Genomic DNA, 55,096 nt, shown 5'->3' on the forward strand with positions numbered 1-55,096 from the left:
TCTTCTCAAGGGATCTCAAGGTCGGATCTGCATGTCGGCTGTCGGAGGCAGGCGTGCCGTCGACGGTGCGGTCGGCGCGGGCCGAAAAGGCAGCCTTTCGCGGCGCACGAGGTCGAGGGCGGTGTGGGCGCCGGCCGGCAGATCGAGCTTCGCCTCGGCGCCGCAGCGCGAAGCGCCGACGCCGAGCCCGGTGTCACCAGGTGTGGCCGTGGCCGAGTTGGACGAGGGCCAGGTCGAGCATGTCGGCGAAGAAGTCCGCGGCGGTGGTGTCGATGCACAGCGGCGGCTTGATCTTGAGGATGTTGAGGTGGTCTCCGGTGGGCTGGACGATGACGCCGAGGTCGAGCATGCGGTCGCAGAGCTCGGCGGTCTCTTCGGTGGCCGGCTCCAGGGTGGTGCGGTCCCTGACGAGTTCGAGGCCGAGGTAGAGGCCCGAGCCGTGGACGGCGCCGATGATGCCGTAGCGGTCGGCCAGTGCCTCCATCCGGCGCTTCAGATGACCGCCGACGCGGACCGCGTTGCCCTGGAGGTCCTCGTCGCGCAGGGTGTCCAGGACGGTGAGGCCGACGACGCTGGAGACCGGGCTGCCGCCGGTGGAGGAGAAGAAGTAGCCCTGCTCGCGGTAGCGATCGGCGACCGTCTTGGAGGTGATGACGGCACCGAGGGGGTGACCGTTGCCCATCGCCTTGGCCACACACACGATGTCGGGGATGACCTCCTGCTGCTCGAAGCCCCAGAACCAGTTTCCCAGGCGGCCGTAACCGACCTGGACCTCGTCGGCGACGGCGAGGCCGCCGTGACGGCGCACCGCCGCGTACACCTGGGCGAGGTAGCCGTCGGGAAGGGCAACTCCTCCGGCATTGCCGTAGAAAGTCTCGCCGATGAACGCTCCTGCCGGGCGGCCCGCGGCGGCCAGCTCGTCGATGACCGCGGCGGCTTCGGGCCCGTAGCGCATGGCGTCGGCGCCGCGGTGCCGACCGCGGTAGGAGTTGGGCGAGTCCACGGTGTGGACCCAGCCGGGGCGGGTGGCCAGGGCGTTCGGGTTGTCCTGGAGCGAGGTGGAGACCGCGTCGGAGGCGTACGTCCAGCCGTGGTACGCCTCGCGCAGTGCGACGACATCGTGCTGTCCGGAGGCGCCGATGGCCAGCCGGAGGCCCAGATCCACCGCCTCGGAACCGGAGTTGACCAGGAACACCGTGTCCAGAGGTTCGGGCAGGAGGCCGGCGAGGCGTTCGGTGAACTCGACCACCGAGGCGTAGTGGAACCGAGAGTTGGTGTTGAGCCGTCGCAGCTGCCGGGAGACCACCCGCTCGACGCGGGGATGGGCGTGGCCCAACGGGGTGACGTTGTTGACGATGTCGAGGTACGCGCGGCCGTCGGTGGACAAGAGATGATGGCGCCAACCACGCTCGATACGGGGAGGGTTGGCGTAGTAGTGCTCCTGCACGGTCGCGAACACGGCGTCGCGCCGGTCGAGCAGGTCCGTCCCCTCGGCGAGGCCGCTGGCCGCGAGGCCGAGGAGCGGTGCGGGGTCGGTGGTGAGCGGAAGCCAGCCTGCGGCGTACTCGGGACGTACCAGCTGAGGGACCGCGGGGCCGGCAGCGGCACGCAGCGCGATGTGGATCGAGGCTCCGGCGGGGAGGTGCGCGATGTCCTCACACGCCTGGACCGATGCGCCGACAGAGAGGAGAGGCCGCACCGTGGGCGGGAAGGACAGGGTCAGCACCCGTGAGCCGTGGGCGATCTCGACCTGGCCCCGGTCAGCCACGAGGACCTCCCCCGCAGCGGGAGCCTGTGCCACGGTGGCCCGACCGAGCCACAGGTCGATACCGGTGGGCACCGTGGCTGCGGAAACGGCTGACAGCGCAGGGGCCCGGGTGAGTCGCGCCTGGGCATACCGTGTGGCGACCGCAGCCGCGCCGTTTGCGAGCGGGGCGGAAACCAGCCGGGTTTCGGTGCCGGAGCCGATCCAGGCTCCGTCGTCCATGGCATCGGCGTCGGTGGACAGGTCGACGAGGACGATGTCGGCGGCGGCGAGGTCCCGGAGAAGCGGCTGCGGCGGTGCATCGGCCCGAGCGGGTGCGCCGGCCAGGCCGGTCGCGTCCTTGACGAGGTGGATCATCACCGGAAGGGGCAGGCAGGTGGCCTGCTCGAATATGCGCCACTCGCGGTCGAGCGCCGCCTTGGCATAGGCGTTGTCCCCGTCGACGGCAGCTTGGTGGCGCCCGCTGACGACCAGGCCGGCGGCGCGCAGGACCACGAGCGGCCACAACGCCTCCGCCTCCTCCGGAGAGAGCGGCCGGACGGTGTGGAAGGCGCGGATGGCCGGCAGTACGTGGTGGGGTTCGACCCCGTCGTGGTGGAGCATCGAGGAGAGCGACACGGCGAGTTCGCCGACCGCCCAGCTGGTGGTCACGTCACCGAAGTCGATGACGCCGTCCGGCATGGGGGGCCGACTGCCGGGCGTACGGATCAGATTGTCGTCGGTGAGGTCCAGGTGCACGGCCTGGGACGGCAGTACGTCGGCGACCTGCTGGACGCGTGCCCACGCTTCGGCGGTCGCGGCGCGGACAGCGGCGCGCCGCTCGGGCTCGCCGATGTGCCCGGCGAGCTTGGCGACGACGCGGTCGGCGTACCGCAGGTCCCATTGGAGTACACGATCGAGGCCCGGGTGCCGGAAGTCCCGCAGCGCGGTGCTGACTTTTCCGGCGATCGTGCCCATGGCCGCCATGGTGCTGGGGGAGAGGTGCCGGGGTCCCGAGAGCGTCCCGCCGGGCAGATGCCGCAGCAGTCTTGCGACGGCCGGCCCGCTCTCGGTGTCCACCGCCGCACGACGCGGGGAACCGTCGGGACGCCGCAGGACGGTGGCGACGCGCAGTTCCGGGTGCGCCGAGGAGACCAGGTCGGCGGCAGCGTCCTGGGCTTCGATCTCCACAGCGCCGAAGGCGGGGTTGGCGATCTTCAGAACGGCCAGGTCCGCCCCGTTCCCGTCGCGCAGCAGGAAGTTGGCGTCCTGCTGGCTTCCCAGCGCTTGTGCGTGTGCGTCGAACCCAAGGTGCTGAGCGGCGATGCGCTCGGCGTCGGCCGTCGTCACCCGCGGTGCGGGAAGGGCGTCCTCGGTGAAGAAGTCGATGGTGCGGTGCTCGTCGTGCGACATGCGGAGTTCCTTGGCTGGTACGGGCGGGCTGGGCTGGGACGCTCCGGTGCCCTCAGTCGACGTGCCACAGGAAACGGTGGGTGTGGATCGCGAAGTAGGGGAAGTTCTCCACGGACGCGACACCCTCGACGGGTCGCACGACATCGTTGATGAAGTCCAGAAGATCACGGGGCTGAGCGCACACGACCTCCGCGAACAGATCGAAGCCACCGGACGTCAGGACCGTGTACACGACCTCGTCATGCCGGGACAGCTCATCGGCCACCGCCCGGGGATCGCCGTCGACACGCAGACCCAGGAGCGCCATCGCCTGCTGGCCCATCGTCATCGGATCGGTCACCCCGACGACCTGGACGGCCTTGGCGTCGATCATCCGCTGCAGCCGGAGCCTCGCAGCCGAGGGCGACAATCCCACCTTCGGTCCCAGATCTGCATAGGGAATCCGGCCGTCGACCTGCAGCTCCCGCAGGATGGCCCGATCGATGTCGTCCATGAAGCACCTCTCACCCCTGGCCAAACAGCTGGCCCTGCGCTTGTTTCAAGCACAATGCCCGACTGCAACGCTCGTATCAAGTGCCACGGCGATCGAATCACGAATATCGAGGGTGTTGGGTACGCGAAAGTTACTCAGGCCCGGTGAAGTCCCCGGTCGTGGCGGCATCCCGAGCTGGCAGCGGCGGGGCGTCGCGGGGGTGACCCATTTCCTGGTCGCCCGTGGAGATCGCCAAGGCACCTTGGGGGGCTTGTCGTCCAAGCCGGGATGCGCTGGTGAAGAAGGTATCGAAATGGGCCTGGCCGGCCTGTGGCTGCTGTTTCGGGGTCCTGCCCAGCAGGCTCAGGGGTAGAGGCCGGCCCGGAAGGTGAACGAGACGAGTTGTGCGCGATCACGTGCGCCGACCTTCGTCATGGCCCGCACCGCATGCGTCTTCACGGTGAACGGCGACACGGACAGCTGGGCCGCGATCTCGTCGTTGCCCAGACCGCTCGCGACGAGAACCACCACGTCCCGCTCCCTGGGTGTCAGAGCGTCGAATCGTCGCAGCAGTTCCTGATCGATCACCGGGGGCGGACTGTCGGTCATGTGACCGATGAGCGCGGCCGTGGCGGCGGCGGACAGTGCACCACCACCGCCGACGACCTCGGTGATTCCGGCGACGAGTTCAGCAGGGCTCACGGTCTTGCTCAGGAAACCGTTGGCACCCGCGCGAAGAGCGGCGAGAACGATGTCGTCCTGATCGAAAGTGGTCAGCACGATCACGCGCACCTTTTCGGGTGGGTGTTCTTTACGGATCCGTCGGGTGGCTTCGACACCGTCGATGCCGGGCATGCGGATGTCCATCAGGACCAGGTCGACGGGGTGGTCTCGGAGGAAGGGGACGACCTGGAGTCCATCGGAGAGATCACCCGCAACGACGAGACTCGGGTCGAGCACAAGCATCGCTCGGATGCCGGCCCTGATGTCGTCCTGGTCGTCGACGATCAGAATCTGTGTCATCAGACGACGGCTCCCAGGGGGCTGAACTCCGCACGGACCCGGAATCGCCCGCCGTTCCTGTCGATCGTCAGTCGCCCACTGGAAGACTCGACGCGTTCGCGCATCCCCACGAGTCCGAGTCCACTGCCCGAGTCGGAGCCGCGGAGTGAATGACCGACGCGGTTCTCCACAGTGACGCAAATCCTGCCGTCGCGCTCGCGCACATCCACCGTTGCCGTCCCTTCTCCATGCCGGTAGGCATTCGTGAGTGCTTCTTGCACGACCCGGTAGACCGTCACCCCGACGCTGGGCTCCACGAAACCGGTGGGGATGTCGATGGAGGGCTGGATGTCGAGGCCGATGCTCTCGAAAGAAGCGATGAGCCCTTCCAGGCCGCTGAGCGCCGGGGTCGGCCGGAGCGCCTCGTCGTCGGAGATGTCGTCTCCGAGGCGGAGGAGCGCGAGGATCCGTTGCGTCTCGACGACGACGGTGCGGGCGCTGGACCTGGCTGATACGAGGGCCTGCCGGGACGATTCGGCGTCTTCAGGCAGACCGATCTCCGCAGCACCGAGATGCAGGCTCAGCATCGCGACTTGGTGGCCGATGACGTCGTGGAGGTCTCGGGCGATGCGGAGTCGTTCTTCGGTCACTCGTCGGGTGGCTTCGATCTCTCGGGTGGCGATGGCGTTTTCGGCCCGTTCCTCCAGGATCCACCAGTGGTCTCTATGGATGCGGAGCGCGCCCCCTGTCGCACCTCCTGCTATGGCCGAGAAGAGGGCGGCGGCGCCTACGACCGCGCCGCCACGGAATCCTCCTAGCGTCATGAAGGCGCCCAGGAAGAACGCCGCCACGATGGCGGTTCCGGCCAGCGGCTGTTTTCCCCTGAAGGTGACCGAGAACAGCACGAGCACCGCCATCATCCACACCGACAGGGGGTCGTGGCCGACCGCTGTGACGGCGAAGGATGCTGCGCTCGTCACGACCAGTCCTGCCCACGGCTTCCACCATGAGAGGGCGACACCGCCACCGGCGAGCAGTACGGAGAGAGCTGTCAGCCAGTCCGATCCCCTCACTACCACTGCCACGATCTGACCGGTGAACACCAGCGCGGCCACTGAATAGGCGACGAGGTGCAGCACCTCGGGGCGGTGGATCCACAGGGGTGCCGCAGGCCCGTCTTCAGTGTTCTGCGCCTTGACCATGACCTGATTGTCGTCCACGCGTGCTGTGACCGTGTACTTCGAACGAAGTAGACGGCGCACCTCCTCATCGGTGGAGACGGCAGAACTCGTTCGATCGATGTGAAGGGCAGAACTACTTCGTTCGAAGTACACGGCCCTGCTCGAGGCCCCCGAGACTCATCAGCGGGGCAACCGCCTCACACCCTCGCGATCACAAAGGGACACCCGTGACTCAGACCATCGAACCTTCCACCACGGCAACGACGACGGCCTCCGGCCTCCGGTCGCTCTACCTGATCCGGGTCATCTTCTCCCTGATCTGGGTGGCATTCGTCTTCACGACCTCCGCCTCGCTCGTGTCGACGGACAAGCCCACAGTGATCGCGGCCGTGCTCCTCATCATCTACCCCCTGTGGGACGTCATCGCCACGCTCCTCGAGCGTCGCATGGCCGGTGTCGGCACCGGCACCGGCTCCACGAACCACGTCAGTACCATCAATGTGGCTCTCGGCCTCGTCACCACCATCGGGATGATCATCGCCGTCTTCTCCACCATCGGCACGGCCCTCCTCGTGTTCGGCATCTGGGCCCTGCTCTCCGGAGCGATCCAGCTCGTCGTAGCGATCCGGCGCCGGCGCACAGTCGGCGCCCAGTGGCCCATGATCATCAGCGGCGGACTGTCCGTCCTCGCCGGCCTCAACTTTGCTGCCATGTCCGCCTCGGCGACGAGCGGACTGTCCACCGTCGCCGGGTACTCAGCCTTCGGAGCCTTCTGGTTCCTTGTCTCCGTCATCGTCCTGAGCATCCGCAGCCGACGCGCAAACCGCTGACCGCCGACTCGCAGGTCCCGGGTGGGCGGAGCCCAGCGCCGAGCGCCGCCGTAGGCACCCTTGACCGCGCGTTCGATCCATACACTTCCTCATCGGGTGGCCCACCACCCACATCCTGCAGCACGGTTGGGGCATCGGATCTTTGTATTTGCCAGACGCCTCCCCTGTCAGTGCGTGCGGTGTAGTACACGGCGGCTGGCGAGGACGGCAGCAGAGCCGGCGGCCAAGAGCGCGCCGGCGATGCCGCCGAAGGCGATGGCGTGCTTCAAACTCCAGGCGGAACCTGTGTCCGCGAGGGCCGGGCGGGCAGCATCAGCATCGGTGGCGGTGGTCATAGCGCCGGTGGTGGCCTGGAGGATGAGGTCGGCGACGGCGTCGGGCTGCGCGATCAGGGACACGTGGCAGGTGTCGATCTCCACGGTGTGGGAGTGGGCGCGTCTGGCCTCGAAGCGTTCCTGGTCCGGGTTGATGGTCATGTCCTGCCGGCCGACCAGAGCCCAGGACGGTATGTCCTTCCACGCCGCGACCTTGGCTGTCTCGGAGAACGCGGTGGTGGCCGCGGGCCGTTGGGTGTCTGCCAGGAGGTTGGCCTGGCCGGCTGACAGGCAGGCGGCGAATACCGGGTGGACCTTGTCGTGTTTGAGGTACAGGTCGGTTCCGCTGGTGCTGCCGGCCTGGTAGGGCACGGATGTGGTGGCGGTGCCGAGCGCGCTGGGGAACCGGGCGGAGAGCGACATGCCGCTCTCGCCCACGTCCGGCATCAGCGCCGAGATGTACACGAGGGACTTCACCTGGGGATTGCCGGCCGCGGCCGTACTGATCACGGCTCCACCGTAGGAGTGCCCGGCCAGCACGACGGGGCCCTTGACACTCTTGAGAACGGAGGCGATGTAGGCCGCGTCGCTGTACAGCCCGCGCAGCGGGTTGGCCGGGGCCATGACCGTGTAGCCGCGACGCTCCAGCCGCTCGATCACTCCGTTCCAGCTGGAACCATCGGCGAAGGCGCCGTGCACCAGCACGATGGTGGGCTTCGCACCGCCTGTGCCGCCGTCCGCGGCAGCCGGAGGCGCTGCCGTGGCTGTGCACAAGGCAGCGACGGCGCACCCCGCCGCCGCGCTGCGAAGACGCCGTGTGCGGCGTCGTATGCCAGAGACCGCAGATGCCGTCATGCTGTTCTCGCTTTCCGTGGAGGCCCACTGCACATCAGCGTTCACGGGCCGGTGCCACCGAGCCCGCTCATCGGGTCCAATCGGGTGAACCGACGTGGCGCCGAGGTCACGGTGAAGGGCATCTGCACGGCCAGAGCCGCAGGCGACGAGGCCGTGCAGACGGGGGAGAGGGTGTAAGTGCCGGACAAGTATCTGGAGTTCGGCCGGCTCGGCGCCCGCGGGATCGAGGGCTTCGAGGCCGCGGCCCGCCGGCTCGACCAGCTCGTCGCCTTCGTTGCCACGCCCGTCACTCAGCACCGCGGCATGATGGCCCGCCTGCACTACCTCACGCGCTCCGAGCAATACACGGCCTCGAATCGCCGATCCATTCCGGGCAGACAACGAGCCCGGCACTCGCCGCACTCACCCTGAACTGTGGCCAGGGGCCGGCGCAGCCTTCGCTCAACCCGCCACTGCCTGGCACGACGAACGCGACACCGGGAGGCGCTGTTGTCCAAGGAAGCCCGGCGGCCGCGTCGCGCCCCGCGCGGCCTGTCGGCCGCAGCTCCGCCTGGCGAGTCTGGCCGACGAGTATGAGCGGAAGAACTGCGGCCACGTGGCGGCCGGCGCTCCGCCTAGGGGGACGAACGGCACACGTGGAGCGATGGACGACGTGCCCGATGTGCCGCCTGAAACACACCCGCCCGACACGATCCGACTGCCGTGCCCATGGACGGTCTGGGAGTAGTCCGCGCTCGACAGGGCCACGGAGGCGTCATCACCGTGCCGCCCATCCGGGAAGCCGTCGAAGCACGCAAGTCACGGCTGCGTATGAGCACCTGCCAGGGGTGATGGCGGCTGGCTCGCCCCGCTCTCGATGCGTCATCCTCCGGTCTTTGATGTGGTGATGTACGTGTCGGTGTGCGCGTGTCCCGCGGGCCGGCTCCCGCCTCACGTGCGACCCGGGCCGCCGCTGCCGAATGAGCCGCTCGACCCCGGGGTCCATCGCGGGACTTTCTGATTCGTGCTGCGCTTACCGCCGAAATGGTGGAGCTCGTACGGCATGAGGCGCTCACTCTCGTCCTTGGCCAGAGGGAGCTCATCCGGCTCCCGCACTTCCCGGATCTCGTGTACCGCCCCGCCCTCGGGCAGATGAGGCTGTTCATCCGGCCTGGGCGGTCTGAGCTCTTCCCTGCGTACCCTCATGCCCAAGCGCACCGCCCACACCAGCATTCCCGCGACGAAGAGGCCGCCGATGAAGGCGGCGACGGCGGCGACCACCGTGTTCGCCGCGGCTATTTCGAAGTAAGCCGTGTTCATGATCGTCGAGCACCCCCTGCTCTTGATCCAGACCTGTTCTCCGTGGCGCGCCACGGCATCGGATCGCCTCGGGTTACACCAGGTGATGACGTTGGGTAATCGTCGCGAGGGGCGCTTGCTGCGCGTACCTGTTCCTCGGGCAAGAGCAGCAGTTTCGGAACACCGGTTCGGACTGCCTTGCGGAAGAAGACGTTCAGGCGGTCCATTTCGACGGTGCCGGGCTTGATAGCCATGAAAGGCTCCTCACTCTCGGGCCAGTGGCTCCTCACGATCGGCGTCGCCTACGAGAACGCTCTTACTCTCCATCCACTGCAGCGCCACCTGCTGCCTACCCCTTCGCCGCGTCTCGAGAGGCCGAAGGCGCGGCTCGCGATGTCCAGCGGATCGTGGGTGAAGCGGCGGCACGGAGCCCGTGCCCTCATCCGGCAAGCCACACCCGCCGAAGGGGCTGGAGCCCGCCGACGGGACCACCGGCGAAACTGTGTCCGAGGGCTCTGGGGTCCACGAGCCTGCCTGTGCGCGAAGGTCAGGCGCCGCCGTCTACGGTCACGACTGGGCTGAAGGCGACGCAGTCCCGCCCGACACAATCCACCGCGCCGGCGTGGACAGTGGGACAGCTCCTACCGACGTCGGCCACGACCTCTCATCGATACCCGCGTTAAATTACAGGCTACGCCCCTTCCAGGGACACACGTAGGGCGTCTCGCTCTCGCTCAGGAGCTCTTGCACCACTGCCTTCGGAGGAAAGCGCACCTTTCCCTTGATCACGACGGTTTCGTCGACGGATGCCTCGGCAAGTACCTGGCCCCGGTCAGTCGCTCTCATCGACACTCACTCTCCTCTTCCGGCCACCGCCTCGACGCGGGCGGCAGGGTGGGTGTGCACCTCGTGGGAAGACCACCCCGCCCGTTGTCCGAACGGCTCCGATGTCGGGGCGGCGGCCGACCCGGACCCGCCCTCCGCGGAGGTTTCGCAGGGAGGAACGGCCGTGGCTCGGCTGCGGGCTATTTTGCTCAAATGATGCTCGCCGCGACGTCGTGGACGTACAGCTGGACGACCTCGTCGCCGCTGCGGTCGCCTGTGTTGGCGAGGGTGACCGTGACCTCGACGGTCACGCCCTATTCCGGGAGTGCGGTCGTGCTGATGGTCTCCTGTCTCAGGCCGGGCTCGGAGAGGGTGAAGGGGGTGTAGCTCAGGCCGTACCCGAAGGGGAGGCGCGGGCCCTGAGGCAGGTCCAGGGAGCGCGAGCGGAAGTGTTCGTCCGGTGTCTGCGGGTCGTAGGGGCGGCCGGTGTTCTCGTGGTTGTAGTAGACCGGGACCTGATCCACCAAGCGCGGGAGGGTCACCGGGAGCTTGCCGCCGGGGTTCACCCGTCCGAAGAGCACGTCGGCCACCGCGTGGCTGGCCTCGATGCCGGGGTGCCATGCCTCGAGGACAGCCGGCGCCGTGTCCGGCCAGGCGCCGAGGGCGACGGGCCGTCCGTTGAACAGGACCACGGCGTACGGCTTTCCGGTCGCGGCGACGGCCTCGATGAGTTCCTCCTGGCCCGCCGGGAGACCGATGTCGCTGCGCGAGCAGGCCTCGCCGCTCAGCCGGGACTCCTCACCTACCACGATCACCGTAAGATCCGCGGCCGAGGCCGCGGCCACCGCCTCGTCGACGTCCCCGCCTACGTGCGTGACCTTGCGGTCGGGCGCCGCCGCCCGTATGTCGTCCAGCACGCTCACCGACGGAAACCGGTGCGCGCCCGGGCCGCCCCACGTGCCGTGCAGATCGGCCGAGTCGGCGAGTGGGCCGACCACCGCGACCGCGCCCGTGCCCGCAGGGCGGAGCGGGAGCAGCTCCCCGTCGCCGGCCGTGGCGGCGCGGCTGGTGCAGCCTGCGAAGAGCCCCGCCAACCGCACGTGATTTCGGTACAGGGCTTACCGTGGTTACTCGGCATGATCGCATCGGAGGCTGTCACGGTGGATCACCAGTCGGCGTTCATCCCGGAGCGGGCGGTCGGCTTTGCTGCCCTTGATACCCGCGGGGTCGTCACGACGTGGGATGCTGCAGCACCGGACATTCTCGGCTACGGCGCGGACGAGATGGTCGGCCGCGCCGTGGTCGAACTGCTCGCCTTCGAGGAGGACATTCCCAGGGCTCACGCCGAGGTCCGCGACTCTTCGGGCACGGGAAGCCTGCGGCGCATGGTCACGCTTCGGCACCGCGACGGCCACCCGGTGGAGGTCCTGGTGCGGGCCTGGACGATCGCCGCCGAAGGCGAGCGGAACTGGTTCGCGTTCTTCATCGACGTGGCCGCCCTGCGCCGCTGGGAAACCGACCGCGCGGTAGCCGACGGCCTGTTCTCCCAGGCACCGATCGGCCTCGCGGTCTACGACACAAACCTGCGGTGCATCCGCATCAACGACGCCCTGCAGTCCATCCACGGCATCCCGCGAGAGCAGGCGATCGGGCGCCACATCACCTCGGTCTTCCCTGGTCCGGAAGCCCAGCAGATGGAGGAACGGTTGCGCCAGGTGCTGGAGGCCGGTCAACCGGTCACCAGGGAGCACCGCGCTCCCGTACCTTCCCTGCAGGGGTGGAACCGGGCTTGGAGCATCACCTCCTTCCGCCTCTCCGACCCGGCGGGCAAGGTCCTCGGCGTGGCCTCCGCCATCGTCGAGGTCACCGAGCGCAACCGGGCCCGGGACCGGCTGGAGCTGCTCAACGACGCCAGCGAGCGGATCGGCACCACTCTCGACGTCAGCCGCACCGCTGACGAACTCGCCGAGGTGGCCGTGCCCCGGCTGGCCGACTTCGTCGCCGTGGACTTGCTGCAGGGCATCGCGCTCGGCGAGGAGTCCGTCCCCGGACCCGTCGGCGGCGGCGCAGTACTGCGCCGCGCCGCCATCCGCTCGGTCCACGAGAACGCCCCGGAGGCCAGCTACCCGCCCGGCGCGCTGATCACCTTCGATGCGGCCACTCCCCAGGCGCAGGCCATGGCCACCAGCGAAGGTGTACTACTCCCGAACCTTGAGGCATCCGAGAACTGGCTGGCCCGCGACCCGCACCGAGCGGGGAAGATGACCGAAGCCGGGGTGCACTCCGTGATGGTCGTCCCGCTGTGCGCCCGGGACGTCACCCTCGGTGTCGCGCACTTCTACCGGTGGCGCCGGCCCGACCCGTTCGAGGCCGACGACCTCACCGCCGCCGAGGAGGTGGTGGCCCGCGCCGCCGTCTGCGTCGACAACGCCCGCCGCTACACCCACGAGCGGCACGCCGCGCTCACCCTCCAGCAGAGCCTGCTCCAGGTCACCACGCCGGAACTGAGCGCAGTGACCACCGCCCACCGCTACCTGCCGGCCGACGGCCCCGCCGGGGTCGGCGGCGACTGGTTCGACATCATCCCGCTCTCTGGAGCCAGGGTGGGCCTCATCGTCGGCGACGTCCCCGGCCGTGGCGTCCACGCCGTGGCCGACGCCGGACGGTTGCGCACCGCGGTCCGAGCCCTGGCCCAGCAGGACCCTTCCCCCGCCGAACTGCTCACCCGGCTCGACGGCATCGTCAGCCAGAGCGCCGATCCCGAGCCGACATCCGGGTCTCCCACCGCAGGCATCGGCGGCAGCTGCCTGTATGCCGTCTACGATCCCGTCTCCCGCCACTGCACCCTGGCCGCCGCAGCCCACTTGCCCCCAGTGGTCGTCCGCCCCGGCGGCACCGGCCACCTCCTCGACCTGCCTCCCGGTGCACCGCTCGGCCTCGGCGGCATGCTCCCCTTCGAGACCACCGAGTTCGAACTGCCCGAGGGCAGCATCCTCGCCCTCTACACCAACGGCCTGCTGCGTGGGGACAGCGGCCACGGCGACATCGACGCCGCGCTGCACCGGATGCGCCGGACCCTCGCCAACCCCGAAGAAGGCCTCGACCGTACCTGTGACGCCGTTCTCGACGCCCTCGTGCCCGGCCGATCCCTCGACGACGACGCCGTTCTGCTGCTCGCCCGCACCCGCGCCCTCGGCCCTGACCGGGTCAGCACCTGGGACCTCCCCCTCGACCCCGCCGTGGTGGCCCAGGCCCGCGCCCTGACCACCAGGCAACTGGCCGCCTGGAACCTGGAGGAGCTGGCCTTCACCACCGAACTGATCGTCAGCGAACTGGTCACCAACGCCATCCGCTATGCCCGGGCCCCCATCCAGCTGCGCCTCATCCGCGCCACCTCGCTCATCTGCGAAGTCTCCGACGCCAGCAGCACCTCACCCCATGTTCGCCAGGCCTCGGAGACGGACGAGAGCGGTCGCGGACTGTTCATGATCGCGCAGGTGGCCGACCGCTGGGGCACTCGCTACTCCCTCACCGGCAAGACCATCTGGGCGAGTGTGTCATCTCAATAAAATTGCAGCATCACCATCGTTGATCACCAACCGAGTCATCGATGTCGTCCCACTCAGACGCCTCCGATGAGCTTCGGCTGACCGTCACCGATCACCGGGTCCGCCGACCTGACGGTCGGCGGGCCCACGACGTCAGGTCGCCGATCGAAGCTGGTCCAGTCCGCTGCCGATCACATCCCGCGACACGTCATGCTGAGGGCCGAGCCTGAACTGCTCGTTGCTCCACCGCTCACGCGGATAGAGCCGCCGGGTTTCTGGGATCGAAGGGCGGAGCGGTGGATGATGCATAACCGGCAGTGGGTGAGCCGAGGGACGTCAGGCTGCGTCAGTAGCCGTAACCGCCGTCGTCGTTCTGCTGCGCTGACGGGGTCACCGGGGCCGCCTTCTTGACCGCGGCACCCTGTGCATCCAGCACGAACCAGATGCCGTCGACGCCTTGCCCGTTGACGTCGTTGGCTGCCCGGTCGCCCGCGTAGTAGTACAGCGGGTGTCCGGCATACGTCGCCTGGGTCCGCTTGCCGGCGTGCGTGGTGCCTATCAGGCCGGCGTCGGCGCCCTTGCCCGCCTTCGGCTTGCCCTCCATGGGCGGCCAGAGGATGAGGCAGGCAGCGTCGCAGTCCATGGAGTTGCGGTTCTTCCCGTCCCCGGTGAACAGGTACAGCGTCCGTCCGCCGCCGTCCACGAGCACGGTGCCCAGCGGCGAGTTGTTCGCCCTGACGGTGGTGGCGTCCATGGCCGCTGCCGGTGCCTTGCTCCGGGTCCCGCTGCCGCTGGCACCGTTTCCTCCGCCGCAGCCGGCCAGCGCGAGGGCCGCCACGAGCGCGAACCCGGTCACGGTGATCCTTCCTCGGTTCATGACGTTTCCGTCCCTTCTCACAAGGTCGTACGGGCGAGTCTCGGGGGTTGTACGGGCGGGCGCGTCCGAGGGATTGCGCCGCGCTCCCGGAATTCTCCTGGCGACTTTTCCAATCCCTTGACCCGACTCGTACGTACACACCGGCGTGGTGCTGTACTCACGCGCGGACCGGGTCGACGAGGTCACGCTCGTCGCCGGCTTCGCGCTGGGCGACGAACAGGCGTCCGTCGCATTCGTCATGCGATTCCAGAACGCCGTCCACGGCCTCGCACTGTCGGCGACCCGGGAGCCGGCCCTCGCCGAGGACGTCAGCCAGGAGGTATGCGTACGGGCCTGGCGTGCGACTTCTCAGGAGATCCAGACGAAGGCCAGAGCGGACCGGACGCCAGCCGAGTGGCGCCGGCGATATGCGATCTGTGCCGGCTGCGAGGCCACCGTCTCCGAATCCGTTCATGCCCACGGCCCGCGGAACTGCCGCTACCGAGGCATGGCCAGAAGCCACGTCCAACACGTCCTGACAGCAGCTGGAACGAACATCATCCGGCTCAGCGAATACCTCTCACCCGGCATCACACCACCCCGCAGCCCTCGCCCCAGGAACCGCTTCCAAACTCTCTGCCGGAGCCTACCCACCTAAAGATCACCAACAGCATCCAAGTTGCGCCAGAACCCGAGTAGTGACGTCGTTTCGACGTGAGGAGGGGGTCGCACGCCCAGGCGAATAGCTGATGTACGTGACTTCGGGAGCCGCCCGGTGTTCTTGGCGGGTGCCTGGCGTTGCGTGCCTTGAATCGTCCGCCGCGGGCCGGGTCCGGGGAATGCCGAGTCCCCGGACCCCTGGCAGGCGGACCCCTGTGGCGTCCGCCTACTGGTAGCAGCCGCCTACGCACAGCACGGTGACCGTGCCGTTGTCGCCGACGGCTGCCGTGGAGGTGGTGTTGTGGGTGGTGGCCGTGGGGGTCTTGCTCGTTTCCCAGGGCATATGGGCGGCTATGGCCTGGGGGGCAAAGGCGGTGAAGGCTGCGGTGGCGACAAACACGGCGGCAACCGCTCGCTTGCGCAGACGCATCTGTACTCCTTGATCGACGATCGGCCAGTGAAGTCCGGCTGCCGGAGCGCTGCTCGCACAGGCGGCCACTGCTGGCTTCCAGCCTCTAGGCTCGTGCAACCCCGAGCCAGGTCCGCCGGAGGAGTTCGGCGTATCTCCGTACGATCACCGCGAACGGCGGTCTGCGTTCCGGCTAGCCGACAGCACCTGTGGTGACTCCCGCATTCATTGACATTGGTCGTGCGGCAGCCGCACAAAGTGACTCCCGAAGCCGCAGACAAACGACTCCCACTCTCGCGTGCGCAGCCAATGGACCACGCGGCCGACCGGGCCGCATCCAGCAAGCCGTCAGCGGTTGCTGCGCCCCGAGCCGGCGAAGGGTGAATGGATCGCGTGCGGACTCCGCCAGAGCGGCGCCAGCGCCTTCGCTGTCAACCGCGGCGACTTTGCCGGGCTGGGTCGGATGGAGTAGAACACGACTGCCAGCCGGATCGAGGACGAAGACCTGGTCCTCGGCATCTGGTCCGGACCCCGGCTCCTGGCCCGCCACGCACGGGACCGATCCGCCGCGGGAGGCACTGCCACGGTCGGCGTGACCCTCGCGCCTGTCACCTCCGGCGTCCCTGCCGAGTCACGCCCATCACGAGGCTTCGGCATCCCGCTCGGCAGTCACCAAGTGGCTGAGCCACCGCGGGCGACGGCCGTCGTCGACATCGACGACCTCTCCTGAAGACGGACCACGCCTGATCGCGGTCACCGCTGTCCTTGCCACCGTTCGGATCCAGCACTTCGGCTACCTGGAGACGCTCGAGATGACTACGGACGGCGGCATCCGGACCAAATACTGGGGTTCGCAGCGCCTACGGCCCCCACGCACAGCAGTGGGCTGCACGGGCGAACGTCGATACGACGGGAGTCGTAGTCGAGCGCTGTGGATCTGGTTCTTCAGAATCTGCCATGTGGGCGTTGGGGTGCGCTGTCGAAATGTCCCACTGATCGACGTACCGTGATCGCCGTGACCCATGCTGACCTCGAACGCAACAAGGCCACGGCGACGGCGTTCTACGATCTGATGTTCAACGAGTGTTGCCCGGCGGAGGCCCTGGAGAGGTACGCGGGCGCGACCTATATCCAGCACAACCCGCACGTGGCCGATTGCAAGCAGGCATTCGTCGACTACTTCGAGCGGATGGCTGCCGAGTTCCCGGGCAAGCGCGTGGCGTTCAAGCGTGTCCTGGCCGAGGGCGACCTGCACTGCCATCAGGTATGGCCGGACGAGGAGTACGCCGGTATCGACATCTTCCGCTTCGACGCGGACGGAAAGATCGTCGAGCCCTGGGACGTGCTTCAGGTCATTCCCCCCACGTCCGAGAACGACAACACGATGTTCTGACACCCACAGGCCGCCGGGTAACGGTGTCGTCAGGCAGCGTGGTCGTCCTGCCGCTGCCGCGTCAGCCAGGTCATGGTGGCTGCCGACAAGCCGGCCGAGGAGCCCAGGAACTACTCCATCGCGGGCACGTAGTCGCCTCTGGACAGCCCGTGCAGGTGGGCGGCTGGGCCGAGGCTCGGTAGTTGTCCCTGACGGCTCCGAATAGGCTGCCGAAGCATCCAGATCGAACAGCCTCATTGTCATCAGAGAGGCGCGGTACTTGTCACACGCAGCCGATTGGCAGCCCTCCTGTCACCGGGGCAAAGCGTGACTCGCGAGGACCTCGTCGACATGCTTTGCGAACAGACCCCGGCATGCGGACCTGCTCGGGACGCCTTGATCGTCGGCGGTGCCTTCGTCGTCTGGGACGGTCTGGTCCCTGCCGACCGGCACGCGGGTGTGTTCGGGATCCGCTTGCGCGCGGCCTAGGCGTGGCCTCACAGTCGAGGGCCTTGCCGCCACCGTCGGCATCCTCCGGCAGGCTGGGGGAGAGCTTGTCCGTACCGGCTGCATCGACGCGGTGGACATGTCGTCGGTGTTCACGATCTTCCTGTACTCCTCAGCGACAGCAGTGGTGGCCTGCGCCGGCGGACGCCGGCCTGCCCCTCTGCAGACGTCAGCCGATCTCCCCGAGTGACAACAAGCCTGCCCTTCTGGCATCTAAGGTGCTTCTGCTCAGCAGCAGAATGCGCAGGTGGCCCCACCGGCGATTCTTACCAGCGCATGCCGAGTTGGTTGAGGTTGGTGCGGAGGGCGTCGTTGTGAGTTTGTCGGCCCTGCGCTGGGTGTTCGCCACAACCATGCCCAACGCCACCAGCACCCGGTCCCCGTCCCGCTCGACACTGAGTGCGCCGCCGCGGCCAGCCGGCGCCCTCCTGTCACCGGCACCGGCTCTACCTGTTTGCGGGGTACGTTCAGGTGCCCTTGACGGGCGTGGAAGCCGCGTGCGGCGGCAAGATTCAGCGCCCACTTGTCGGCTTGTGTGCGCCGTACTGGAGCCCTTCGGGCTCCTGGCTTTGAGCCCGACCGAGGAGTTTGTTACTCCGCGCAGGGATCGGGAACTCGGACTGTGCATCCCGTGCCGTGGCGGAGGTGAGGGCAGTGACACGACAACCCGGCGAAGTGCCGGTAGCCGTTAGCCCCGCTTGCCGATTGAGGGTCTGGAGCAGCGCATCGGCTCTCTGGATGCTGGCGAGCACGTCGATCGCAGGGCGATCGTGCAGACCTGGGAGGCCTGGCTCGGTGTCCAATCGCCCGCTGCCTCACGGCACGATGGACACCCTGGCTGACAGGCTCTGGCCTACCGGGGAGGATAGCCGAGAGGAGCAATCACATGACAAGCCCTCGTGCCGTTCCTAGCCGGGCTCCGGGACTCGGACCAACCGGCGGGATACTCCCCGGTGAAACCCCGCCCGCTGAGGGGGATACCACCTCGGGCATCTCCTATCCGGAGCCTGAGCTGCGCAAGGGGTGGGGACCGTTGCCTCTCGCGCTGATCATGCTGGTGGTGGCGCTGATCGCAGTCGGGCTGATCGCGATGGCGGTGGCCTTGATGGTCTAGATCTAAAACTGACGGTCGTTATAGACAGGTGGGTCTCTCACGTCTAGGAGACCTGCGTAGTTGAACGCGAGCTTTCAAGGCGCCAGGCATCGGCTGGACGTGCTGCGGCACGTGTCTTGCCTCCGGCGGGGGATCGGCCGGCACCGGGGTGGAAGGGGCGCCGTTCCCGGCCACTTGGCAGGCGGCGATGAGCTGAACTGTCTAGGAACGCTTGATCGGTTATCACCAACGGGTGTGTACAGAGGCGGTCCGCGCCTCGCTGAACCGTCAGCAGGCTCCTACTTACGAACAGCCCAGTGGACGAAGACCACCGCGCCGACGCCCAAGACGGATAGCTGGACGAGTCCCGAGATGCGCCACCGTAGAGCGAGCAGGCCACCACATGTCACCACTCCTGCCCCAGCCAAGATCCACACCGCACGCCACGCAACCCTCGGGGCCACCGGCACATCGTTCGGGTTCCAGCCATCCCTCCACCCGATCCACGCATAGCTCCAGAGCAACCAAGCGATCACCGCCAGATCAACGATGAGAAGAACCACGGCGACCGCGATCTGTCGAAGAGTAGAGGGCTCACTCATGCACTCAGCGTCCTCCGCCCGCCCCCGTTCCACATGAGCGCGCCTACTCAGTGTGAACCCCGACCGGAAGCGTGCGCGGGCCGTCTCCGGGCCGTGGAAGGACGGTCAGCGATGACCAACGATGACAACTGCCCACAGCCCAAAGGCAGGTCACGCCGCTGATCAACTACGCAGCCGCTGGCAAGTTGAGGAACTCCAGAGGGGAGATCGGCGATCAAGTCAGCGTCACCGCCAGAGCCTTGGCACCTCCAGGGCTCCTGTGCCGGCATGCATGCTCCGGGGGTCGCAGTTGGTCGAGCTACCGCCAGGCTCCCGCTGCGGAGGGGGATTGGGGACCGGACCCAATCCGCCGCCACCCTTCTCACGTTGCGATCGACCTATACAGCAGCGAAGTACAGCAGCCCGGCGATAGTCTCGGCCCTTCGGCGGACCGCCATGCCCGTAGAGGCCGGGTACGACCGCCGAAGACCGATCCAGAGAGAACTACGGATCAGAAGCTCCCTGTGCCACAACCGCGCCAGATGGAGTGGGGACTCACGGCGAACCGCGGCTACTGGCGGAGGCTCCCACCACCGGACGCCGAAGTCGGCATCCCGCAGGTCAGGCCACAACTAGCCCCACCTCGCTCCTAAAGCGGGTGTTGACGGACCGTGAGGCTTACTCTTCGTGGCAAGGCGGCCGACCACTACGTCCCCCTGGCCACGTCGCCAACAATGTGTTGGTTTCCTCGTCGGCGAGGGCGATGCCGCACCGGGCTTGCCCCAGACGCCCACCCACGAAGCGAACTAGGGTCTGTTGCGAAAGTGGATCTTGAATTGCGATGATCATGGTGTGGCGCGAGGGGATCTGACAGACCAGCAGTGGGCCCAGTTGGAGCCGTTGCTGCCCATTGGGAAGAAGGCGGGCAGGCCGCGGACGTGGACTCGTCGGCAGTTGATCGACGGGATACGGTGGCGGACCCGAGCGGGTACCCCGTGGCGGGATGTCCCCGAGCGATACGGTCCGTGGGACCGGACATACGACCTGTTCCGCCGGTGGCAGCGCGACGGCACCTGGAAGCGGATTCTGGAGCAGCTGCAGGTCCAGGCAGACGCGCAGGGTCTGATCACCTGGGATGTGAGCGTGGATTCGACTGTCTGCCGTGCCCACCAGCACGCTGCTGGCGCGCGTAAAAAAGGGATCTGCAGCGCGAGCCGCCCGGCGGGATCGACGCCGAGCCGGACGACCATGGCCTGGGACGCTCCCGAGGCGGCCTGACCACGAAAATCCACCTTGCGACCGAACAGGGGCAGAAGCCACTGTCGCTGCTGATCACTTCCGGGCACCGGCACGACAGTCCGCAGCTCCAGCCTGTTCTCCAACGCATCCGCGTCCCCCGCGCCGGTCCGGGACGACCGCGCACCAAACCAGCCAGGGTTCGTGCCGACAAAGCCTACGGCTCTCGCGCGAACCGCTCCTACCTGCGCAAACGCAGGATCGGATGCACCATCCCGGAGAAGGCCGATCAGGTACGTAACCGCAAGAAGCTCGGCTCCCGAGGTGGCCGGCCGCCAGCCTTCGACACGGAGGACTACAAGCAGCGCCACGCGGTGGAGTGCGGCATCAACCGCCTGAAACGGCACCGCGCAGTGGCCACGAGATACGACAAGTTAGCCGTGCGCTATGAGGCGACAGTGCTGGTCGCAGCCATCAACGAGTGGCTGCGACCAGCACGTCGACCACGTCTTAAGCCCACACCGCCCTGACCACGGCGTGGCCTGCTGCAGCGGCCCGCCCATAGAACCCTTGCAGGCTCCTGTGATAGTCGAGGAACTCCTGCCTGACCTGCACCTCGCCCCAGCCGGCCCAGACGAGCTTGGCACCGGCGACGTTCCACAGCTCTTCGAACGAGACACGTGCGAGGAAGCCTGCGGCCTGTGACACCCCAGGCGGCTCCAGAATCCCCAGGGGCGGGTTGGAGGGGTCAGCATCGGCGCTGTGTGCCACTGGCCGCCCGCCGTAAATCGGCAGCTCCCAAGAGCCGTCGGCATCGGCATTGAGAACATCGGCAGCAGCATAGAGGTCATTGACGGAGCCCCAGACCTTGTCGATCGACTCGGCGATGCCCGCTGCGTACTCGTCGGGGTGGTTCTCCCATGCCTCCCACATGAACGCTGCGAGCCAGGTGTGGTCGTCCCGGATCTCGGATTCCGCGACGGCGCGCATGTGCATGTGGATGCTCACGGCAACGAGTCCTCCCAGTTCAGCGGCCCGCCTGGCGGGCCGAACGAAGAGAAACTACTCGACGCCACTGACGGCGCGATGCCCGTCTCCTTAACGCCGGGACGCCCGGCTCTGCCAGGTCGCTCTCCGACACCCGAGCTCCGCGTGTCGTCGAGCTCGACCACTGCGGACAGGTACACATCCGTACAGACTTTCGCAACAGACCCTAGATCCCCGCCGATGACACGGTGCGATGCGGTCTCGATGCCGCTGGCTCCCGGATTGTGGCAGCCGCTGACGGGAGGCAGGGTGGTCTTGAGGCCGTTTGGGCGAGGCGGAAGGCGCACGGCCTGTCGCGGATGTGGGTAGTGGCTTGCCCTCATCGCGAAGCGAGTTGTGTGAGCCGGAAACCGGCGAACTTGGTCACCGCCGAACGAGTGGTCGGTACACCAGTCCGAAATGCGGTGGCCCACGCAAGATCGTCCATACCGGGCAGGCCTACGGAGGTAGGGTACATGTCAGAGAAGAACTCAGAGCACGGGACCGCCCACGAGGTCTCCCTGCCGCCCGAAGTCAAGTTGCTGCAGGAAGTCACTCCGCCCTTCTTTCCCGAAGGTGGTTCGGGAATGACCATCCTCGTCGATTGGCCTCCCGGTCACCCCGGGCTCCCTCCACATCGCCACTCGGGCCCATCGTTCGGCTACGTGATGGAGGGTGCGCTCCGGTTCGAGCTCGAGGGTGAGCCGGAGCGTGTGGTCGAGGCGGGTGGGACGTTCTGGGAGCCAGGCGGTGATGTGATCCACTACCAGGACGGCAACGCGCTGTCGGACGCACCGACCAAGTTCCTGGTGACCATGCTGTGCGCGCCGGGTCAGCCGATGCTCACGTTGGTCGACGAGGAGGAACTGAAGGAACGGGCGTACCTGCGCGCCCCGCGCCCCTCCGAAGGCTGACCCGCGAGATCGACAAGGGCGCGCACGTCCGGAACACCGATCCCGGTGCCGGGCTTTGCAGCGACCTCCGGCCTTCATCGTCATCGATCTCACGAACCCGCACACCTAGAGCCTGTCCGGTGGGTGGGCAGGGCTCCGTGCCTGCCTTCTAGGCCGGCGTCATGGACAACGGGCTGGCTCAGGAGGGAAGCGCCTTCGTCAACTTTCGACATGAGCCGCGCGTTCACGCGCTACACCACGTCGGAGGTGGTCCGTCACGCCACCATCGGCCGCCGCCTCGCCCGTCACGCGGAGCAGGCAGGCTTTGTCGTCGAGACCGTGAGGGCCACGACACCGGTCTTCCTCGACTTCCAGGATGCGGACCGCACTCGGGGACTCGGCCGCAACATGCAGCAAGCCGTCCAGGATGGTCACATCGACGACGCACGCGGCCGCCAGTGGTTCACCTCGCTCTCCGAGGGACCCTTCTTCTCCTCTTTCGCACTCGTCACCGTGATCTGCTCCCGCTGACGAAGGATCAGGACTGACGCGGCGACAACTGCGTCAGTCCCGTCTCCCTGCGGCCCAATTCAAGCCGCCTCCAAGAGCCACCTCACAACGCCTGATCATGAGAGCGCCCGGCAGCGCTTGCGGCGGTCTGGGCAGGGCCCGGTGTCGGCTCGGCGGAGGTCGGATCCTGTGGCTGTCCGGCCAGCTCTGCTGGCGCGGGCCGAGACGGGTGCGGGGTTATAGCACGAGCGGGCCCCCAGGTGAACTGACCGATGCGGTGTGGGAGTTGGTCTTCGCCATGCTCGTCAGGACATCGAGTATCTCCACGAGGAGGAGCCTGACAGGTGCCCTGACCAGCAGTCCAGCTGTTTCAGGGGCTGCATACTACGGGTTGTTAGGTTGGCCGGCGGCCGCGATCGCGTAGCTGCGGACGGCCCCACACCAGCGCCCAGAACGGCACTTGGTTGTCGGGGTCCGTTGGAGAGCCCGCAGCGGGCCCAGAGATCCTCCCCGGCGAGCCGCGTACTGCGAACCGCGACCTGCGACACCATGCTGTCTGGAAGCACCGTCTGTGCCGGAGACGCGGTGACTTTGTGGCTCCCGTCGGTCAACCAAGGCGAATCGCTTTTCGGCGGCGGCGACACCATTCGGCTCGATCGCCGTCCCAAGCGCCCTCTGGCATTCGGCGCGGGCGTGCATTTCTGTCTTGGTGCGCCGCTTGCCCGGATGCTTCTTTCGGTCTGGTTCGACGAGCTTGGGCGAGGTGTCGGTGAGATCAAGGTGATCGGTAGTCCCCAGCGTGTTGCCTCCTACGACCTCCGGGGTTACTCGTCCCTGATGGTGGAACTCGCCCGCCGTCCCATCCGGTTGCCCGACGTGCTCCTACGGTGAGGGGTCCGCGGCGCGCTAAAGTGCCGGAATGCGCGGACGTTTCACGGGGTGGCCGGAGGGCGCGTTCGACGTCCTCATGCGGTTGCAGGGCGAGCCTTCGCAGGCTCTGCGCGAGGAGTGTCGAACGCATCGCGAGCGGCTGGTGCGGCAGCCGATGATCGCGCTGCTGAACGAAGTCGCGGATAGGAACCTGGAATACGACGACTTCTCCGTCTGGCACTACCGCACAAACTCCTGGTGGTGGCAGCACCAGGGTGCGGTGATCCGGCTCGCCCGCAACGTTGAGATAGGTCTGCGCTTCGATCTCGACGGCCTCCGAATCCAAGGTGCCTGGTGGTACCCCGTTCCCGAGCAGATCAAGATGTTCCGGCAGGCGGTAGCAGCGGAGGGCAGTGGTCCAAGACTTGTGGCCATTGTGGAGGAGTTGAGAGGCCGGAATTATGAGGTCACCGGTGACCTCATGAAGAGAGTTCCCCGGGATTACCCAGCTGATCATCCCCGCGTCGAACTCCTGCGGCACCGCTCATTGATTGCCGCTCGACCGCTGGGGTGTGATGCCTGGCTGCACACCGCGGAGGCGGTGGACGTAGTCTGCGAAGCGATCGGGGAGCTCAAAGACATGATGTCCTGGCTGGTCAGGTACGTGAAGGTCTGATCTCCTCTATGAGGAACGCGGCTCGGTTCGGGCGGCTGTCCGTCCTGGATGCCCGCGGCAAGGTCACCAACTGAACCTACGAGGACAGGGAAACAGCATCGCCCGCCCCCTACCCGGCAGGGCGCGGACCACCTCGGTCTATGACGCGCTGGGCGGGGCGGACACGGATACCGACGGCCGCGGCGCGTCCTCGACATACACGTACGACAACCTCGAACGGGCTCCGCAAGGTGACCACCGGCGGCCCCGTGTCCTGGCCGCGGAGGCCGCGGAGGCCGCGGACGGAGGCGCCGTGGACAGGGGGGCGTCAGGCGCTGGTGGGAGGGTGGCCGAGCCAGTCCCCGGACGGCGCGCCGTGGCGGACGATGCGGGTGGGGACCGTGACGCGGCGGGAGGCCGGCGGCGCTGCGTCGTGGTGTTCGAGGCGTTCGATCAGCCGACGCGCGGCCTGACGGCCGATCTCGTCGGCGTCGTAGGAGACGAGAATCAGTGGCAGACCGAGGACGTCGGACAGGTCGAAGTCGTCGACACGGCTGCCGCCCCATGATCAATGGGTGTGGCTCTTCTGTGGGTCCGAGCTGGGAACTTCCCTGCAGAAGAGCAAACGTAGCCGGCCAAGCACCGGCCCGGACATCAGAGCCTCAGCAGTCCGCCCACCCACCAGTCGTGCGCCTTACCATCGTTGGCGATGCCGCGATTGCGCAGTGTCCCTTCGACGGTGAAGCCGAGTTTCTCGGCGACGGCACGCGAGCCGGTGTTCCCGGCCATGGCCCACCACTCGATGCGGTGGACGTCGAGGGTGGCCCAGCCCCAGTCGCACAGGGCCTGAGCGGCCTCCACCGAGTACCCGCGTCCGCGCTGTCCCTTGACCGCCCAGTAACCGAGCTCCCAGACGCCGCGGCTGACGAGCGTCAGGCAGTATGAGCCGACCAGGGCGCCGGTGTCCTTGCAAAACGCGCCGAGGGTGTAGTCCTTGTCCTCGGCCCACTGAGCGGGCAGCTTCTCGCCGACGAGCTTCTCCGCGTCCGCACGCCGGTACGGCACCGGCACCGGGGTGTAGAACTGGATGTCCTCGTCCTGGCAGGCTTCGTACACCGCATCCGCGTCGGCAGGTGTGAAGGCCCGCAGCACCAGACGGTCGGTCTCAAGAGTCACTGGATCCATCGCGGCAGTATGACCACCATCAACAAGCGGCGACCAGCGAATATCCCGACCGAGCACCGCCCATCACCACACCCCGGGCTGGTCAACGGTCGTCGCAACATCCCTGATCAGCTGCCCCCGAGGCGGAGCTACCCCCAACCATCAATCGCGGACCGAGCCGTAAGCTCGTCGCAACACAGGAATGACCACCGTGTTGCGATGATTGCTGGAATCCGCTCGGTGGGTTCGGCCCCGCTTAGCTGGGAGGGTCGTGTCGATGGGGGCGTCGGTGATGGGGAGATGCGTGTGATCGTCTGGGTGAACGGCGCGTTCGGCAGCGGGAAGAGCACGCTGGTCGATGAATTGAGTTCGCGCTGGCCCGAGGCACTGGTCTATGACCCGGAGATGGTTGGTTATGTGCTGCGCGAGATCGTGGCGGTCCCGACCGGAGATTTCCAGGATCTGCGGTTGTGGCGGCGGCAGGTCGCGGATCTGGCGGTGGGGCTCGTCGAGGAGTATCAGCGGCCTGTCCTCGTGCCCATGACGTTGGTCGACCCGGGGTATGTGGAGGAGATCTTCGGTGCGTTGAAGGACGCGGGGATCGATGTCCACCACTTCTTCCTCAAGGTCTCCGGGGAAGTTTTGGTGAAGCGGATCGATGGACGGAGCGTCACGCCGGACGATCCCGAGCGGGATGAGCGGGTCCGGCAGTGGTGCAAGGCCAGGATCGAGCCGTGCACGGCCGCAATGGACACGCTGCCCGGTGGCACCGTGTTCCTGGACGGTGAGCTGGCCCCGAAGGAGTTGGCCGACAACGTGCTGGCTCGCGTCGGTCGAAGCCCGGTCCGGTAGTTCGGGGCCTGATGCGTGCGGTCAGCCATTGCGCCGCCGCGCGCGGTATTCGGGCGCGATGGGCTGAACGCGTCGATGGCTTCGGTCGCGCGGGAGGCGGAGGTAGGGATCGCCACCCTCTTCCGCCACTTCCCCGCCAAGGAGGAACTGGTCGTCGCTGTCTTCGCCGATCGTATGGAGGCGTACGCGCAGGCCACCGCCGAGGCCCTGGCCGATCCGGACCCGTGGAGCGGCTTCACCGGCTATATCCAGGAGGTCTGTGCGATGCAGGCGGCCGACCGCGGCTTCGCCGACATCCTGACCATGACCTTCCCCGGTGCCCAGGCCCTCGAGGAACTCCGTGCCCAGGCATACCAGGGCTTCCTCGAACTCATCGGCCGCGCCAAGGACAGCGGACAGCTGCGCGAGGACTTCACCAGCCGGGACCTCGTCCTGCTGCTGATGGCCAACTCCGGCGTCCTCACTGCCACCGGCGATGCCGCCCCCGATGCCTGGCGTCGCCTCGTGGCGTGGATGATCCAGTCCTTCCAGACCCCGGCCCGCGGCCCGCTCCCGGAACCGCCGGAGGACGCCGCGCTGTACGAGGCCATGCGTCGCGCCAGCCACGGCGTCACCTCCCCTGAGACCGGGAAGCGGCGCTGAGCGACGGCCGGTGGTCAGGCGGCGGTCAGTGAGAACATGGTTTGTCGCTATGTCGATTGGTCTGCGTGCCTACACAAGACCGGGACTGCCCACAGTTCGCGAGGACCGGACATCAGCCACAAGACCTGTGACTGAACACTTGAGTTGGCACCGCTCGCCAACTGGTCCCGCCTTGTTCGGTCGTTGGTCTGGATGTGGGAGAGCGTCACTCGCGGCCGTGGATCGTTTCGGATGAACTGTGGTCGTTGATCGAGCCGTTACTGGCATGGGAACGCGCACTCGTCCTGACCAGCGCCGGACCGCTCGTCCGGGTGACCGGCTACCCAGAGCCCGGCTGCCCTCCGGCACCTCGGGACGGCCCGGCTCAGCCGACGGCTGCGCGCACGCGGTGTCCGCGGTCGGGATGAGCTCGCGGGCAAGGCTGCTCGGCGAGCGGTGCACGCAAGGCCATCTCGCCGGAGTGTGACTGCGCGGTGAAGTCTCTGGGAAGCAACTCCTGCATTTTTCCGGCTATTTCATTGCCTTCACGCAGAAAGGGCCAGTACGCCTCACGCCGGGACTGTCGCTGGTTGAGATTCGAAGTAAGTCCGTCCAGGTCAGCTGATCGCGGTGGACTGAGTTGCTTGTCAAAGGACAGTGAGCAACTGACGTCCCTGCTCATGAACATAGCCATCCCGCCTGATCCGCGGGGTGGACGCCGAGCCGGACTGGTTCCTGTCTCCGTCGAACTGGTCCCCGTCTCAAGTCACCTGGTCCGATTCGTCTGTGGGCGGACCAGGTGACTTGAGGAGGGTCGGGTCAGTTCCACTGCTCGTCGGCGAGGGAGGTTACCGGTGCGGGCTTGCCGATGACGGCCAGGGCTATGAAGAAGTTGATCTGGCCGATGGCGATGGTCAAGGTGGCCAGGGCCTTCTCGTCGTAGTGCTTGGCCACTTCCGCGTACAGGTCGTCGGTGACCCGTTCCTGGCCATGCGGGGCCGGCTGGAGGGTGGCTTCTGCCAGGGACAGTGCCGCGCGCTCGGCGTCGGTGAAGTAGGGGGCGTCCTGCCACGAGGAGACGGCCGTGATGCGCTCCTCGGACGCCCCCGCCTTGCGCAGGAATCCGGTGTTCAGGATGGTCAGGTATGTGTTGCCGACGATCTGTCCGGCCCGCAGGTGTACCAGGCTCATCGTGGTGCGCGGCACCGATCGGTTGCCCGTGGCACGGAACAGGGCGGCGGTGATGTCGTTGAGCTCCGGAACGAACTCGACCGGGTTCGGCATCCGGGAGATCGGGGTGCTGGTCATGACTGGACTCCTTCTCATCGGCCTGTTTGGCGTTCTCACGGCACTGACGGAGCAACTCACCTCGATGTGACCGGAGTCCGGAAAATCTTCTTCCCGATGCGTTGCGTCCCTGATGAGAGCCCTCCCCGGTGTCCTCGCGCACCCAGAGCTTGATGGCGATACGAGAGCCGGGCCGTGATCCCCGTTCGGTGCGCCCTCGAAGTATCTTCGTGGGCCAGATCACCTGAGATTCGGCTCGGCTGCGATTCTCCCCTGACCAGGTCTCCACGGGGCCGGGGCATGGCACGGGACCAGATCCTTTGAGACGGGACACCAGCCACAACGTCCAGACTGTTGACCGCGGTCAACACCCCCTACTTCGAAGACTTCGGCAGAGGAAACCAGAGATTCCTGCACCAGGACTCGGACTGGTCGCTACGGGAGTCGCCGGACCGTGCTCGGCATCATGGACGTGACATGGTGTGGTGCCAGTGCAGACTGCCGTCGAACTTGCGCACGACGCCCCGAACCTCTCTGCGGGCCCTGAAGGGCGGAGACGCCACTGGGCCGTCGCCAGTGGACCGGGGCAAGACGGGCAGAAAGCACCACGTCATTGTCGACGTCCACGGCATGCTCCTGGCGCCACCGTGACCGGTGGCCACCGCAACGACGTCACCCAGCTCCTGCCCCTGATCCACACCGTCCGCCCATCCGCGGCAACCGGGGACGCCGCCGTGAGCGCCCCGACGTCCCCTACGCCGACCGCAGTTACGACCACAACGTCTACCGCCGCCAGGTCCGTGAGCTGGGTATCCGCCCGCTCATCGCCCGGCGCGGCACCGAGCACGGAAGGGGCCTGGGCGAGAACCGCTGGGTCGTCGAAGCGGCCTTCGCAGCTCTGCGCTGGTTCCGCAGACTGCGTATCCGCTGGGAAATCCGCGCCGACATCCACCGGGCCTTCCTCACACTCGGCTGCGCAATCATCTGCTGGCGGCGCCTCAAAAAACACTGCTGATGCTGATCTGAGCCCTCAGCTCGAACCGCCGACCAGTGCCTCGCCGAGCGGGGTGCGCCGGTAGAGCACCGACCGTCCGGACCGGGCGCGGACGAGCAGCCCCGCGCCTCGCAGGATGGCGAGGTGGTCTCCTACCGCGCCGGGTGCCATGGCGAGGCTTCGGGCGAGGTGGCTGGTACTGGCCGGGGCATCCAGCGCCACCAGCAGCCGGGCTCGGGCCCGACCGACCAGAGCGGTCAGCGCGTCCGGTTGAGGGACAGTTTCCTGTTCGCTCCACAGGGCGGCGGTGCCGCGGGCACGATAGACCAAGGTTCTGGGCCAGGGGTCTTCCAGGTGGGCGGCGATATGCCCGACGAAGACCGAAGGGATCAGCAGGAGCCCGTCGCCGGCGAGGCGGACTGTTCCGCCTCGGGAGAAGCCGATCTCGATACCGCCGGCGCGCCAGGCGATGCCCGGGTGGAGGCTCTCGATGGTTGTGGCCCATCCGTGTTCGCCGATCACACCCACCCGGTGCACGACATCGCGCTCACAGATCGCGCGCAGTTGCGGCCAGTCCGCGGCGAGCAGTTCGTGCCACGCCTGGTCCATCGCCTCGGCGATCCTGGAGACGGCGTCCGTCGAGTCTAGTACCGCGCGTACGCGGGGATCACGGGCGGACGGGCCGGTCGCGGTGGTGGCGAATTCGCGGCGGGCCGCTTCCAGCGGTGTGGCCCGGATCATGGCCAGGTCGTCTCCCCAGGTCTGGTTGAGGCCGCGCGGGGGCGGGGCGACGAAGTTCGGTCCGCCTTGCGGGGTCTGCAGGGCGAGGGCGGCGTCCAGTTCGGTCTCGCGGCGAAGCCGTTCAAAGGCCGGCAGGAGCCGGGTGGCCCAGGCTCGCGGCAGCGGCTGGCCTTGCCCGGCGAGCGAGCGCAGCAGTGAGCAGAGGTCCATCGCGGGTGACAGTGCGAAGCGGCTGCGCAGCAGGTCCTCGACGGAGACTTCGAAGCGGAGCACCGCGTCATGCTACCGCGGGACGTCTGTTCCGATTCGTCCAGCGACGAATCAATGGTGAGTGGCTTGGGCGCACGGCGAGGCTGCGCGTCATGACCCCAACCGCCCAACCCGCGCACGGCAACCACCGCGCCACCTACCGAGAGGTGCTGGCCGAGCCGCGATTCCGGCTGCTCTTCTCGACCCGCACCGTCGCGATCACAGCGGACTCGCTGCGGATCACCACGTTCTCGGTTCTGGTCTTCGCGGCCACCAGCTCCGCGCTGCTGAGCGCACTGGCCTTCGGTATCGGCTTCCTCCCGCAGTTGTTCGGCTCGCTGCTGCTGGGCTCACTGGCCGACCAACTGCCGCCCCGCGCGCTCATCGCCGGCGGCTACGCCTTGGAGTGCGCCGCCGCCCTGCTGCTCGCCCTGGTGCGGATGCCGATCGCGGTAAGCCTGGGTGTCGTGGCGCTGGTCGCCCTCGCCACACCGGTGTTCAGCGGCGCGTCGAGTCGTCTGGTCGCGCAGTGGCTGGAGGGCGACGCATATGTACTGGGCCGTTCACTGAACAACATCGCTGCCTCCGGCGCGCAGTTGTTCGGTCTGGCGCTGGGAGGTGCGGCCGTCGCGGTACTCGGCCCGCGCCGGGCGCTCGCGGTAAGCGCCGCCCTCTACCTCGGCTGCGCGCTCGCTGTCCGCATCCGGCTACCCCGGCTGCAGCTGGGAGAGTTGGGCGGTACACCCGGCAGCGCTCGGGGCGATGGCGGGGCCGTCCGGGCAAGCCTGCACGGTGCCGGCCTGCTGCTGCGCGGACACACGGTGCGCCGACTGATGCTGGCCCAGTGGCTACCCTCCGCGTTCGTAGCGGGCGCGGAAGGCCTGATCGTCGCCTACGCGGGAGGACGCCACTTCGCGCCCGGCTGGTACGCGGTGCTGATGGGCTGTCTGCCGGTCGGCATGCTGGTCGGTGACCTGCTGGTGGGTCGACTGCTACGGCCACCCACTCGGGAGCGACTGGTAGTCCCGTTGATTGCGCTGATGGGACTGCCGCTGGTCGGCTTCGCTGCCGAGCCCGGAGTGGGCGTCTCGTCCTGTTTGCTGGTGCTCTGCGGTTTCGGATTCGCCTACGGTCTCGGCCTGCAACGGCCGTTCCTGGACGCCCTGCCGCAGGATGGCCAGGGCCAGGCCTTCGGTCTGCTCGGCTCCGGCAGCATGACGCTGCAGGGCGTCGGGCCGGCCTGCTTCGGCTCGGTGGCCGCAGGTATCGGAACAGGCGGCGCAATCGCCCTGGCAGGCGGCGCGGTGGCGCTCACCGCCGGCTGGATTCTCACGTGGCACCCGCCAACATCCCCGGTCCCCGTCCCGAACTACGCAACGGGATCAGAGAACGGCGCCGAACAGCATGCGTGTAGCCCTCCTGCGCAGTAACCGTCGCATGTCGGGTCGGCCGCGAGCCGTCACGCACACCACCCCCACCCCCACCCCCACGTCCCTCTGGCAGACAGTCATTACCGGTACCTCAATGTGTGAGGAGTCCTAGACCTCGGCTCTGCCAGCCGTTGCGGACCACGTACGGGATCTTGAGACCACGAACAACCCATGGAAGGCTCAAACCGCATGATCGATGAATTCGCGAAGGACATCCTGCACGGCAGACTGCGGCGGGATCGCGAGGCGCTGCTGTGGAAACTCGACGGCTTGTCCGAATACGACGCCCGCCGACCTTTGACGGCGACCGGGACCAACCTCCTCGGCCTGGTCAAACACGTGGCCACTGTCGAGGCCAGGTACTTCGGCGAGGTCTTCGACCGCCCTTCCCCGGAACCGCTGTCCCAGTGGCAGGACTCCGACGGCAGCGATCAGTGGGCGACCGAGGACGAGACCCGCGATCAGATCATCGGGTTCTACCGGCGCACGTGGCAACACTCGGACGCGACGATCGACGAGCTTCCCCTCGACGCCCCCGGCCATGTGCCGTGGTGGCCGGAGCCTTATCCCAACACGAACCTGTTCGCCGTCATGGTCCATGTCCTCGGCGAGTCCGTCCGGCATACCGGGCACGCCGATATCCTGCGCGAGGGCCTCGACGGCCGGACCGGGCTGCGCGCCGAACACGAGAAGCAGATCGACGAGGAAGCCCGTGCCGCCTACCGCGCGAAGATCGAGCGGGCCGCCAGGTCGGCCGCATCAGTCAAGGCTTAGTCGGACATACCGGGCGGCCTGATATCAGCCGTGACGGCTGGGTTGGCGAAGCTGGTGGAGGAGGTGAACCAGTACGCCGCGCCGATGTAGGAGGCGACCAGCGGCGGTGCCAGGTGGGCGCGGCCGGCGTGGGCCAGGCCGAAGATGAGCCAGACCAGCCCGGCGGTGGCCACGACCTCGCCCAGCCACAGGTGTCCGGCCCACCGTTCGTGGGTGGAGAAGTGCACCAGCGGCTTGCCGAACATGGCTCTGCCAGCACCGCGCCGACGACCGCCCCGGTGACCTGGGCGGGCACGTACGCGGCGACGTCACGCAGGGCGGGGGCCTCGCCGTTGCGGCGGCCGGTGAACCAGGCGGCGAGGGTGACCGCCGGGTTGAAGTGCGCCCCCGACACCGATCCGAGCAGGGTGATCGGCACCCCGAGGCCGAAGACGGTGGCCAGGGAGTTGGCCAGCAGCTGCGTACCGACATCTGGGGTCAGTTCGGAGGCCTGGATACCGGAGCCGACCACTACCGCGACCAGCGCGGCCGTCCCCAGCCCCTCGACCGTCGCCCGCCGTATCAGCGGCGCGGGCGCGCTCGAGCAGGTCAACACCGCCACCACCCGCCTCAAGGACGTGGGCCTGGCAACCTTCGAGGAGAACGACACCTCCTGCTGCTACGCCCTGCAGGACAAGGTCTGGGTCATCGGCCCCGGCAAAGAGTCCTGGGAGGTCTACATCGTCAAGGCCGACGCCTACACCCTTGGCAAGAGCGTCACCGGCGCCCCGGATGCCTGTTGCGGCACCACCACCTGATGCACCCCCGACGAGCAGGCCGTCGACCCGGCCCGGACCCCGACCGAGGCCACGTCCGCCGCTGGATGCGCCTGTGGGGCTTGCCGGTTGGTCTGGCAGGCGCAACCGACGGACCGCTATTGCGATGAGGTCGGCACATGCTCGTGCCCGTCGGCCAGGCGCGTACACCCCGACGGGCCCGGCCACCGCCGCCTGGGATTCCATAGGTCTTGTGGGCGCAGCAGCTCCGATACCTGACGTGATCGGCACGGCATGGCGGGTCCGTGACAGCGAGCCGAGCGGCATCAAACAGCCACCGACGTCTCCCCAGCGCTGCGGGAGCTCGATCGCGACCACAGCCGCAGCCAGAGCCGCCACCCCTGCGACTGCCGGACAGTGCGCCCGACCCATCACGGTCACGTGCCGCCGGCCCTTCCGCCGGTGGCAGACGGTCAAGCCGAAAGCTCCCGCACCCGCCCACGCAGCCCGGCCTGCGCCCTCGGCCGACCGCTCATCTGTGGCGGGCCGGGAGGGCGGATGCCGCCCTCGATCCTCATTCTGTTGTGGGCTCGCGCGGCCAGGGCGAACGCTTGGGAAGTCGAAGTGGGGAGCCGTCGTTGATGATCCACCGTCCGTCGTGGGCGTGGCCTGGTGGCCCCTGCTGTGCGGCAGGCCGGTGTTGTCACGCGTGGTCGGGCTGGTTGCCCTGGCTGATGAGGGTGTCGAGCTGGGCGGCGAGGAGGGGGTGGGCGGCGGTCAGGTAGGGGCGGGTTGTGGTGAGTGGATCGATGAGGGCGGCGGGGTCGTCTTGGGCGAGGGCGTCGTCGAGGGGGGCGCGGGAGGCCGGGGGGAGGTCGGTGAGGGCGGTGATCTGGCCGGCGAGGCGGCGCAGGACTGCGGCGTTGTCGCGGGCCCAGGCGGTGTGGGCCCGGTTGGCGGCGCGGAGTTCGCGGGTGGCCCGGACGCGTTGTTCACCGGTGGTTCCGGCGGGGCCGGGGCGGTTGCGCAGGTAGCGGCGCTCGGCGGCCTGGCGGCTGGCTACGCCGAGGGGGTGCGCGAGGTCGGCCCAGCTTGCTCCCGCGTCGCGGGCGGTTTCGATCAGGCCGGTCTCCCATCCGGCGAGCTGCTCGCGGATCTGCCTGAGCAGCAGAAGGGACGCCAGGGCCTGGAGGGTCTCAGGTCCGTCTGCGCCGGGGTCTGCGGACCTGTTGTGGGCGTCGTGCACGGCGTTGTCGATGGCCTCCAGCGCCGCGGCGGCGGCCAGGAACGAGGTCGGGCTCCGGTCGTCGGGGCGGGACGGGGGAGGCTGGCCGGCTGCTGTCACGGGAACTCCTTCGGGCTGTCATCCTTTCGACGACAGGTTGTTTGTCATCCGATGGATGACATGTTACAACGGTGTCAGTGAAGCGCATTGGCGGGTACAGCCCGAACCTTCTGGAGGTGTTTCGCGATGTTGATGCGCACTGATCCTTTCCGTGAACTCGACCGCCTCGCCCAGCAGCTGACCGGCACGGGCACATGGACGCGGCCGTCCGCGATGGCGATGGACGCCTACCGTGAGGGCGACGAGTACGTGGTGGCCTTCGACCTCCCCGGCGTCAGCGCGGAGGCGATCGACATCGACGTCGAGCGGAACATGCTGACGGTCAAGGCCGAGCGCCGGCCTGCGGCGAAGGCCGACAACGTGCAGATGGAACTCTCGGAGCGGCCGCTGGGCGTGTTCTCCCGCCAGATCGTGCTGGCCGACACTCTGGACACCGAGCACATCAAGGCCGACTACGACGCAGGGGTGCTGACCCTGCGCATCCCGATCGCCGAGCGCGCCAAGCCCCGCAAGATCTCGATCGGCGGGGAGTCCTCCCGCAAGGAGATCTCCGGCTGAGCCCAGCGAACCGGGCCTGCCAGCGGCGCAGGACGGGCACCTGATCTCCCCCTCCGCCCGTCCTGCGCACCCCCCAAGCCAACAGAGGCGGTGGCGGACATGACCGTGCGATGGGAAGCGTTCCTCGACCAGGTCAAGGAGCGCGGCGAGTACGAGAGCGCGCAAGAAGCGGAACGCGCGGCCCGCGTCGTCCTCGCGCTTCTCGGCGCCCACCTGGTCGGCGCCGTGCGTGCCGAACTGGCCGCGCGCCTGCCGGAAACCTTCGCCCTGATCCTCCTCAACCCGCTGCAGAGCGCCGAACCGCTCTCACCCGAGCGGTTCGTGAGGGCCACGGCGGCCTGGATCGAGGGCGCCACCGAAGCGACCGCGGCCTGGGACGTCAGTGCCGTCCTCAGCACCGCCGCCGACGCGGCCGGCGACGAGCTCACACAGCAGATCCTGCTCCAGCTGCCCGCCGGGTACGACCTCCTCTTTGGCCGCCCCCAGCCCAGCTGACCACCCACTGACCCGGCCACTGCTACCCGGGTCCGCCAGGCACCCCCACCACCACCTCGCCCACGAGAAAGGCAACTCTCGCAGTGATGTCCGACCAGCGTGATCCGATCCAGCGCCTTGCGGCGATGACGTTCGAGGAGATGCTGGAGAAAGTCCGTTACGAAGGGGCCTATCCCACCCGCGAGCGGGCCGCCGAAGCCGTCCGCCTGGTCCTTTCCGGACTCGGGGAGCAGCTGACCGGCGACGAACGCGTGGAGCTGGCAGCCCGCCTGCCCTTCGAGGCCGCCCGCATCCTCACCCAACAGATCCCCGTAGCGCGGCCCCTCACGGGCTGGGCCTTCGTCAAGGACCTCGCCACCCGCACCAAAGCCACCCCGGCCACCGCTCGCTGGGACACCGGCTCAGTCCTGGCCGCCGTCGCCACCCTCGCCGGCCCCGACCTCCTCACCCGCATCCTCGACCAGCTCCCCACGGGCTACGCCCTCCTGTTCGGCCGCGCCGAACTCACCCGTGCCGCCTGAGACACGACACGGCCACCGCATACTGCCGCGCGACAGCTAACCCGTACGACGCACGAGATCAAGGAATCCGCGGCCGGCACTGAGATCGGCCTCGAAGAGGAACAGGCCCTGGCCGACTGGCCGGGGCCTGCCTCGTGTGCTCCTGGATCTCGACGACCGAGACGCTCCTGGGCCTCGAGTCGGCACAGGCAGTCGCACCAAAGTGCCGGCCGCCAGCTCGGTGGGGAGCCAATGTATGTACGGGTGAGCGAATGCGTCATCGCCTACGACGGTTCGCCTTCGTACTCGGTGAGCGTCATGGAATTCGCCGACCAGCAGATCGTGCACGAGACGCAGTACTTCGCCAGTCCTTTCGGCAGGCCCGCGTGGCGGGCCGCGCTCGCAGAGCCGATGCCGGGGCGGACTGTCGAGGGGGGCTGATTGGCCTCGTCCGGCACGGCCGGCCTGTCGGACTACGGCGATTGCCTGTGCTCGCCGATACCTGCAGGGCATCATGCACGCTTGCCGTCACCTGCGGCGTGCGTGGTACGGAAACGTGCCCGGTAGACCCCCGGCGTGATGCCGAGGTTGCGTGTGAAGGCCCGGCGCAGCGACTCCGGTGACCCGAAGCCGGTGCGCCGGGCCACCGTGGCCATGGGGTCGTCGCTGTCTTCCAGCATCGCCTGGGCGGCTTCCATGCGGACCTGCTCGACATAGCGGGCCGGGGTCGTGGTCATCTCGTCGTGGAACAGGCGCGTCATGTGGCGGGCACTCACACCCGCCCGGCGCGCCATGGTGGCAAGGGTGTGCGGGGCGGACGGGTCCTCGGTGACCGCGTCCAGGACCCGGCGCAGCATCTCCTGTCTCGCGCGCGGCGTGTGGGTGCGGACACTGAACTGCGACTGGCCTCCCGGACGCTGCATGAACACGACCATGTCCTTGGCCACGGCGCGGGCTACATCGGCGCCGAGGTGCTCCTCGACCAGGGCGAGCGAGAGATCGATGCCCGAGCTGACGCCCGCAGAGGTCATGATGTGGCCGTCACGCACGAAGAGGGCATCCGCCTCTACGGTCACTTGCGGGTAGCGCAGAGCGAGCTGGTCGGCGAAGCGCCAGTGAGTGGTCGCTTTGCGTCCGTCGAGCAGTCCGGCCGCGGCGAGGAGGAAGGCTCCGGTGCAGATGGACGCGGTGCGGCAGCTGCGTGCGTCGAGTGCCCTTATGGCATCCAGCAGGTCGTCGTCCTTGATGAGGGACGGCCACTCCGGGCCGCCGGGGATGACGACGACATCGCTGGCCTCCTGCACCTGCGCGGCAGCCAGGTCGACGCGCAGTCCGGTGCCGGCTGCGGTGACCGCGTCGGCGCCGTCCGGGGAGACCGTGCGTACGCGGTAACGGCCGCCGAATTCGTTGGCCGTCGAGAACACCTCGATCGGGCCGGTGACGTCGAGCAGTCGTACGCCAGGGAAGACCAGCACGGTCACCAGCAACGGCCTTCTGCCTGACGGCCTGTCCTTCATCGTGCGCCTCCCGGATGGACTGCGGCCCACAGACGGACTGGGGCCCACAGCGGTAGACACCATCATCCGCCTGGCGACGCCCCGCCCACGCCCGTGCTGATGAGTGCCGTCCACGTCCCTGCGACATGATGCTGCGTTCTGTTGTGTGTGGATCGAGGCGTCGGGATTCGGCGCCTCACCCGCTTTCAGCGGTCGCCTGCCGTCTCGTCATGTCCGCATATGCGGACACAACACGCTCGGGTGAGGACATCGGGGCATCCACCCGGCACGCGGCAAAGGGCCTGCACGGCGCTCGATGTCCTGGTGTGAGGGCGTCATGGCGCGTGCTGCCCTGTGGCGGGAGCTGTGCTTCGCCATAGCGTCGAGGGCGCCAACGGGCCGACGGTCTCGGCCGCGTTCCGTGAGCTGCTGGGTGCGGTCCGGCCGGTCACCGTCGCTGAACGTGGGCGGTGGCGAACCCGAAACGAGAAGAGAAGGCACTCCGCGCCGTGACACACCACCCCAGTACCAGCCCAGCGGTCCCGTCCCAGGCCGGCTCGGCGTCGAGACCGTCCGTGCATGTCCGTGAACAGCCGGACGAGGCGAACGGCAGGGAGCGGGGTCGGCTCGGTCCCGGCTGGTTCGCCGCCGTCATGGGCAGCGGAATCGTCGCCGTCGCGGCCGCCACCCTGCCGCGCAGTTTCCCCGGACTCGGCGAGGCCGCCACGGTGGTCTGGGCGGGGACCGCGCTGCTGCTGATCGTGCTCGCCGGCAGCTATACCGGGCAGCGCTCGTTGCGGGCGCATGCCGGTGATCCGGTGCTGGCCCAGTTCTTCGGGGCGCTGCCGATGGCGCTGCTCACTGTCGGGGCCGGGACGCTGCTGCTCGGCCGGCGGCTGATCGGGGAGCGTGCGGCGGTGGATGTGGACTGGGTGCTGTGGTCGGCCGGTACGGTGCTGGGTCTCGCCACCGCCTGCGCGGTTCCGTATCTGATGATCACACGGCACCGTTTCACGCCGGACGCGGCGTTCGGAGGATGGCTGCTGCCGGTGGTGCCGCCGATGGTCTCTGCCGCGACGGGCGCGCTGCTCGTCCCGCGGGCTCCGGCCGGGCAGGTGCGGCTGGCGCTGCTGCTGGGCTGCTACTCGATGCTCGGGCTCGGGCTGGTCGCGGTCCTGCTGGTGCTGGCCATGGTCTACAGCCGCCTGGTGCATCATGACGTGCCCGGCGGTGCGGTGGTGCCCACGATGTGGATCGGTGTGGGGGCGCTGGATCAGGCGGTGACGGCGCTGGGGACGCTGGCCGCGGCGGCGCCGAGCGCGCTACCCGCCCCGTACGCGCGCGGGAGTGCGGTCGTAGCGCTCCTGGGCGGGCTCGGGATCTGGGGCTTCTCCCTGCTGTGGCTGGTGCTGGCCACGGCGCTGACCGTACGGGAAATCCGCAGAGGGCTGCCCTTCGCACCCACCTGGTGGTCCTTCATTTTCCCTCTCGGTGCCTGCGTCACCGGCACCAGCGCGCTCGCCGCGCGTACCGGCTCGCAGCTGTTCGTCTGGATCGCTGTCGTCCTGTATGCCCTGCTCGTCGCCGCCTGGGCGGTGGTCGCCTGGTACTCCTTGCGCCATGCTGTCCGGCAGCGCGAGCGCGCCCGCGGATGACAGGGCCCGTGTACCGCTCCGCATGACACGGACGCGGCGCGAACCCGGCTGCTTGCCGACGGGCAGCTGGGTTCGCGCCGCACGGGCGCCCGTTCCTATGGCAGCGCCCCGGGCGCCGTCGAGGCGGTGCTCTGCGGGCGGCCCGTCTGCCCCGCACCGGCGGATCCGCGCGCGGTCGTGGGGCGGGCCCGGAGCTTGGCGGCCACCATGGCGGCGAAGACGCCAGCCCAGAACACTGCGGCGATCCAGACGTCCCAGCGTCCCACGCTCGTCATCCACCAGGTTGCGATCGCGCGTCAAAGCTCGTGCGTGGTGACGGCATACATGCCGACCGGGAAGACGAGGTTCCACCAGCCGAGCTCGTAGCGCAGCGGGATGCGGCGCAGCGCGTGCCGCCATACGCCCAGAGCCAGGAGGAGCGGGATCAGCCAGCTGGAGAACGCCCACAGGACGACGGACGACCCGATGACGAGCGGGCGCGGCAACATCGTGTTGCCGGGCGGGAGTTCGATCAGCCGCACTCCGGCGAGCGCGGCGATCGTCGCCGCCCCCATGAAGATCCAACGGACGTCATGAGGCCTTCCGGCCGCACCGGCCGGGCCAGCAGCCGGGCCAGGACCAGTGCGGCGGTCAGCAGGTACTGCATCAGCCCGACTGCCCAGCACACCACCGCCAGCACGGCTAGTGCGTGTCCGGGGGTCACCCGGGCCAACGAGGCCGCCGCGACCGCCACCGACTCCGATCCCACCGCCCACAGGAACCAGGTGCCGTTCACCTGGTCGAGAGGTGATACTTCACGTCTCCCGAACCCTGCACGGACCCGAGGACCACCGCGCCCTCAAACTCACTGAAGATCCGGGCGTAGGACTTGCCGATGATGTTGGCCAGGACGTTCAGCCGGCCGCGGTGCGCCATCCCGATAACGGTCTCTGCGACACCGTCCTGTACGGCACTGTGCAGCAGGGCGTCCAGCAGCACGACGGCCGACTCCCCGCCTTCGAGCGAGTACCGCTTGTGACCCACGTTCTTGGTCTGAAGGAACGTCTCGAAGGCCTCCGCTGCCCACAGCCGGTAGAGGATCCGCAGCTGCCGGGCACGGTCCGGCCGATGCTGCGGCCTCTCGACGCGCTGCTGGATCCAGCGGCGTTGGCGGGAGTCCTGGATGTGCATGTACTCGAACCCGGCACTGCCGCAGTAGAACTCCCGTAGAGCGCCCAGCACTTCATCGAGCGTTGTCACGGCGTGACCGGCGAACCCGTCCACGACGACGTTCCGTGCCTGGCCCATGTGATGCAGTCCGAACGCGGCCAGGTCCAGTTCCGGATGGGCGGCGGAGGGGTGCGCCGTGAGCGGGTCCGTACCGGCTGTCATATGGCCGCGTACGCGATACGCGTGAATGAGTGCCGCGACCCGGACGGCCGTGAGCGCCGCCTCGTCGCCGTCCTCATGGTCGGGAGTGAAGACGCGCCCCCGGCCGGGTCGGCGAATTGACCCGGGCGGCCGGAACGGGCGAGGAAACCGCGACGGTCAGGGCTCCCGGAGTTGCGAAGAAGCCCCTCCACGTCTCCGCGACCGAGCCCGGGTCGTGCAGGAAACGCTGCCGTTGCTCGTCCACGACCCATGCGTTGAGTCCGAAGTCCAGCCCGTGAACCACGGTTCGAGCGGTGTCTGATTGCGAGGCCATGGCGTAGAACGCTTTCTTCCCTGTGTGAAGCCCTACGATCCCGGCGCGGCCCTGACAGCCGTCTGCCCTATGTGTCCCGTATCCCCGCATCCGGCGCCCACTTCACAGATCAACCTCTGCGGCCACGTCGTGTTGACGTAGAGCCGCGAGAGACCGGTGACGGATGCTCCACCAGGCCACATCGGCCTCATATCGGGACATCGGCCAGACGGCCGCCCGCGGACGATGCGGTGTCCTGATATGAGGGCTTCATGTCGCATCGGCTCGCCATCAGCGTCGCGGGGAACCTGGTTACGACCGTGTGGCCGCGAGCCCGCGGCCGGTGGACCCACCCCGGGAATGAAACATGATCGACTGCGATCCGGCGGACACCACACCCCTCCACCGAACCTGTGGAGTCTCGGCCTCCTGCACGGAGAGTTGCGGACGGTGCGCGGTCTGTCGCTCTACGACTACCTCATTCTCGGTGCCCTCGCCGGGGCCGAGGGCCGACCCGTGCCCGTGACCCAGCTGACGGCATTCCTCCGGGAATCGGGGACCCGGATGTCCTCTCTCCTGAAGAACCTGCAGGCGGCCGGACTGATCGAACGCAATCGTTGCGGCAGAGACCGCAGGACGGTCGAGGTCACTCTGACCGAGTCGGGACGTGTCAGGTTCGCCGATGCCGAGAGGACCGCGCACAGGTGGCTGCGCCGGCACCTCGTCCTCTGACTGCTTCACGCTCAACGGTCGTCGGCCAGAAGCGCTCGTCGTCGGCGCGCGACGCTCTTCCCGCTCGGACGCCGTCCCCACGGACACGAGCCTTCGCCAGTGCTGCCATCGGCCCGCCACTGGTGACCTCGAGGGGCGGTGCGCCACGTCGGCCGGCAGCCCCGGCGGAGGCCTGCCATGCAGACATGCTGTGTGTGACCGCCGGTTGTACGGTCGGTATATGGCGTAGGTGCGAACCTCTCGGCCCGCGAACAAGCGGTGCCCCATACACGCCCGGGAGTGCCCATGGCGCAGCAAGCGAACATCGCCGCACAGACCGCATTCGGAGAGGCCGTGGTCACCGGGAACCTCGACGTCCTCGACGACATCGTCGCTCCCGATTCCGTCGATCATGACCCCGCTCCAGGACAGGCCCAGGGACCTGAGGGGTACAAGGCCATGTTCAACGAGCTACGAGTTGCTTTCCCCGACTTGCACATCGAGGTGGAACACCTACTGGCTACCGACGACGAGCTGGCCTTCGCCTACATGATCAGCGGTACGCATCTGGGACCGTTGATGGGACGGCCGGCGACCGGCAAGAAGGTGAGCTACCGCGGCATGCAGATCAGCCGCTTCGACAGCGACGGCAAGCTCGTCGAGCGCTGGGGGAGCAGCGACGAATTCGGCATGCTGCGTCAGCTCGGCCTGGCTGATGTATGACCTATCCGCTGCCCTACTGCCACCCCCTCGGGAGGATGGACGCGATCAGCGAAATCGTCGACGCGGTCGTCTACCTCGAGAACGCGCCCTTCGGCACGGCGAGTTCCTCCACGTCGACGGCGGCCAGAGTGCCGGCCAGTGATCCGTCGCCTCCGGGCACCGTGTCGGACGCCCGAGGCCGCGGTGTCTCGCCATAGACGACCGGTCGCACACCTGTGGCATGGGACGTACCAGTGATGCGAGGGAGGAGATCCTCACCCGCGTGTTCGCTCGTCGAACTACGCGGTTACTCCGCGCTCGGTGTGGCCGTGATCTGCAAGGCTGACGGCGCTCTACAACAACACCCACCTCGAAGCCCTGTGGGAGAACTGGCTGTCGCTGCTATCCGCACGCCGAACGGAAACGACGGTTGTCAGCTCCTGACCAGCCCTGCCCCCGGGTCATTCGGGTGTTCGCTCAGCGGCGTCGTCTCCATGGAGAGCCATGGTGCCAAGGGCAGCGAATCCAGGATCGACTGCATCTCGGCGGGGTCCCGGGCGCGCCACAGGCCGAGCGCACGGCCCTCGCCGGAGACCTGCCACAGCCGCACCAGGTGCCCATTCCCGGCCAGTTCCTTCGCACGGACCGTCTCCGCCGCGGTGGCGTCCGCCGGCGCCTGGGACGAGGCGCCCTCGTGCGCGGCCGGGGCGAAGGTGACCAGGAACTCCTTGGCCGCGCCCGATGCGCCGGTCGAGGCCGGTCCCGGATCGTTCGGGTGCTGCGTCAGGGGTGTGACCTCGTCACTGCGCCAGACGCGCAGGGGCATGGAAGCGAGGGCATCCTCCAGCGCCTCGGCGTCCGACGCGGCGAACAGCCCGAGGGTGCGCCACTCGCCGGGCCGCAGGGGCGGGCGCCACAACCGGAGCAGCTGCCCCTTCTCGGCGAGCCTGCGGGAGTTCGCGGCCTCGCGAGTGCGGATGTCGTCGACTTCCTCCTGTGCGGTTCCCTCAGGGACGTGGGTGGTCATCGTGACGAGGTATTCCATGGCGGAGGCTCCACTCAGCCGGTGCTGCGGTGCGAGTCGGACGGCGGCTGGTACGGATAGTGCTGGGAACGGCCACCGGCGTCCCAGGCAGCGCGCAGACAGGGGCCGTCCGGATCTCAGTCGGGGCGGATCTCACGGGTGACCTGGCGCAGATCACGGCGCACCTCTTCGATCGCGAGCCCTCCCCAGCACCAGTAGCCGTTCTAGTCCAGTCCCGGCTTGGGCACGAGGGGTGTGCGGGACCGCCGGGTCGTGATGGAGATCGGGGTGCTCCCGCATCCCCAGATCCTCGAGTTTTATGTCCACCATTGACCGCTCCCGCCGTCCCGGGCCTGTTTCGGCTCGTGTCCAGCGCCGCAGCATCACGGAATCGCCACCTGGATCCACCGTCCCGCACCTGGCGGTCGATCGCATCCCGTTGCAAGCTCCGGTTACCGTCCCTCGCGAGCGGAGCGCCGCCGTCCTCGGACGCTCGCACCGGATCAGGCGCACGGGGGCGGACGCGGTTCTTCTACGCTCCTGGAGCTCCGGGACTCATTCGCAGTGCATCGGGCTTCAGCCCGATGGGGAAGCGAATCTGGAGATCGCGACGCGGAGCGTCGAGTCCGGTCTTCTGGGGCGGTGCCCGGGAGGGCCCACCTAGGGTGACGTTCATGCGGCTCCGGTACGCCTTCAGGTTGTACCTGGGGCCCCATCAACGCCTCGCGCTGGGCCGGGCGTTCGGGTGCCCACTTGTCGTGTTCAACGACGCGGTGGGCGCCCGCCAGGACGCCTACGCGGAGGGTCTGCCGTATCCGAAGGCCGCCGAGCTGTCCCAGAACTTGATCAGCCAGGCCAAGCGGACCGTGGAGCGGTCTTGGCTGAGGGAGGTGTCCTCGGCGGTGCTCCCCGCTGGTCGATCACCCCAACCGGCCGGCTGAAGCTGCCGAAGATCGGCGAGGTACGGGTGAAGTGGTCCCGCACCCTGCCCGTGGTGCCGTCCTCGGTCACCGTGCTCAAAGACAGTGCGGCCGGTACTTCGCGAGCTTTGTCATCGACACCGACCCGGCCCGCCGACGCCGCGCGGATGCCCGCCACCGACAAGGCCATCGGAATCGACCGGGGCCTGACCTCTCACTGGTGGGCTCGAACCGACCGATCGTCGATCAATGTGAAACAGGCCGCACTTTAGCCCCAATGCCGCGTAGTTAAGGACCGGGCACGGTCGTCAACTTGATCAGCGCCGTCGTTGCGGGCGGGATGCGTATGGGAAACGGGACCTCTGCTACAGCGGTGAAGCCGTCCAAGGTCTTCACGCTGAGCAGGGGTCCCGTTGTCCGAGCAGTCTGTCATGACCAGTTTCGTCCGCACCATCACCGTTGCGAGGGGTGTCTTCGCACCGGGGCATCTCGGGGAGTTGACGCAGTACCTTCCCTTCGAACTGGTCGACGACGTGTCGGGGCCGGTCGCCCAGCCCTGCACCCCCGGCGTGTGCTACCGGAAATGGCGCACGGTCGCTTTCGACGGCTGCAGCTCCCTGCGGGCCCCCGACCAGCCGCGCGTCCGTGCCGGGCTGGGCAAAATCCTGAACGCCGGCTACGGCCCGGAGGGGTACCCGCACCTGCGGCTGATGGCCTTGTGCGAGACCGGCACCCGCGGTCTGCTCGGCGCCGCCTTCGGCCCCACCAGCAAGGGCGAGACCCACTACGCCCGGCGGCTCCTTCCTCTGCTGAACGCCACGATGCTGTTGCTGGCCGACCGTGCCTTCGCCGGGAACGACTTCCTCGTCGCGGCCGCTGACACCGGTGCCCAGCTGCTGATCCGGCTCAACTCCCGCCGTCGGCCGACCGTATGGACCGCTCTGCCCGACGGCTCGTTCCTGACCCGGATCCAGGACCGAACCTTCCGCATCATCAACGTCGACATCACCGCCACCTGTGACGACGGCACCCGGATCGGCGACCACTACATGCTGATCACCACCCTGCTCGACCACCGCACCGATCCCGCCGAACAGCTGGCCCGCCTCTACCACGAACGCTGGGAGGTCGAGTCGGCCTTCCTCGCCCTGCGCCACACCCTGCTCACCGGACGCGTCCTGCGCTCCACCGATCGCTGCGGCCTGGAACAGGAACTGTGGGCCTGGCTCACTGTCCACCAGATCCTGCGCCGGGCGATGTGCGACGCGGCCGAAACTCGCCCCGGCACCGACCCCGATCGCCTCAGCTTCACGATCGCTCTCCAGACCGCCGCCGACCAGGTCATCAACGCCTCCAACATCACCGGCAGCGACGGGGGCATCGCGAAGGCCGTCCTGGCCGATCCGCTGCCGGCCCGCCGCTCCCGGATCAGTGCACGCAAGGTGAAGTGCCCGATGTCCCGCTACGGCACCACGCCGCATGAGACACGGCCGCTGACCAGCCGTTCCCTCACCCACCTGGGCATCACCGTGCTCGCTGCCGCCAAGCAACCCACCGCCCTGCCGCCGTCTCGTGCCAACACCGACCGACGCTCCCACGTCTTCCGACTCCTGGCGGCAGCCGATCCCGGCCAGGACTGGACTGCCCGGCAGATCGCCGACGCCCTCGAAATCGGCCACCTCCGCAGCCTCTCCGCACAGATGGGGCAATGGATCATGCAAAAGTTCCTGGTCAGATCAGGCCGAGGCCGCTACCGACTCCACCCCCAGTGGGCCAAGACGCCAGGAGACTCACTCGACTCGACAACCACCATCCCCGCTTAACTACGCGGCATTGACTTTAGCCCCGGGTGGTTGACCGCAGAGCGCACCGAGGTCGAGTACGCGATCGACGATGTGGAGCTGACTGGGTGTACGTGGGCCGGGTGTACGGCTGGGAACGGCACGGGGATCGACCTGCCGTTCCGACCGCTGACCACCGTGGACCCCATGCCGCGTACGCCTGACGTTGCTTTGAGGCAAGAGTGGCACTGCTGTGGCGGAGCAGTATCGTGGAGGAGTCTCTTCGGCGCGCCGTCTCTGCCGACCCCCGGTGCGAAAACCGGTGCGCCGGTGGCGGCCGACGCGCAGTTGTCTCGGGCCCGGTTGAGCACGTGCATTCCCTTGTTCGCCCCGTGGCAGGGCTTCCACAACGGCACTGCTGCGGTGCTCAAACAACCCTCACCAGGTGTTTCACAGGCGGACCCTGCGCGCCATAGCGCGGAAGTCGTGGTGACCGGCGACGTGCACAACTGCCAGAACGGCAGGAGGGCTCCACCATGGACATGAAACTCGAAGTCGTAGTGATCCCGGTATCCGATCTCGACCGGTCAAAGAGCTTCTACAAGTCGCTGGGTTGGCGGCTGGATGCCGACTTCGTCGCCGGTGACGGCTTCCGCGTGGTGCAACTGACACCTCTGGGTTCCCCCCTGCTCGGTGATCTTCGGCAACGGGGTCAGCTCGGCCGAGCCGGGATCTGCCGAGGGCCGCGGCTTCCAGGCCGGTGATGCCGCAGCTATCCGACGGCCAGCGAGATCTGGCTCCGGCTTCTGGAGACCCTCCGCTCGAAGCGGCGTACAAGCGAAGGAAGTTGAGAACAAACCGCGGCACAGCATGGGCCGTGGATCGCCCTCTGCGTCAACCGCAACAGGCTCGGACGAGGAGGAGAATATCCGATGGCGAAGCTGCTTTTCGTGATGACCGGAACCGCGTACTGGACGCTCAAGGACGGCACCAGGCACGCGACGGGATACTGGGCCGAGGAGTTCGCGGCCCCGTACAAGGCGCTCACCGAGGCCGGCCACCAGGTGGTGGTTGCCACACCCAACGGCGTTGTACCGACCGTGGACATGATGAGCCTGCGTCCCGACATGGCCGGCAGCGCTCAGGCCGCTCTCGATCTGGAGGCGATCATCCGGTCCGCAGAGGTGATGCGGCGGCCGATCCACTTGGCGGACGCCCGCCTGGAGGACTACGACGCCGTCTACTGCCCGGGCGGCCACGGCCCCATGGAAGACCTGTGCATCGATGCGGACGCCGGCCGGTTGCTGACCGCGGCCCTCGCCTCCGGCAAACCTCTTGCCATCGTCTGCCACGCACCGGCTGCGATGCTCGCGACCAGGATCCATGGCGTATCGCCCTTCGCCGGGTACCGGGTCACCGCTTTCACCAACGAAGAAGAGGACGCGGTCGGGCTGGGTCCGAAGGCCCGCTGGCTACTGGAGGACGAACTCATCGACCTGGGTGTCGACTTCACCAAGGGTGAGATGTGGCAGCCCTACACAGTGGTCGACCGGACTCTCTTCACTGGACAAAACCCTGCTTCGGCAGCCGTCTTGGCCGAAAGGCTGCTCAAAGTCCTCTGATGGGTTGTCGGCGAGAGGCCGAAACCTCCGTGTCCCGCTCCGCCCAGTATGCCTCGGCGGAGCAGGGCGCGTGTCAGGAAACGGTCGTGAGTTCGACCGGCTCGGACGGCGGTTGCCCTGTCACATGCGGGCAAGCATTTCATCGCGATCACGAGCAACAGCCGCGACATGTAACACGTGTGGCTGAAGGGGACCGCGCCGACCATCACCGTCACCGACGGCGGATACGGCGACGCACACACGGGATGCCCCGCCGGAGGCGGGCGGATTCAACAAATCGTCGTAACACGTACGCAGTTGCAGGGACGGAGTGCCGTAGCGGACCGCGTTGCCGACGAGCTCTGCGGGGCCCGCAGGCAGCGAGAGGGGCAGTACCCGATCTTGGGGCAGTGCCTTCGTGCGGGCGAGCAGCATCAGGTTCTCGCCGGCCCGGTTGCCGTCCGGGAGCGCGTGCGCGATGGCGTCGCACAAGTCCGGCAGGGGCCTTGTGCCGGCGCCGTTCAGGAGCGGGCGCAGTGGAACGGACGGCGCCAGGACCTCGTCCGCGAAGGCGGCCGTGCCCATCGCCAGAGTGCTTCCTTCGGGGAGGCTGACGGTGGTCGCGGGGAATGGGGCGTTGCCTGTTCCGGCGAGTGGGGCAGCTGGGGGACGGGCAGGTCGGCCGAGGCGCCGTCGGGGAACACCGCGACCGGCTCCGGGAGGCCGGCGCGGGCGATGGTGCAGGTGAGTTCGACCGGGTCGTAGATCGCGATGGCGCAGCCGGCGGCGAGCGGCTCACGGCTCAGGGGCTCCATGGGAGGCAGCGCTGCGCGCGCGGCCATGAGGCGGCCCGCGGTGTCGCTGAGGCGGGCCGGCAGTTCGTCGGGCTGCATGTCCAGGGCGGCGAGTGTGTGTGGACGGCCGTCCGCAGGAGTCCCATCGTGATGGCTGCGGCGATGCCTTGCCCTGCCACGTCACCGACGATCAGCGCGGTCCTGGCACCGGGCAGCGGGATCGCCCAGTACCGGAGTGTTGCTCAGCCCGTGGGCGGCGGTGCTCGTGCGGGCCACGCGCAGCTGATTGTCGAGGACGTGCAGTACGAGTGGGGAGCGGGCGAACATGGTCTTCAAGATCGCCACATCCTGACCCGACATGGTGTCCGCCGCCGACAGCACCTGCCACATCACGGAAGTACCTCGCAGCACCGGCTTGACCAGCACCGAGGCCGTCTCTGAGAACCGTTCCCGCTGCCGTTCGCCGTGAGCGGCGGCCTCACTCATGAGTGTGGTCACGGGACCGGCCGACGGCCTCCTCGGCGGACCACCCGAACAACTCCTCAGCCGGACGTTCCCACTCGACCACCCGGCCACTGTCATCGATGAGTACGAGCATGTCGCCGCTGGGCATTCGAAAGCATCTCCGCCGCCGTCCTTGCCCACCCCATGTCGACGACAGGCGCGCTCATCCGGCAGCTACACCGATTGGCTCAGCCCCCTTCCCACCAGAGCTGTCCAGGGCTCTTCGTCACTGCTGGTCCCCGGCGTCGTACGGTCGTGGTGGGGACCAGCAGCCGTGCCGGCTGGGCGGAGGCGAGGAACTCGCCTGGGTGGACATCGAGTTCGAGCCGTGCCACACGGTGCGGTCGCGCCCGAGTGGACGTGCGCATCCATCACGCGAACTCTCCAGCTGCGGTGAGGAGTTCACGGGTGTACGAGTGGCGTCCCTCGGGCGTTGCCAGCTCCTTCGCCTGCAGGGTCTCCACGATCGCTCCGTCCTTCAGCACGGCGACCCGGTGCGCGACCGAGGCCACCACGTCCATGTCGTGGCAGATGAACAGGTAGCCGAGCCCCAGCTTCTGTTGCAGCGACTCCAGCAGGTCCAGCACACCGGCCTGTACAGTCGGGTCGAGCCCGGACACCGGCTCGTCGAGGATCAGCACCTCGGGGTCGGAGGCGAGGGCCCGGGCGATGCCGACTCGCTGGCACTGGCCACCGGACAGTTCGTGGGGCCGGCGGGTACCGAGCTCGGGATCGAGGCCGACCTGCCGTAGCAGTGCGGCGACCCGGCCCGGACCGCTCACGTCGTCCCAACGCCCTTGTACGTGCAGGGGTTCGGCGAGCGCGTCGCGGATACGCTTGCGCGGGCTGAGCGAGCCGTACGGGTCCTGGAACACGGGCTGGATGCGCGGCCGCAGCGCCCGCATCTCCGCGTCACCGAGAGCGAGCAGGTCCCGTCCGGCGAAGCGGACCGATCCCGAGGCGGCGGGGCGCAGCCGCAGCACGGCCTCGGCGACGGAGGACTTGCCGGATCCGGAGGCGCCGATCAGCGCGAGGGTCTCGCCGCGTGCCACGTCGAAGGAGACCTTGTCGACCGCCGTCACGGCTGCCTCTCCTCGGCGCCTTCCCGGGTAGCGGACCGTCAAGTCACGTACGGTCAGCAAGAGGTCAGGGTCTTTGTCCGGCGTCGGCCGCTGTCGGCGTCGGGTCGCGTCGACGAGCCTGCGGGTGTGCTCCGCCCGCGGCTCGGTCAGGACGCGGTGCACCGGCCCGGTCTCCTGCACCGTCCCGCCGTGCAGCACCGTCACCCGGTGCGCCCAGCGGCTCACGAGCGACAGGTCGTGCGTGATCAGCAGCAGCGCCGCCCCCGACGTGGCCCGCTGCTCGGCGAGCAGGCCGAGGATCTGCTCCCGGACGAGCGGGTCGAGCGCGGTGGTGGGCTCATCGGCGACGAGAAGCCGGGGCCGGTACAGGGTGGCCAGGGCGATGACGGCGCGTTGTCGCATGCCGCCGGAGAACTCGTGCGGATACGCCCGGGCCCGACGCGCGGCGTCCGCAATGCCGACACGGTCGAGGGCCGCGACGGCGGCGGCCCACGCCCCCTTCTTGCTGAGCCCGCCCAGCGAGCGAAGTGATGCGGTCAGTTGATCGCCCACGGGGTGCATGGGGGAGAGTACCGACAGTGAGTCCTGTGGTACGAACCCGACCTCGTGCCCCCACAACTCCTGCTGTCCGCCGGGCTCGATGTCCCGCCCGGCGAACCGTACGCTGCCCGTCACCTGGGCCGCATGAGGCAGCATTCCGAGCGCGGCCCGCGCCGTCAGGGTCTTGCCGGCTCCGGACTCCCCGACGAGAGCGTGCGCCTCACCGGAGCGGACCTCGAGGCTCACATCGCGTACGGGGGTGCCCGCACCGCTCGGCAGTGTGATCGTCAAGTCCGTTATGGAGAGCAGAGGTTCAGCGGAGCCGGGCAACACAGGTTGATCCTTCCTTGGGACGGGTCATATGCGCGGTGTCCCGGCTCCGGGTCCGTGTGCTGCTCCATGACAGCGACGACCCGGACACCGCCAGTCCCGCCAACGCGGCCAGTGCCAGGGCTGGTGTGAGCGCCGCCCACGGGGCCCGCTCAAGGTAGGAGCGGGACTCGTCGAGCAGCAGCCCCCACTCCGGCGTGGGCGCCTGTGCGCCGAGCCCGAGGAAGCCCAGTGAGGCGAGCGCGAGCGCGGTGCCGGGAAGGCGCAGGACCGCGTGCCGGGCCACAGGGCCGGCGACGGCCGGCAGGATGTGCCGGGTCAGGATCCGCCCGCGAGTCGAACCGAGCGCCCGCTGTGCGACCAGGAACCGGGACGCCCGCACTTCGCCGACCAGCGTCGCGGCGTGCGCGGCCAGCGGCGGCCAGGAGGTGAGGAGGACCGCCAGGGCGGCGCCCGCGGCGCCGGGTCCGGTGACGCCTGCGACGACGAGCCCGGCGATCACGGGTGGCAGCGCGTTGGCGACATCCGCGAGGCCGGCCGAGAGGACCGGCAGGAACCCGAGTGTGAGCCCGACGAGCGCGCTCACTGCCGTGACGGCGGCGGCCGTGCCGATGGTGGACGCGGCGCCGTGCCCGAGCCGGGCGAGCACGTCCCGGCCGAGACCGTCAGTGCCCAGCGGATGGGTGGGCGACGGCGGAGTGAGCCGAGCCGCCGTGTGCACGGTGTACGGATCGCGCAGCAGTCCCGCGACGACCAGGGTGAGAAGAGCCACGCCGAGCCCGGCGGGCACGGCGACGCGCCACCATGCGCTGGTCGACGGCAGCGGTGCCGGCAGGGAGAGTTGTGCGTCCCGCAGGCCGGGCCCGAGCAGTCGGCGGCGAGCCAGGTGAGCCAGGGCTCCGGCTGCGAGCCCCAGCGCGAGCAGCGTGAGGACACACGCCTGCAGCAGCGGCACATCCTGTGACTTGGCTGCTCCCAGGGCGGTACGTCCGATCCCGGGGATGGCCAACACGGTCTCGACGGCGACCGCACCTCCAGCCAACCCGACTGCCACCAACCCGAGTTGAGGTAGCACGGCCGGCACCGCACGCCGCAGCCCGGCAAGTGCGATCCGCCATGAGTGGACCCCCGAGGCCCGCCACAGCTCGGCCCAGCGCTCCCCGTACGCGCTGGGCAGCGCGTCCGCGACGAGCCGTCCAAGGAGTCCGCCCGCCGGTACGCCCATGGCGAGCGCGGGCAGCACCATGTCCACGGGCCCGCTCCAGCCGGACGTCGGCAGCCACCCGAGCCAGACCCCGAGCAGCAGCAACCCCACGGTGGCGAGCAGGAATTCGGGCACGGATGCGAGCATCGCCGCCCAAGCCCCCGAATTCGTCCGTCCGGTCAGCGTCCCGCGGGCCCCGCGCACCACGGTCCGCGCGCACAGTGCGGCGGCGAGCGCCAGCGCCACGACCAGCGAAACGGCCATCAGAGCCAGTGACACGGTGAGTGCCGACAGCACGCCCGGCGCGACGTCCGTGCCCGACACCCAGGACCTGCCGAGGTCGCCGTGCGCCAACCTTCCCAGCCAGTGTCCGAATTGATCCAGCGGACCGTTCCCGAGTCCGAGGTCGTCCCGGATCGCGGCGAGTGCCTCGGGTGTTGCCTCCTGCTCGGCGGAGCGTGCCCGCAGCAAGCTCAGTGCCGGATCCTTCCCGGACAGCCAGGGCAACAACCCGACGCAGGCGACCACGAGGACCAGGCCGGCAATCCGGCTGAGTAGCGCCACGCCCAGGGCTGCGCGCCCCCGCACACGTATCATCGATGCCCTCACTTCACGTACGTGTCGAGGCCGATGAGCTCGCGCTCCCGCGGGTCCTTGACCGAGCCGACGACGTTCGCCGCGTCTCCTTGGATCACTCGCTCGTGCAGCATGGGAATCGCGGCGTCGGTCTTCAGTACGGCTGCCTCGGCGGCGATGATCTCGCGGCGTCGCTTGTCACCGGCCGGAGTGTCACCGGCCGTGTCCAGGGCGGTGTCCACCCCCGCATCGGCGAGCTGCGCGATGTTGAAGGAGCCGTCGGAGGCGAAGTCGCTGTACAGGTAAGCGGCCGGGTCGCCGGAGTCGAGAATCGTGGCGCGCGACAGGATGAAGGCGTCGAACTTCCCTTCCAGGGCGTCTGCCTCGATGTTGGCGTACTCGCGGATCTCCAGCTTCACCTTGAAGCCCGTCTTCTGCAGCTGCTGCTGCAACACGGCGGCGACTTCCGGGAGTTCGGCCCGGTCGGTGAAGGTGCCGATGGTGATCTCGGCGCCGGCCGGGCCTGCCGCCGTGGCCTGCCCGCTCACTTCGCTCCGCAATGTGCCGGTCCAGGGCAGGGCGGGCCCGAGCAGTCCCTTCGCGACGTCGGCGCGCCCCTCGTACACGCCCTCCACGATCGAGCGGGTGTCGATGGCCTCCCGGGCGGCAGCCCGGAGCCCGGCGGCGCGGAACGGTCCCGACTCCGTATTGAGATAGAGGGTGTTGGTGCGTGGCATCGGCACCTCGGTGATCTGGTTCTTGTTGAGGAGCGAAGCCTGTGCGACGGGAATCGCCTCGACGATGTCGGCCTCGCCGCTGCGCAGCGCGGCCGCGCGCGCGGTGCCGTCGGGGACGTACTTCACGTCGATCCCGGCGGCCTTCGCCCTTCCGCCCCAGTAGTCGTCGTACCGGTCGAGCGTGGCGAAGCTCGTGCCGCCTGATTTGGTCAGCACGAACGGCCCGGTCCCGGCGCCCACGGGGTTCACGGCCTTCTTCCCGTACGCCTTCGCGGCCAGGATCGACAGCTGCGGTGAGGACAGTCGCTGGGGGAGGAGCGGGTCCACGTCGGCCGTGGTGATGCGCACGGTGTCCGTGCCCCGGGCCGCGACTCTCATCGCGACGCCGTCGAGGATCCGCGGTTTGGGCGAGGCGGAGGCGGCGCGCTGCAGGGACCGTACGACGTCCGTCGCGGTGAGTTTCGTGCCGTCGTGGAAGGTGACGCCCTCGCGCAGATCGAAGGTCCACGTGCGGCCGTCCTGGCGCCACTTGGTGGCCAGCATCGGCTCCGCGTCACCGTTGGTGTCGAGCCGTACGAGGGTCTCGGCGGTCGACCAGCGGGAGAGCTTGAACGCGTCGTCGCTCAACGGTGAGAGGCCGGAGCGTGGTGGCTGCATCATCGCGACGCGGATCCGCGAGTCAGCGCCGCCCGCACCCACGGATCCCGCGGAGGAGGCGAAACAGCCGGTGAGCAGTGGCGCAGCAATGACGGTGGAGGCGAGCAGGCCGCGCCGGGAGGCGGCGCGGCGGACGGTACGGGCAGGCGTGAGCACGGCACATCCAAGCAATGGTGGAGTAATGGAAAGGCAAAGTTGCGAGATAGGGAACTTAGCAGATGATAATCATGTTCACAAAGCTCGACAGAGCCGCACCGTCGGCGGCGAGCCGCTCGAGGAGGCCGCCCAGGAGTTCTTGTGTGGGGACGTCGACGCCGGTGAACGGTTCGTCCGGGAGGGGCAGTCGGGGGCGGGTCGCGTTCCGTGAAGCCGGACCCCGGCAGCAGGTACACGTCGGTCTGTGCGGGGTGCCCTCGGCGAGCGTGCGGGTCTCGTCCAGCGTGAACGCGTCGCCCTGGCCGAGGCGCTCCGTCACCACGGCCGACTTCACCAGCACCCCGTTCCGCCTGGGCGTTGGTCCGTCGCCTCAGGCGCTATGCGGCCCGAGAGGTCTTCCACCTGGTCGAACAGCCACAGTCAGGACCCCGCTCATACGGGCTGTGACATGTGATGGTCACTGCGGCCCCCCGCCGGCCGGTGCTGGCAGAGGGCCTCAGCGTTCGCGGAAGGGGCCCGTTGGGCCGACGGAGCCGGGACGGTACGGGACGTGGTGGACGGCGCCCCGGTGTGCCGTGTCCGCCCAGCATTTGAGAGCGCCGCTTGCGCAAGCCAGGTCGTAAGGTGAGCCGGGCCGCGCTGATGGAGTCCTTCTGGGGCCCGGCGACACGACGCGACTCCATACCAGTCGGGGCACGTCAGAGTCTCCACCGATCCCGGAGCGCCTCACATCGTAGGTATCACCGAAACTTGACCTACGTATAGGGGCAGGCGCGTTCGGGTCTACGCCGGCACTGGCTGCTCGCCCGATCCGCGGACGATCAACCGGGTGGGAACGGTGATGGTGCGGGCACGGGAGCGGTCGCCGTCCAGCCGGGCCAGGGCCGTCGCCGCTGCTGCTCTGCCGATTTCCTCGGGGTCCTGGGCGACGACGGTCAGGGCTGGTTCGAGCACATCGGCCAGGGATACGTCGTCGAAGGCGACGACGGCTACGTGCTTCTGTTTGCGGCGGGCGAGTTCGGCGACGATTCCCAGCGCCATGATGTTGTTGCCGGCGAACAGGGCCGT

General features: G+C 68.4%; 56 protein-coding genes and 7 pseudogenes (1 of these 63 running past the window's edge). 31 read left to right on the forward strand and 32 right to left on the reverse strand.

The genetic code is table 11. The annotated features are described in order from the left end of the window. Positions 1 to 193 precede the first annotated feature (193 nt). From ACWIGU_RS42430 to ACWIGU_RS42445, 4 genes are all read right to left on the reverse strand, one after another. Entirely contained in the window at positions 194 to 3,157 is a 2,964-nt protein-coding gene (locus ACWIGU_RS42430) for an aminotransferase (RefSeq protein WP_454407222.1), read from the reverse strand. A 52-nt stretch (positions 3,158 to 3,209) separates the two neighbouring features. Further along, positions 3,210 to 3,650 carry an Lrp/AsnC family transcriptional regulator gene (locus ACWIGU_RS42435; protein ID WP_356284224.1) on the reverse strand — a complete coding sequence of 147 codons (441 nt, stop codon included), beginning with the start codon at positions 3,648 to 3,650 and terminating at the stop codon, positions 3,210 to 3,212. Positions 3,651 to 3,992: 342 nt separating this feature from the next. Then, a complete protein-coding gene (locus tag ACWIGU_RS42440) occupies positions 3,993 to 4,652 on the reverse strand; it encodes a response regulator transcription factor (protein ID WP_454407223.1) in 660 nt (219 codons plus the stop codon). After that, positions 4,652 to 5,851 (reverse strand): sensor histidine kinase, encoded by a 1,200-nt coding sequence (locus tag ACWIGU_RS42445; protein WP_454407224.1) that lies wholly within the window; start codon positions 5,849 to 5,851, stop codon positions 4,652 to 4,654. Before ACWIGU_RS42445 ends, ACWIGU_RS42440 begins: the two co-directional genes overlap by 1 nt. Positions 5,852 to 6,039: 188 nt before the next feature. Here ACWIGU_RS42445 and ACWIGU_RS42450 point away from each other — a divergent pair, with 188 nt between their 5' ends. Continuing rightward, positions 6,040 to 6,642, forward strand: a complete 603-nt coding sequence (locus ACWIGU_RS42450) for a DUF308 domain-containing protein (protein ID WP_454407225.1) — start codon at positions 6,040 to 6,042, stop codon at positions 6,640 to 6,642. A gap of 167 nt (positions 6,643 to 6,809) precedes the next feature. Here ACWIGU_RS42450 and ACWIGU_RS42455 read toward each other — a convergent pair whose 3' ends face one another. Continuing rightward, complete coding sequence (locus ACWIGU_RS42455) at positions 6,810 to 7,730, reverse strand: alpha/beta fold hydrolase (RefSeq protein ID WP_454407226.1); 921 nt, start codon at positions 7,728 to 7,730, stop codon at positions 6,810 to 6,812. 258 nt (positions 7,731 to 7,988) lie between these two features. On the opposite strand from ACWIGU_RS42455, the gene ACWIGU_RS42460 reads away from it, so the two are divergent. Next, the gene (locus tag ACWIGU_RS42460) at positions 7,989 to 8,222 is read left to right on the forward strand and encodes a hypothetical protein (RefSeq protein WP_454407227.1); all 234 of its coding nucleotides are present in this window, start codon (positions 7,989 to 7,991) and stop codon (positions 8,220 to 8,222) included. Between the two features lie 519 nt (positions 8,223 to 8,741). Here ACWIGU_RS42460 and ACWIGU_RS42465 read toward each other — a convergent pair. From ACWIGU_RS42465 to ACWIGU_RS42475, 3 genes are all read right to left on the reverse strand, one after another. Beyond that, complete coding sequence (locus ACWIGU_RS42465) at positions 8,742 to 9,164, reverse strand: DUF6479 family protein (RefSeq protein WP_454407228.1); 423 nt, start codon at positions 9,162 to 9,164, stop codon at positions 8,742 to 8,744. Positions 9,165 to 9,773: 609 nt separating this feature from the next. Then, positions 9,774 to 9,935 (reverse strand): DUF427 domain-containing protein, encoded by a 162-nt coding sequence (locus ACWIGU_RS42470; RefSeq protein WP_454407229.1) that lies wholly within the window; start codon positions 9,933 to 9,935, stop codon positions 9,774 to 9,776. 293 nt (positions 9,936 to 10,228) lie between these two features. Beyond that, positions 10,229 to 11,014: a glycoside hydrolase family 3 C-terminal domain-containing protein gene (locus ACWIGU_RS42475; protein WP_454407230.1), complete on the reverse strand. Its 786-nt coding sequence runs from the start codon at positions 11,012 to 11,014 to the stop codon at positions 10,229 to 10,231. A gap of 36 nt (positions 11,015 to 11,050) precedes the next feature. Between ACWIGU_RS42475 and ACWIGU_RS42480 the strand changes: the two genes are divergently transcribed. Continuing rightward, a complete protein-coding gene (locus tag ACWIGU_RS42480) occupies positions 11,051 to 13,483 on the forward strand; it encodes a SpoIIE family protein phosphatase (RefSeq protein WP_454407231.1) in 2,433 nt (810 codons plus the stop codon). Positions 13,484 to 13,615: 132 nt separating this feature from the next. On the opposite strand, the pseudogene ACWIGU_RS42485 reads toward ACWIGU_RS42480, so the two are convergent. Together ACWIGU_RS42485 and ACWIGU_RS42490 are read right to left on the reverse strand one after the other, a co-directional pair. Continuing rightward, positions 13,616 to 13,726: pseudogene (locus tag ACWIGU_RS42485) on the reverse strand (diadenosine tetraphosphate hydrolase); the annotation flags it as partial. A gap of 82 nt (positions 13,727 to 13,808) precedes the next feature. Continuing rightward, on the reverse strand, positions 13,809 to 14,339 hold the full coding sequence (locus ACWIGU_RS42490; protein ID WP_454407232.1) for a COG4315 family predicted lipoprotein: 531 nt from the start codon (positions 14,337 to 14,339) through the stop codon (positions 13,809 to 13,811). 238 nt (positions 14,340 to 14,577) lie between these two features. On the opposite strand from ACWIGU_RS42490, the gene ACWIGU_RS42495 reads away from it, so the two are divergent. After that, positions 14,578 to 14,976, forward strand: a complete 399-nt coding sequence (locus ACWIGU_RS42495) for a transposase (RefSeq protein ID WP_454407290.1) — start codon at positions 14,578 to 14,580, stop codon at positions 14,974 to 14,976. 228 nt (positions 14,977 to 15,204) lie between these two features. Here ACWIGU_RS42495 and ACWIGU_RS42500 read toward each other — a convergent pair whose 3' ends face one another. Next, complete coding sequence (locus ACWIGU_RS42500; protein WP_454407233.1) at positions 15,205 to 15,408, reverse strand: hypothetical protein; 204 nt, start codon at positions 15,406 to 15,408, stop codon at positions 15,205 to 15,207. Between the two features lie 994 nt (positions 15,409 to 16,402). On the opposite strand from ACWIGU_RS42500, the gene ACWIGU_RS42505 reads away from it, so the two are divergent. Next, a complete protein-coding gene (locus tag ACWIGU_RS42505) occupies positions 16,403 to 16,780 on the forward strand; it encodes a nuclear transport factor 2 family protein (protein ID WP_454407234.1) in 378 nt (125 codons plus the stop codon). 32 nt (positions 16,781 to 16,812) lie between these two features. Here the strand turns inward: ACWIGU_RS42505 and ACWIGU_RS42510 are convergent. Next, positions 16,813 to 16,947 (reverse strand): annotated as a pseudogene (locus ACWIGU_RS42510) (IS256 family transposase); the annotation flags it as partial. A gap of 1,205 nt (positions 16,948 to 18,152) precedes the next feature. Here ACWIGU_RS42510 and ACWIGU_RS42515 point away from each other — a divergent pair. Both ACWIGU_RS42515 and ACWIGU_RS42520 read left to right on the forward strand, forming a co-directional pair. After that, positions 18,153 to 18,380 carry a DUF6480 family protein gene (locus tag ACWIGU_RS42515; protein WP_454407235.1) on the forward strand — a complete coding sequence of 76 codons (228 nt, stop codon included), beginning with the start codon at positions 18,153 to 18,155 and terminating at the stop codon, positions 18,378 to 18,380. A 1,412-nt stretch (positions 18,381 to 19,792) separates the two neighbouring features. Next, positions 19,793 to 20,706 (forward strand): IS5 family transposase gene (locus ACWIGU_RS42520; protein ID WP_454407236.1). Its coding sequence is split into 2 segments (ribosomal slippage): positions 19,793 to 20,186 and positions 20,186 to 20,706, totalling 915 coding nucleotides; the frame shifts between segments, so codons are not numbered across the junction. Here the strand turns inward: ACWIGU_RS42520 and ACWIGU_RS42525 are convergent. Then, positions 20,687 to 21,184 carry a DUF1877 family protein gene (locus ACWIGU_RS42525; RefSeq protein WP_454407237.1) on the reverse strand — a complete coding sequence of 166 codons (498 nt, stop codon included), beginning with the start codon at positions 21,182 to 21,184 and terminating at the stop codon, positions 20,687 to 20,689. The genes ACWIGU_RS42520 and ACWIGU_RS42525 overlap by 20 nt on opposite strands. 494 nt (positions 21,185 to 21,678) lie before the next feature. Here ACWIGU_RS42525 and ACWIGU_RS42530 point away from each other — a divergent pair, with 494 nt between their 5' ends. From ACWIGU_RS42530 to ACWIGU_RS42550, 5 genes are all read left to right on the forward strand, one after another. Next, positions 21,679 to 22,116, forward strand: a complete 438-nt coding sequence (locus tag ACWIGU_RS42530; protein ID WP_454407239.1) for a cupin domain-containing protein — start codon at positions 21,679 to 21,681, stop codon at positions 22,114 to 22,116. 210 nt (positions 22,117 to 22,326) lie between these two features. After that, positions 22,327 to 22,626, forward strand: a complete 300-nt coding sequence (locus ACWIGU_RS42535; protein ID WP_454407240.1) for a hypothetical protein — start codon at positions 22,327 to 22,329, stop codon at positions 22,624 to 22,626. Between the two features lie 258 nt (positions 22,627 to 22,884). Further along, positions 22,885 to 23,496, forward strand: coding sequence for a cytochrome P450 (locus ACWIGU_RS42540; protein ID WP_454407242.1), 612 nt, complete (start codon positions 22,885 to 22,887; stop codon positions 23,494 to 23,496). Between the two features lie 28 nt (positions 23,497 to 23,524). Beyond that, positions 23,525 to 24,151 carry a DUF2461 family protein gene (locus ACWIGU_RS42545; protein ID WP_454407244.1) on the forward strand — a complete coding sequence of 209 codons (627 nt, stop codon included), beginning with the start codon at positions 23,525 to 23,527 and terminating at the stop codon, positions 24,149 to 24,151. Positions 24,152 to 24,476: 325 nt separating this feature from the next. Next, positions 24,477 to 24,698: a hypothetical protein gene (locus ACWIGU_RS42550; protein WP_454407245.1), complete on the forward strand. Its 222-nt coding sequence runs from the start codon at positions 24,477 to 24,479 to the stop codon at positions 24,696 to 24,698. An 86-nt stretch (positions 24,699 to 24,784) separates the two neighbouring features. Here the strand turns inward: ACWIGU_RS42550 and ACWIGU_RS42555 are convergent, their stop codons facing one another. Beyond that, complete coding sequence (locus ACWIGU_RS42555; RefSeq protein ID WP_454407246.1) at positions 24,785 to 25,315, reverse strand: GNAT family N-acetyltransferase; 531 nt, start codon at positions 25,313 to 25,315, stop codon at positions 24,785 to 24,787. 285 nt (positions 25,316 to 25,600) lie between these two features. On the opposite strand from ACWIGU_RS42555, the gene ACWIGU_RS42560 reads away from it, so the two are divergent. Beyond that, positions 25,601 to 26,146, forward strand: coding sequence for an AAA family ATPase (locus tag ACWIGU_RS42560; RefSeq protein ID WP_454407247.1), 546 nt, complete (start codon positions 25,601 to 25,603; stop codon positions 26,144 to 26,146). Positions 26,147 to 26,161: 15 nt separating this feature from the next. Next, positions 26,162 to 26,788 carry a TetR/AcrR family transcriptional regulator gene (locus ACWIGU_RS42565; protein WP_454407248.1) on the forward strand — a complete coding sequence of 209 codons (627 nt, stop codon included), beginning with the start codon at positions 26,162 to 26,164 and terminating at the stop codon, positions 26,786 to 26,788. Positions 26,789 to 27,586: 798 nt separating this feature from the next. Here ACWIGU_RS42565 and ACWIGU_RS42570 read toward each other — a convergent pair. Next, positions 27,587 to 28,075 carry a carboxymuconolactone decarboxylase family protein gene (locus ACWIGU_RS42570; protein ID WP_454407249.1) on the reverse strand — a complete coding sequence of 163 codons (489 nt, stop codon included), beginning with the start codon at positions 28,073 to 28,075 and terminating at the stop codon, positions 27,587 to 27,589. A gap of 513 nt (positions 28,076 to 28,588) precedes the next feature. Here ACWIGU_RS42570 and ACWIGU_RS42575 point away from each other — a divergent pair. Further along, positions 28,589 to 29,069, forward strand: a pseudogene (locus ACWIGU_RS42575) (IS5 family transposase); the annotation flags it as partial. Between the two features lie 15 nt (positions 29,070 to 29,084). Here the strand turns inward: ACWIGU_RS42575 and ACWIGU_RS42580 are convergent. Beyond that, positions 29,085 to 30,062 carry an ArsR/SmtB family transcription factor gene (locus tag ACWIGU_RS42580; RefSeq protein WP_454407250.1) on the reverse strand — a complete coding sequence of 326 codons (978 nt, stop codon included), beginning with the start codon at positions 30,060 to 30,062 and terminating at the stop codon, positions 29,085 to 29,087. Positions 30,063 to 30,151: 89 nt separating this feature from the next. Here ACWIGU_RS42580 and ACWIGU_RS42585 point away from each other — a divergent pair, with 89 nt between their 5' ends. Beyond that, the gene (locus tag ACWIGU_RS42585) at positions 30,152 to 31,468 is read left to right on the forward strand and encodes an MFS transporter (RefSeq protein ID WP_454407251.1); all 1,317 of its coding nucleotides are present in this window, start codon (positions 30,152 to 30,154) and stop codon (positions 31,466 to 31,468) included. Between the two features lie 189 nt (positions 31,469 to 31,657). Beyond that, positions 31,658 to 32,242 carry a DinB family protein gene (locus ACWIGU_RS42590; protein WP_454407252.1) on the forward strand — a complete coding sequence of 195 codons (585 nt, stop codon included), beginning with the start codon at positions 31,658 to 31,660 and terminating at the stop codon, positions 32,240 to 32,242. A 29-nt stretch (positions 32,243 to 32,271) separates the two neighbouring features. On the opposite strand, the pseudogene ACWIGU_RS42595 reads toward ACWIGU_RS42590, so the two are convergent. Further along, a pseudogene (locus tag ACWIGU_RS42595) lies at positions 32,272 to 32,765 on the reverse strand (aquaporin); the annotation flags it as partial. Here ACWIGU_RS42595 and ACWIGU_RS42600 point away from each other — a divergent pair. Beyond that, entirely contained in the window at positions 32,650 to 33,039 is a 390-nt protein-coding gene (locus ACWIGU_RS42600; RefSeq protein ID WP_454407254.1) for a hypothetical protein, read from the forward strand. The pseudogene ACWIGU_RS42595 and the gene ACWIGU_RS42600 overlap by 116 nt on opposite strands. A gap of 661 nt (positions 33,040 to 33,700) precedes the next feature. Here ACWIGU_RS42600 and ACWIGU_RS42605 read toward each other — a convergent pair. Further along, complete coding sequence (locus ACWIGU_RS42605) at positions 33,701 to 34,342, reverse strand: type III effector protein (protein WP_454407255.1); 642 nt, start codon at positions 34,340 to 34,342, stop codon at positions 33,701 to 33,703. Positions 34,343 to 34,468: 126 nt separating this feature from the next. Between ACWIGU_RS42605 and ACWIGU_RS42610 the strand changes: the two genes are divergently transcribed. The 4 genes from ACWIGU_RS42610 (at position 34,469) to ACWIGU_RS42625 (ending at position 36,336) form a co-directional block, all read left to right on the forward strand. Further along, positions 34,469 to 34,900, forward strand: coding sequence for an Hsp20/alpha crystallin family protein (locus tag ACWIGU_RS42610; RefSeq protein ID WP_454407256.1), 432 nt, complete (start codon positions 34,469 to 34,471; stop codon positions 34,898 to 34,900). 99 nt (positions 34,901 to 34,999) lie between these two features. Next, positions 35,000 to 35,395 carry a DUF2267 domain-containing protein gene (locus ACWIGU_RS42615; protein WP_454407257.1) on the forward strand — a complete coding sequence of 132 codons (396 nt, stop codon included), beginning with the start codon at positions 35,000 to 35,002 and terminating at the stop codon, positions 35,393 to 35,395. A gap of 86 nt (positions 35,396 to 35,481) precedes the next feature. After that, positions 35,482 to 35,916, forward strand: a complete 435-nt coding sequence (locus ACWIGU_RS42620) for a DUF2267 domain-containing protein (RefSeq protein WP_454407258.1) — start codon at positions 35,482 to 35,484, stop codon at positions 35,914 to 35,916. A 243-nt stretch (positions 35,917 to 36,159) separates the two neighbouring features. Continuing rightward, positions 36,160 to 36,336, forward strand: coding sequence for a hypothetical protein (locus ACWIGU_RS42625; protein WP_454407259.1), 177 nt, complete (start codon positions 36,160 to 36,162; stop codon positions 36,334 to 36,336). 71 nt (positions 36,337 to 36,407) lie between these two features. On the opposite strand, the gene ACWIGU_RS42630 is transcribed toward ACWIGU_RS42625, so the two are convergent. Further along, the gene (locus tag ACWIGU_RS42630) at positions 36,408 to 37,376 is read right to left on the reverse strand and encodes a GlxA family transcriptional regulator (protein WP_454407260.1); all 969 of its coding nucleotides are present in this window, start codon (positions 37,374 to 37,376) and stop codon (positions 36,408 to 36,410) included. 590 nt (positions 37,377 to 37,966) lie between these two features. Here ACWIGU_RS42630 and ACWIGU_RS42635 point away from each other — a divergent pair. Next, positions 37,967 to 39,046 (forward strand): TDT family transporter, encoded by a 1,080-nt coding sequence (locus tag ACWIGU_RS42635; RefSeq protein WP_454407261.1) that lies wholly within the window; start codon positions 37,967 to 37,969, stop codon positions 39,044 to 39,046. A 95-nt stretch (positions 39,047 to 39,141) separates the two neighbouring features. Here the strand turns inward: ACWIGU_RS42635 and ACWIGU_RS42640 are convergent, their stop codons facing one another. The 3 genes and pseudogenes from ACWIGU_RS42640 to kgd all read right to left on the reverse strand — a co-directional run. Beyond that, positions 39,142 to 39,312 carry a hypothetical protein gene (locus tag ACWIGU_RS42640; RefSeq protein WP_454407262.1) on the reverse strand — a complete coding sequence of 57 codons (171 nt, stop codon included), beginning with the start codon at positions 39,310 to 39,312 and terminating at the stop codon, positions 39,142 to 39,144. Positions 39,313 to 39,342: 30 nt separating this feature from the next. Further along, positions 39,343 to 39,821, reverse strand: a pseudogene (locus ACWIGU_RS42645) (SLAC1 family transporter). An 8-nt stretch (positions 39,822 to 39,829) separates the two neighbouring features. After that, a pseudogene (kgd, locus tag ACWIGU_RS42650) lies at positions 39,830 to 40,483 on the reverse strand (multifunctional oxoglutarate decarboxylase/oxoglutarate dehydrogenase thiamine pyrophosphate-binding subunit/dihydrolipoyllysine-residue succinyltransferase subunit); the annotation flags it as partial. Between the two features lie 676 nt (positions 40,484 to 41,159). Between kgd and ACWIGU_RS42655 the strand changes: the two are divergent. The 3 genes and pseudogenes from ACWIGU_RS42655 to ACWIGU_RS42665 all read left to right on the forward strand — a co-directional run. After that, positions 41,160 to 41,441: a MarR family winged helix-turn-helix transcriptional regulator gene (locus tag ACWIGU_RS42655; RefSeq protein ID WP_454407263.1), complete on the forward strand. Its 282-nt coding sequence runs from the start codon at positions 41,160 to 41,162 to the stop codon at positions 41,439 to 41,441. Between the two features lie 285 nt (positions 41,442 to 41,726). Further along, positions 41,727 to 42,143 carry an ester cyclase gene (locus tag ACWIGU_RS42660; protein ID WP_454407264.1) on the forward strand — a complete coding sequence of 139 codons (417 nt, stop codon included), beginning with the start codon at positions 41,727 to 41,729 and terminating at the stop codon, positions 42,141 to 42,143. A 20-nt stretch (positions 42,144 to 42,163) separates the two neighbouring features. Beyond that, a pseudogene (locus ACWIGU_RS42665) lies at positions 42,164 to 42,285 on the forward strand (3-oxoacyl-ACP reductase); the annotation flags it as partial. Positions 42,286 to 42,555: 270 nt separating this feature from the next. Here the strand turns inward: ACWIGU_RS42665 and ACWIGU_RS42670 are convergent. Continuing rightward, complete coding sequence (locus tag ACWIGU_RS42670; RefSeq protein ID WP_454407265.1) at positions 42,556 to 43,167, reverse strand: muconolactone Delta-isomerase family protein; 612 nt, start codon at positions 43,165 to 43,167, stop codon at positions 42,556 to 42,558. A 653-nt stretch (positions 43,168 to 43,820) separates the two neighbouring features. Between ACWIGU_RS42670 and ACWIGU_RS42675 the strand changes: the two genes are divergently transcribed. The 5 genes from ACWIGU_RS42675 (at position 43,821) to ACWIGU_RS42695 (ending at position 47,469) form a co-directional block, all read left to right on the forward strand. Then, positions 43,821 to 44,087 carry a helix-turn-helix domain-containing protein gene (locus ACWIGU_RS42675; RefSeq protein ID WP_454407266.1) on the forward strand — a complete coding sequence of 89 codons (267 nt, stop codon included), beginning with the start codon at positions 43,821 to 43,823 and terminating at the stop codon, positions 44,085 to 44,087. After that, complete coding sequence (locus ACWIGU_RS42680; RefSeq protein ID WP_454407267.1) at positions 44,024 to 44,338, forward strand: hypothetical protein; 315 nt, start codon at positions 44,024 to 44,026, stop codon at positions 44,336 to 44,338. The genes ACWIGU_RS42675 and ACWIGU_RS42680 overlap by 64 nt, the downstream gene beginning before the upstream one ends. A 159-nt stretch (positions 44,339 to 44,497) precedes the next feature. Next, positions 44,498 to 45,889 (forward strand): transposase, encoded by a 1,392-nt coding sequence (locus tag ACWIGU_RS42685; RefSeq protein WP_454407268.1) that lies wholly within the window; start codon positions 44,498 to 44,500, stop codon positions 45,887 to 45,889. 494 nt (positions 45,890 to 46,383) lie between these two features. Continuing rightward, complete coding sequence (locus tag ACWIGU_RS42690; RefSeq protein ID WP_454407269.1) at positions 46,384 to 46,611, forward strand: VOC family protein; 228 nt, start codon at positions 46,384 to 46,386, stop codon at positions 46,609 to 46,611. Between the two features lie 168 nt (positions 46,612 to 46,779). After that, positions 46,780 to 47,469: a type 1 glutamine amidotransferase domain-containing protein gene (locus ACWIGU_RS42695; protein ID WP_454407270.1), complete on the forward strand. Its 690-nt coding sequence runs from the start codon at positions 46,780 to 46,782 to the stop codon at positions 47,467 to 47,469. A gap of 120 nt (positions 47,470 to 47,589) precedes the next feature. On the opposite strand, the gene ACWIGU_RS42700 is transcribed toward ACWIGU_RS42695, so the two are convergent. The 9 genes from ACWIGU_RS42700 to ACWIGU_RS42740 form a co-directional block, all read right to left on the reverse strand. After that, positions 47,590 to 48,033 (reverse strand): hypothetical protein, encoded by a 444-nt coding sequence (locus ACWIGU_RS42700; protein ID WP_454407271.1) that lies wholly within the window; start codon positions 48,031 to 48,033, stop codon positions 47,590 to 47,592. Then, the gene (locus ACWIGU_RS42705; RefSeq protein WP_454407292.1) at positions 47,970 to 48,341 is read right to left on the reverse strand and encodes a hypothetical protein; all 372 of its coding nucleotides are present in this window, start codon (positions 48,339 to 48,341) and stop codon (positions 47,970 to 47,972) included. Before ACWIGU_RS42705 ends, ACWIGU_RS42700 begins: the two co-directional genes overlap by 64 nt. Before the next feature lie 81 nt (positions 48,342 to 48,422). Beyond that, entirely contained in the window at positions 48,423 to 48,728 is a 306-nt protein-coding gene (locus ACWIGU_RS42710) for a hypothetical protein (protein WP_454407272.1), read from the reverse strand. Further along, on the reverse strand, positions 48,721 to 48,855 hold the full coding sequence (locus ACWIGU_RS42715; protein WP_454407273.1) for a PAS domain S-box protein: 135 nt from the start codon (positions 48,853 to 48,855) through the stop codon (positions 48,721 to 48,723). Before ACWIGU_RS42715 ends, ACWIGU_RS42710 begins: the two co-directional genes overlap by 8 nt. A 262-nt stretch (positions 48,856 to 49,117) precedes the next feature. Then, positions 49,118 to 50,659: an ATP-binding cassette domain-containing protein gene (locus ACWIGU_RS42720; protein ID WP_454407274.1), complete on the reverse strand. Its 1,542-nt coding sequence runs from the start codon at positions 50,657 to 50,659 to the stop codon at positions 49,118 to 49,120. 22 nt (positions 50,660 to 50,681) lie between these two features. After that, on the reverse strand, positions 50,682 to 52,499 hold the full coding sequence (locus tag ACWIGU_RS42725; protein WP_454407275.1) for an ABC transporter permease subunit: 1,818 nt from the start codon (positions 52,497 to 52,499) through the stop codon (positions 50,682 to 50,684). 8 nt (positions 52,500 to 52,507) lie between these two features. Continuing rightward, complete coding sequence (locus tag ACWIGU_RS42730; protein ID WP_454407276.1) at positions 52,508 to 54,028, reverse strand: ABC transporter substrate-binding protein; 1,521 nt, start codon at positions 54,026 to 54,028, stop codon at positions 52,508 to 52,510. A gap of 55 nt (positions 54,029 to 54,083) precedes the next feature. Beyond that, complete coding sequence (locus ACWIGU_RS42735) at positions 54,084 to 54,368, reverse strand: hypothetical protein (protein WP_454407293.1); 285 nt, start codon at positions 54,366 to 54,368, stop codon at positions 54,084 to 54,086. 443 nt (positions 54,369 to 54,811) lie between these two features. Beyond that, positions 54,812 to 55,096 carry the end of a LacI family DNA-binding transcriptional regulator gene (locus ACWIGU_RS42740; protein ID WP_454407277.1) on the reverse strand. 735 nt of this gene lie beyond the right edge of the window, so only the last 285 of its 1,020 coding nucleotides appear in the window; the start codon falls outside the window, past its right edge; its stop codon occupies positions 54,812 to 54,814.

This window comes from Streptomyces sp. NPDC055400, assembly GCF_053644375.1.

Excerpts from the sequence above, each read along its gene's own strand:
- ACWIGU_RS42430 (WP_454407222.1), bottom strand. The coding sequence starts at position 3,157 with ATGTCGCACGACGAGCACCGCACCATCGACTTCTTCACCGAGGACGCC.
- ACWIGU_RS42435 (WP_356284224.1), bottom strand. The coding sequence starts at position 3,650 with ATGGACGACATCGATCGGGCCATCCTGCGGGAGCTGCAGGTCGACGGC.
- ACWIGU_RS42440 (WP_454407223.1), bottom strand. The coding sequence starts at position 4,652 with ATGACACAGATTCTGATCGTCGACGACCAGGACGACATCAGGGCCGGC.
- ACWIGU_RS42470 (WP_454407229.1), bottom strand. The coding sequence starts at position 9,935 with ATGAGAGCGACTGACCGGGGCCAGGTACTTGCCGAGGCATCCGTCGAC.
- ACWIGU_RS42480 (WP_454407231.1), top strand. The coding sequence starts at position 11,051 with ATGATCGCATCGGAGGCTGTCACGGTGGATCACCAGTCGGCGTTCATC.
- ACWIGU_RS42490 (WP_454407232.1), bottom strand. The coding sequence starts at position 14,339 with ATGAACCGAGGAAGGATCACCGTGACCGGGTTCGCGCTCGTGGCGGCC.
- ACWIGU_RS42495 (WP_454407290.1), top strand. The coding sequence starts at position 14,578 with ATGCGATTCCAGAACGCCGTCCACGGCCTCGCACTGTCGGCGACCCGG.
- ACWIGU_RS42500 (WP_454407233.1), bottom strand. The coding sequence starts at position 15,408 with ATGCGTCTGCGCAAGCGAGCGGTTGCCGCCGTGTTTGTCGCCACCGCA.
- ACWIGU_RS42515 (WP_454407235.1), top strand. The coding sequence starts at position 18,153 with ATGACAAGCCCTCGTGCCGTTCCTAGCCGGGCTCCGGGACTCGGACCA.
- ACWIGU_RS42530 (WP_454407239.1), top strand. The coding sequence starts at position 21,679 with ATGTCAGAGAAGAACTCAGAGCACGGGACCGCCCACGAGGTCTCCCTG.
- ACWIGU_RS42535 (WP_454407240.1), top strand. The coding sequence starts at position 22,327 with ATGAGCCGCGCGTTCACGCGCTACACCACGTCGGAGGTGGTCCGTCAC.
- ACWIGU_RS42545 (WP_454407244.1), top strand. The coding sequence starts at position 23,525 with ATGCGCGGACGTTTCACGGGGTGGCCGGAGGGCGCGTTCGACGTCCTC.
- ACWIGU_RS42555 (WP_454407246.1), bottom strand. The coding sequence starts at position 25,315 with ATGGATCCAGTGACTCTTGAGACCGACCGTCTGGTGCTGCGGGCCTTC.
- ACWIGU_RS42570 (WP_454407249.1), bottom strand. The coding sequence starts at position 28,075 with ATGACCAGCACCCCGATCTCCCGGATGCCGAACCCGGTCGAGTTCGTT.
- ACWIGU_RS42585 (WP_454407251.1), top strand. The coding sequence starts at position 30,152 with ATGACCCCAACCGCCCAACCCGCGCACGGCAACCACCGCGCCACCTAC.
- ACWIGU_RS42590 (WP_454407252.1), top strand. The coding sequence starts at position 31,658 with ATGATCGATGAATTCGCGAAGGACATCCTGCACGGCAGACTGCGGCGG.
- ACWIGU_RS42610 (WP_454407256.1), top strand. The coding sequence starts at position 34,469 with ATGTTGATGCGCACTGATCCTTTCCGTGAACTCGACCGCCTCGCCCAG.
- ACWIGU_RS42615 (WP_454407257.1), top strand. The coding sequence starts at position 35,000 with ATGACCGTGCGATGGGAAGCGTTCCTCGACCAGGTCAAGGAGCGCGGC.
- ACWIGU_RS42620 (WP_454407258.1), top strand. The coding sequence starts at position 35,482 with ATGTCCGACCAGCGTGATCCGATCCAGCGCCTTGCGGCGATGACGTTC.
- ACWIGU_RS42660 (WP_454407264.1), top strand. The coding sequence starts at position 41,727 with ATGGCGCAGCAAGCGAACATCGCCGCACAGACCGCATTCGGAGAGGCC.
- ACWIGU_RS42670 (WP_454407265.1), bottom strand. The coding sequence starts at position 43,167 with ATGGAATACCTCGTCACGATGACCACCCACGTCCCTGAGGGAACCGCA.
- ACWIGU_RS42675 (WP_454407266.1), top strand. The coding sequence starts at position 43,821 with ATGCGGCTCCGGTACGCCTTCAGGTTGTACCTGGGGCCCCATCAACGC.
- ACWIGU_RS42685 (WP_454407268.1), top strand. The coding sequence starts at position 44,498 with ATGACCAGTTTCGTCCGCACCATCACCGTTGCGAGGGGTGTCTTCGCA.
- ACWIGU_RS42690 (WP_454407269.1), top strand. The coding sequence starts at position 46,384 with ATGGACATGAAACTCGAAGTCGTAGTGATCCCGGTATCCGATCTCGAC.
- ACWIGU_RS42695 (WP_454407270.1), top strand. The coding sequence starts at position 46,780 with ATGGCGAAGCTGCTTTTCGTGATGACCGGAACCGCGTACTGGACGCTC.
- ACWIGU_RS42700 (WP_454407271.1), bottom strand. The coding sequence starts at position 48,033 with ATGGGCACGGCCGCCTTCGCGGACGAGGTCCTGGCGCCGTCCGTTCCA.
- ACWIGU_RS42705 (WP_454407292.1), bottom strand. The coding sequence starts at position 48,341 with ATGCAGCCCGACGAACTGCCGGCCCGCCTCAGCGACACCGCGGGCCGC.
- ACWIGU_RS42710 (WP_454407272.1), bottom strand. The coding sequence starts at position 48,728 with ATGAGTGAGGCCGCCGCTCACGGCGAACGGCAGCGGGAACGGTTCTCA.
- ACWIGU_RS42715 (WP_454407273.1), bottom strand. The coding sequence starts at position 48,855 with ATGCCCAGCGGCGACATGCTCGTACTCATCGATGACAGTGGCCGGGTG.
- ACWIGU_RS42725 (WP_454407275.1), bottom strand. The coding sequence starts at position 52,499 with ATGATACGTGTGCGGGGGCGCGCAGCCCTGGGCGTGGCGCTACTCAGC.